Origin of the sequence: Mycobacterium paraffinicum, assembly GCF_001907675.1 — a bacterium.
GTDB lineage: Bacteria > Actinomycetota > Actinomycetes > Mycobacteriales > Mycobacteriaceae > Mycobacterium > Mycobacterium paraffinicum_A.
The window spans coordinates 56,746-114,162 of sequence record NZ_MPNT01000016.1 but is presented as its reverse complement, the minus strand read 5'-3'; the positions used below and the strand labels follow the sequence as shown (position 1 = coordinate 114,162).

The window sequence follows — 57,417 nt, the reverse complement described above, 5'->3', positions numbered from 1 at the left end:
CTGAACGACTTCCGCAACTCCTGTGACGCAACGGGGCCGGCGTGCGCGTCGATCAGGGTGAAACCACTGACCCGCGGCTCGATGACATGCAGGTAGGCTAGCCCGACGCCGTCGAGCGCGGCGGCCACATGACCGAACAGTGCGTGTGGATCACTATCGTGAATGTCGTTGAACGTGCTGCTCGGTGAGATCCGCACCGCGACGCGATCAGCACCGCGCACCGCCGACACAGCCTCGACGACCTCCATCAGCAAACGGGCGCGGTTGGCAACAGATCCCCCGTAGCGGTCCGTGCGCTGGTTGCTGCCGTCTTGAAGGAACTGGTCGAGCAAGAAGCCGTACGCCGCATGCAGCTCCACGCCGTCGAACCCGGCCGCCGCCGCGTTACGGGCCGCCGCAGCGAACTCCTCCACAACAGAGGGGATTTCACCAACATCCAACGCCCGATGCGGGGAGACCGGCGCATATCCCTGCTCGGTCGATACGGTGTTGGCCGGGTTTGCCCAAAAACTCGGATCCAGCGACGGGCTCACCGGGGTTTGAAAGCTCGTCGTCACGTGCGAGCGCCGACCCGTGTGCCAGAGCTGGGCGAAGATGAAGCCGCCTGCATCGTGGACCGCGTCGGTGATCCGCCTCCACCCTGCCACCTGCTCGTCATTCCACAGTCCCGGTGACCCATAGCCGCCGTGGCCGAGCCGCGACACCGCGATCGCCTCACTGATGATCAGGCCGCCCTCAGAGACGCGTTGCCCGTAATACTCCAGCGGCAGATCCCCGGGGATCCCGCTCGGCTGATCGGCCCGTTGACGTGTCATCGGGGCCATCACAACGCGATGATTCAACGTCAGCGGCCCCACCTTGACCGGGGCAAACAGTGCCGACTTGACCTGCGATGTCACCACTACCAATAACCTCACCATCATCGATTGCGCGGCCCACCCTCGCCACGAGACTGGGGGAGCCGCAGTCTCGCTAGACCGTTCCCTGATCTTCGACGAGGCTACGGAGACCCTCGACCCTCGCACTATCGAGATCTTTAGTTTGCAGACCGCGACTTGTCGGAACCCCGGACGTGCGCGTGCGTTTGGGCGCGGGCCTCCTTCTCGCGGCGACGGTGACATCAACGAGGCTAAAGATTTCGACAGCACTGCGACATGCCGCTGCCGTAGCGTCCGATCCGGTCGATGCGCGCAGGCCCCGGAACATGTTCTCGACGTGGCACCGATCGTTGCATCAGCTGATGACAGTCGGTCAATGAACCCCCATGAGGTGATATGAGCGCTCAAATACTCACCGGTGTAGCGGGTTTCGGGAGCACGGGACTGCTATCCAATACGTTTTCCAGCGTCGCGGTGGTGTCGATCTGACGCGTATGCCCCGCCGATCGAACTGTCGCGACGACGGTGACGCAACTGAACGAAAGCAGGCCAGCACCGGTCTGGACGTTCGAATTACCGCGCCTGTGACCGCGGCGGAAGGCCCGATCAAGAGACTGGCCGCGTCGGTGTTCCTGGGGTACTTAGGTTTCGGTGCCACGTTGCAACTCTTACCGGCATGGATCGCGCAGCGTTTGCATGGCGGGCCGCTGGCCGTCGGCCTCGCCGTGGGCATCGCCTTCGGGGCCGCCGCCATTTGCCGTCCTCTGGCCGGACGTGCCGGCGATATCGGCCACGCCCGCGGCATCGTCGTGACGGCAGGAATGCTCATCACCGTCGGTGCCCTCGGACAATGGTTGGCACCCACCCTCGCCGTCGTCGTGGTGGCCCGCCTCATCATGGGCGCTGGTGAGGCCGCCCTGTTCAACGGCGCGCTGCCGTGGGTTCTCGCCGGAACCCCTGCCGAGCGTCGCGGTCGCGTCGCTGGCTGGTTTGGCTTGTCGATGTGGGCGGGCCTGGCCCTGGGCCCGCTCGCGACCGTAGCGGCCACACACGTCGCCGGACTCGCCGCAGCGTGGTTGGCCATCGCCGCCCTCGGTGCTCTCTCCGCGCTGATCGCGTCGACGACCCGCCGCCAAATCATCGGCCAGGCCGCCGCTACAGGCAGAAAGGCCGCGTGGCGGCAAGTCGTACCGCGCGGAGCGGGCTTGCCCGGTCTGGTCTTCGGTGCAGCCGCCTACGGCTACGGCACCATCTCCGCGCTACTGGTGCTCTTCCTCGATTATTCGATGGGAACCGGGTCTTCGATCGGACTGACAGTCTTCGCCGCGGCGTTCTTGTTCGCCAGAGTGGCGGGTAGCCCGGTGGCCGACCGCCTGGGCCGCAAGACACTGACCATTCTGAACCTCTGCGTCGAGGCCGGAGGTCTCATCGTGGTGGCCGCCGCGCATACGCTGACTGCTGCCATGATCGGCACCGCTATCACCGGTGCAGGAGTGGGGCTGATGTTCCCGGCTATCGTGGCGCTCACCTTGAGCCGGGTAGGTGGTGAGCGCGCCGGGGCCGCCGTGGGTGCGGCCAGCTCACTATGGGATATCGGCATCATGATCGCCGGCCCACTCGGAGGTGCGCTTGTCCACCTCGGATATCCCGCGGCGTTCATGGCTGCGGCGCTGATCGTCTGCGCAGCAGCCGTTGTGGCTGGCGTTCTATCGGAAACGCCGAGGACGCCCTCATCGTCGACGCCTCCGCCGCCATGACCATCTAGCCACGACGATCGCGCGGCCCGGTTGCGTCCGCGACACCGAACGTGGCAATCCCGCACATCCTCGACACCACATCAAGGAGCAGCGTCATGAGTGAGAAATCGACCACGGTGGCCGTCTTCGGCGCCACTGGATACACCGGTCGATTCGTCGTCACCGAACTGCTGCGCCGCGGTCTGACTCCTGTGGCCGTCGCCCGAAACTCACTAGCGCTGCGCGACACAGACTTCGGCGCCGCCGACGTGATCCGACGACATGCCACCGTCGACGACCCCGCATCACTCGATCATGCGTTTACCGGTGCCGGGGTGGTCATCAATTGCGCAGGCCCCTTCATCGACACCGCGCACCCCGTGGCATCCGCTGCCCTGCGAACCACCTGCCACTACCTCGACGTCTGCGCCGAGCAGCCCACCGCCGCCAACACCTTACGAGTCTTCCACAAAGCCGCTCGCCTCGCCGACGTCGCTGTCGTACCGTCGATGGCCTTCTACGGCGGCTTAGCCGATCTGATGGCAACCGCCGCCCTAGCAGGCGTCGATACCGCCGACTCCATCGACGTAATGATCGGACTAGACAGCTGGCATCCCACCCGCGGAACACGCGTCACGATCGACCGCAAAGCCCTCGGCAATCTGGCAATCACAGAGGGCCAGCCGCAACCCGTGCCGTCGCCTCCAGCCCGACGAACATGGGACTTCGGTGCGCCACTGCATGTCCACGACGTCGTTGAACTGCCATTCACCGAGATGACATTGATTCCTCGGCACATCCACGTTCACGAGCTACACAACTACATCAGTGAAATCGCTGTCCGCGAGGTGCTCGACTCCGCAACAGCACCCCCGACAACCGAGTCATCGAGCGGATCATCCCCGCAGCACTTCACGATCGAAGTGATCGTGCACGGCGACCAGATCCAGCGCCGTGCTGTCATGCGCGGCCGCGACATCTACGCCATCTCCGCCCCACTGCTGGGTGAAGCCGCACAACGCCTGCTCGACGGTGACTTCAGTGAGCCCGGCGCCCACGCACCCGGCGAAATCTTCGACGCCACCGCGATCCTGACCGCCCTCGCACCCAGCCACGCAGCGTTCGCCATCTCCGATCTCCCAGAGTGACCCCCAGTTCGACGACACGATTCTCCACTGCGCTCACGCAGCCAAAAAGCCACCGGCGCACCGACATCACGAAAGGCAAACGATGATCGACCAACCCGACACCATCGTCACCTACGCCAAGGATCTCGAATGGCAACCTGTCGGCCCGCTCAACGACCAAGGCAAGGGGATCTTCGTCTCGCTGATGTACGGAGACCTTGAAACCGCGGGGCCCACGGCATTCCTGATGAAATACTCCGCCGGCGTTACGGCTCCACCCCACTTTCATGGACACGATTACTACGCTGTCGTCGTCTCCGGCCGCTTCCGGCACTACCTTCAAGACCCCGACGAGTACGAAGTGCTCACCCCCGGAAGCACGTGGTTTCAAAAGGGAAACGCCGTTCACGGCGACACCTGCGTCGGCGACGAGGACTGCGTCCTCAGCATCTTCTGGCCCCAGGGCTTCGACGTCACATTCATCGAGGACGCAACGCCGTGACGGCCTTCCGAACCGACCGAAATACCCACATGGCACGCGGTTTTGGCGCACCCTCGACGGCGGTAAGTAGCTCTGAGGCACGGACCATCGCGTCGTCGGCGTTTGCGCCGCGGGCCGCAGCGCCTCGGCAGCACCGCGCCGTGCTCGCCGTCTAGAATCGGATGCCGACCTCTGCATCATCTGGGATCCCAGCATCGCCAATGATGTCGTTTGCTCAGGAGTCTCGCGCTTTGGGTCGTATCGAGTGGTCGCCAGCAGCGGGTCGTTGTCCATTTCCACGATCGGGTAATCACCCACGGTAGCCGTCCTTTTGGTGCGCGCATTCACCTGCGCTGCGATGTCAGGGTTCGCGATACACGGCGTCGGCCACGAGCAGCCCAGCGCCACGCAGAGCACTCAGATCCACGCTGTCAGCATCTTCGTCTGGATCTTCAGCGATGGCACCGATTGCGACGTGGACTCCGCACATGTGCTGACCGTTCGCAGTACCGAGGCGGCGGGACGAGATTTGCTAAATATTCTGCAAGCGATGCACACAGCACGTGCCCTAACGTAGTGAGCCTGGTCCGCCACCGGACGCGTCATGCGGACGGTGAAGACGTTACCCAGAGGCGATACGGCGTCAGTGGCGTTGCGTCGATTGCACGGCGGTAACCAAAAGCTGTTGACAATGTGGTCAGTACTGCGCAGCTCGCCGAAATGGTGGGCTGCGCACCCGCTTGCATGCGAGCCGGTCGTACACGGGGTGCCGTTACGGCACAGAGGGGTTCGCGTCGAGCTGGTCGAGGATCAACCAAGCGGATGAGTTGACCGTGCGCCGAGAAAGGGGTCGTCATCGTGGCTGTGTCCAAGCGTCGTCGTCTCATCGGCAAGGTCTGGCTCCCCGTCCTAACGGTGACCGTGGTGTCGATCGCCGGTATATCGATATATGCGCTGCACGGGATCTTCGGGTCCCAGGATCTGACAAAAAGCTCGGGCAATAAATTCGTGATCGCGCAGTTCAACCCGAAGAACATCAAGTACGAGATTTTCGGCGACTTCGGCGGATGGGGTCGGGTGACATACTGGAACACCGACTCCAAGCCTGTCGACGTCAGCCTGACCGCGTTGCCGTGGTCGCACGTCGAGACCACCACGATGACGACGGCGACCGCTGACGTGACCGCGCAAGCAGCCGGCGGACACATTGGTTGCCGCATCACGATTGACAACGAAATCCGTTCCGAACACACGGCCACCGGTGAGCACGCCGGTGTCTGGTGCCAGGTGCTCTCGGCATGAGCGGCAACGTCGATACCGCACCCGTACGCGTCCAAGAGCCGCCGGAGCCCACGCCGGAGCGTCCATTCATTGCGCGCAATCTGCGGCGGTTCGCGCCATTAGTCATCTTGGCGTGGATGGTGTTCCTGGTGATCACCAATACAGTTGTCCCACAGCTAGAACCCGTCGTCGACGCCAACCGGGAGGCATTAGTTCCCGTCGATGCGCCCTCGGTTCAAGCGCTGCACCACATCGGCCAGGTGTTCCACGAAGGCGACAGCAACGCGTTCGTGTTCGTCGTCTTCGAAGGCGACCACAAACTCAACGACGCCGACCACAGTTTCTACCGCACGATGGTAGACAAGCTGCGCCGTGACAGGCGTGTCCAGTACGTGATGGATCTCTGGGACGAAGGCACGACAGCCGCCGGTGTCCAAAGCAACGACGCCAAAGCGAACTTCACTCTGGTCCGAGTTGCGGGCGATATCGGCTCAACACTCAACGATGAGTCGATCACCGCGGTCCGCGACATCCTCAATAACATGAAACCGCCCCCCGGACTGAAGGTATACGCCTCAGGGTCGGCCGTGCTGTCAGCGGACATGATCTACGTCGGCAACACCAGCCTCAACACCATCATGTTCGTCACGATCGTGCTGATCTCCGCGATGCTGCTGATTGTCTACCGCTCGATCCCGACCGCACTCCTCATCCTGTTCATGGTGTTGATGGAATTGTTTTGCGGCCGGGGGATTGCCGCGTTCATGGTTTATCACCATTGGATCGAGATTTCGGTCTATGCCGCCAATACTCTGGTGTCGCTGATCTTAGGGGCGGGAACCGACTACGCGATCTTCCTGATCGGCCGCTATCACGAAGGCCGCCTCGCGGGAGAAAGCCGCGAACAGGCGTATTACTGTGCTATCAGCGGCGTCTCGCACGTGATCCTGGGCTCCGGGGTTGCTGTCGCGGGGGCCATGTACTGCATGAAATTCACCCGACTCAACTACTTCAACACCTGCGCAGCTCCGTGTGCGGCAGGCATGCTGGTCGCGGTCACCGCCGCACTCACCTTCGGGCCCGCGGTGCTCACGATCGGCAGCCGATTCGGCCTATTCGAGCCGAAGAAACACCAAGCAGGACATGGGATCTGGAATAAAATCGGCACCGCCGCAGTGCGCTGGCCCGGCAGGATCCTGCTGGTCGGCTGCGTCATCGTGCTCATCGGGTCAATCACGCTGATCACCTACTACCCGAACTACGACGACCGCATTTATTTGTCGAACACCGTTGCATCCAACCAAGGTTACGAAGCCAGCGACCGTCACTTTCCTGCCAGCCACCTCAACGCCGATATGCTGATGGTCGAATCCGATCACGACCTGCGCAACAGCGTCGACATGATCGCTGTCGACCGAGTCGCGCGCACGATCTTCCACACGCCCGGTGTGGGGATGGTCCAGGCCGTGACCCGACCCCTAGGCGTCCCGCTGGAGCACTCCTCGTTCACCTACGCCCTCGGTACGGTCGGAACCAAGATCAAAGAGGTGCTGCCCTACCTACACGATTTCAACAACCGGCTCGACGACATCTCCGCGGTCACCCAAACGTTGCAGGCTCTGACCCGCCACCAGCAAGACCTCACCAACCAGCAGGCCAGCTCGGCCCACCTCAACGCTGAAGCGGCAGCCAGCCTGACCGACACCGTCAACCAGATGCGGGACAACTACGCCAACTTCGATGACATGTGGCGGCCGATCCGAAGCTACTTCTATTGGGAAAAGCACTGTTTCGACATCCCGCTATGCATGTCGTTCCGATCGCTGTTCGACATGACCGATGGGCTCGACCAACTAGCAGAAGACTTCCAAAAAAGCATGCAGGCCGCGATCATCCAAGACAAGGTAACCCCTCAACTTGTCGACACCCTGGGCCGCAACGCCGAACTCCTCGGCACGTTCAACGCCTTGGTGGAAGCAGAACACAGCACGCTAGAACCGCTGCTGACACAGCTAGACGCGCTGGGCATGCAGACCATGGATATCGGGCACTCTTTCGACACGTCGAAGAATGACGAATTCTTCTACATCCCACCAGAATCGTTCGACAACCCCTACTTCAAGATCGACGAAAAATACTTCGTGTCCCCGGACGGCCATGCGGTCCGCTACCTGATCTATCACGACGGAGAAGCCCTCACCGAGGCCGGCATCCGCCACGACCAGACCTTCATGCCGGCCGTGAAAGAGGCACTCAAAGGGACCACGCTGGCCGGATCCCACGTCTATCTCGGCGGCGCGGCCGCGACCTACTGGGATGTCAAAGATGCCACCAAGATCGACCTGATGATCGCCGCCACCGCGGCATTCACATTGATCTTTCTGGTGATGCTGTTCATCACCCGCGCCGTGATCGCCTCACTGGTGATCGTCGGGACCGTCGCGTTCTCGTTCTCCGGGGCGTTCGGCATGTCCGTGCTGATTTGGCAGAACCTCCTCGGGCTTCCACTGAGCTGGTGGAACATCGTGTTCTGCTTCATCCTGCTGGTGGCCGTCGGGTCGGACTACAACCTGCTGCTCGTAGCCCGATACCTCCATGAGAGCGAGGCCGGTCTCAACACCGGACTGATCCGGGCGGTGACTAAATCCGGCCGCGTGGTGACCACCGCGGGCATCGTGTTCGCGGTCACGATGATGGCCATGGTGTCCAGCGATCTGACCTCGGTCGGCATGTTCGGCTCGACCGTCGGCATCGGTCTGTTGCTCGACACGCTGATCGTGCGGTCCTTGATCACCCCCGCCCTAGCACGGCTGCTCGGGCCGTTCTTTTGGTGGCCGCGCCTCATCCGTCAGCGCCCCGCGCGCACCGGCAGCGGGGCAGTGGCCCCCGAACAACACCACGAGGACGATTTGTACCGAAAAGTGCTGTGACAGTGCAGCTGCCCCGGCGCCTGCATAGCTTCGTAGCGCAGTGCTCATTGGTTGCGACGTCCGACAACAACGAAAAGGAAGTGCCGAATGCAACCGAACACCCACGGGGTCGCGCGCACCCCAAATCGTCGGCGATCCGTCTGCTGGAATACCGCAGAGCTGCAGTTGTGCAACGAAGATTAACAAGCTCTCGCGACACGTCGACGTTTTGTCAAAGTAGCCAGGCGTGTCTTGTCAATCTTCGTTGCATCTCGACAGTCGTGCGGTTTTTCAAGTTCAGTGTCCAATTCCCAAGTCGAGTGCTCACCTGCTGTCCAATTGGACTTAGAGTGCGAATTTTCCACTCTTCGGACTAGGGGTGTGCGTGCCCGCCTAACGGTGTGATGGCGCGGGGCGCTCGGGCCAGCCTGCGCTGCTTCGGTTTCGAAGTCTCTCGGTCGAGGCTTTGTCTTGGCACTCACGACGCATTGTCCTTGGATCCGAGGTGGCGCAGAGATATCCGCCCCGCAGTCCTTACGATCGGCGGGTGTCTCCTGCGAATCGGCACAGTCCAGAAGAACGCCGGGCTGCGGTTGCCCGTGCGTTCGGCCCCAACGGCGACGCCGCTCAAGTGGCGCGTGACCTGGGTGTCCACCCTGCCACGTTGTATCGGTGGGCCAAACAGCCTCTTTCGTCGCATGAACAACCGACCGTCGCAACCGCTGCACGTCTCGTCGAGACCACCCAGGACCTGCTCCGCATCCGCGACTACGGTGAAATCACGGTAGAGGAGGTGGCGCGGACTGCCGGAGTAGGACTGCGAACCGCATTCCATCACTTCGCGAGCAAACGCGATCTGTTTCACGCCGCTATCGATAATGCGGCAACCGAACTCATCGCCGAAATGCAGCGGCGCTACGGCAGTGCGACCTGGTCCGACCAGCCGCGACAGCAATTGCGCGTGTTCCTTCGGGTGGCCGCCGAGGCGATTTACGCCACGCCCGCGGCGCACGTCTTGTTCCGTGATCTGGGCGTGCCGCGCAAGGACAGCTTCGCGCAGCGTTGGCACGAGGCCTTCGAACGTGCCCTCGCTGAGCTGTTGGTTTGTCTCGTCGAAGGCGGCGCGCTGGACGCCGACGTTGACGTAGAAGCCTGTGCGGGGGCGGTTACCGGCGCCATGCGGGGAATCCATGCGAGCGTGTTCGAAGGCGTCGATCCGGATCAGGCAATCCGCCTTGTCGACCGGCTTTGGCTCATCGTGGCGCCCGAGTAGCACAGGTTTCCGCAACGGCCAGCCTCAGCGGCTGCTCCCTTCTGTGGCCGCCACACGTCTGGCGAACTGTTCATAACTTGTGGGCTTGCGACCCAACAGCTTCGGCAGGTCGGCCATATTGCCGGGAGGCAGGCCATTGGTGTCGTAATACGTCATCATCCCGACGTAGGTGCTGCGCGCGTCGGAGGGCCAATTGCGGATGCCTCGTGCATTGGACGAGTCACGGACGCCGCGAACGAGGTGGGGCAATGCCCTGAGCTTGGTGTTGAGCAGTGACTGAACCACGGCGGCTCCCAGCGCCGGCGCGGCGAGGAGAGCGTTCTCGACAGTGTTGGGCGGCAGGCGAATAGCGGTGACCGGGTGTCCCAGCACCCGGCTCCAGATCTCTGCCATCTCGTTGCGGTCGAGTGCCTCTGCGGAGAGGTCGTAGGTCTTACCCACGTGCTCGTCGGGTGCGCTGAGCACATTGGCGGCCGCCTCGGCGATATCTTCGGCGTCGACCATGCCCATCACGCTGGTTGGTGACACGGGATAGGGCATCAGGCCCGCCTGGATGAACTCCCAGAACTCTAGATAATTCTGCATGTAATGGGACGGACGCAAAATGGTCACCGGCAAGCCCGAATCGTGCAACAGTCGCTCCACCAAAAGCTTCTGATGGTGATGGACCAGCGCGTCGATGTCGGGATGAATTACCGAGTGAAAGCCGATGTGTTCCACCCCGTTGGCCGCGCAAATCTCGATGAGGGCTTGGGCAACGGGGACCTCATCGATGAGTTGCGTCGGAGCGGCGTGGTACAACCGTTTCGCGCCGGTGAACGCCCTCTCGAGATCTGTGCGGTTTCGCAGGTCGCCCACCACAATCTCGGTTGCCCCGTCGCTGCGCGCCAGTTGGGCCTGGGCGTCATTCTTGACGAATGCCCGTACGTCCAACCCGCGTCCACGAAGGCCGCGGACCAGCGGGCGTCCGACACCGCCTGCGGCACTGGTGACCACGATCATGATCGCAATCCTGACGACGGTTCGGAACGCAGGCGCGATCGGTTGCAGTGCGGCGGTACGGTCGGGCCGCCGCGCAGCGGTGTAGTTGTCACGTGTCCTCCTTTGAGATGAGCCGGAAAGGAATCGCGGCCCCCGTGCATCAGCAAACGCGTCGCGATCTTCATGGCGGTGGCACCGGGTGCATTGGCTGCAGGATGCGTGCCACGAATGGAATGAGAAGCCTGCGAGGGATCAGTCCCGCAAGCCGCGCCGTCCACGCGTTCGCAATTCCCGAAACGACATAGGGCGGAGTCGACCGGCGATCAAGGGCACGCATGCCTGTGGCCGCTACTTGCTCGGCCGTCTGCATCCGTCCGGCGACCGCCGCGCCCTCACCGATGACGTCGAAGAACTCGGTCCGCGTGGGTCCTGGGGCGAGCGCGAAAACCTTGACGTCATGCTGTTTGGCTTCGTACCAAAGCGACTGAGAGAAGCTCTGAACGAATGCCTTGGCCGCCGAGTAAACGGCAAGCGAGGGGACCGGCTGAAATGCGGTGGTGCTGGAGACGTTGACGATGGCCCCGTGTCCCCGCTCGACCATTGCGGGCAGAAAGGCGTGGCACATGTCCACCACGGCCCGGACATCCACGGCGATCACGCGAGCGAACTCCTCGCCGCTGCCGGTCAGAAACGGGCCTTGCGTGGCAAAGCCGGCATTGTTGACCACGAGGTCGAACTCGCCGCCGACCTCCTTACGCAGGGCTGCCCCTGCTCCGTCGATCGACAGATCGAATGCAACAGTCTCACAGGTGATTCCGTGTGCCGTCATGAGTTCGCGGGCAACGTGCTCAAGCCTGTCTTGCCGCCGCGCGACTAGAACCAGATCCGAGCCGCGCGCGGCCAATTGCCGTGCGAATGCCACCCCGATGCCCGAACTGGCGCCGGTGACCAGAGACCGTGACGGTCGATAAGACATCGCTCCCTCATTCATGTGGTACTCAGCGGGTCCGTCCGAAGCGGCCTCTCGCGGACCGGCTGACGCAACCGCTCGGGCAGACCGCGCCGAGCACTTCGTCCGGAAGGCTTCGCAAATGGTTGCACGGCGAATGCAACCGACGCAAATCTGCACCCTCGGTGCGCAGGATGATCTGCGCCGGGAGGTCCGCCAGGATCGTCGGCAGACAGACCAGGCCGTCGGACGGCGCCGGTGGACAGGAAGTCCGAGAGGCCACAGGCGCTCGTGTTGGTTCTCAAGATCAATGTCACCTTCGGTGATAGTCGTCCATCCGGCATCGGGCTCACAGCATGAATTCGCCGCCGTTGACGTGAATGACCTGGCCGGTCACGAACTTGCCCGACTCGCCGGCGACATACAGACATGCCTCCGCGATGTCTTCGGGATCGCCGGCCTTCTTGATGGCCAGGCGCTGGGCGATCGCTTCGATGTCCACGTGCGTGTACTGCGACTCGTCACGAATGGTGTTGATGGCGCCGGGCGCAACGGTGTTGCAGGTAACGCCCCAGACGCCCGCTTCCCGCGCGACGGCTTTGGTCAGTCCGTGCATGCCGGCCTTGGCCGCCACGTTGTGTGCGCGTTGAGAGATATGCCCGGTCCAGGCGTCGTAGCCGGCGATGTTGATGATGCGACCCCACCCGCGCTGCCGCATGCCCGGCAGTACGTAATGGACGACATAGAATGCCGAGTTGAGGTTGTAGTTGATGGTCTCCTGCCAGTCGGCGATGGAGATCTCTTCCAGCGGTTGGCGTTTGCGTCGCGCGACGTTGTTGACGGCGATATCGATCGAGCCGAAACGTGCTTCGCCCTCGGCAATCATGGATGCAACCGCGTCGGGGTCGGACACATCGGCCATTACGCCGATCGCTGCGCCGCCGAGATTTTCGATCTCGCGCACGGTGTCATCGACGGCCCCCCTGTCCTGGTGACCGTTGACGATGATGTTGGCGCCCTGGCGGGCGAAAAGCACAGCGATGGCGCGTCCGATGTTGCGGCCCGACCCGGTGATCAGTGCGGTGCGGCCTTCGAGGCGATGGCTCATATGCGTTCCTTACGAGGTGACGTCAAGCGCGGCGCGCACGATACTGTCGGCGTCGATACCGTGGTAGCGGTACACCGCATCGAGGTCGCCGGCCTGCCCGAATGTGCTCACTCCCAAGGATTTACAGCGCACCTGATTGATAGTTGCCAGGAAGGTCAGGGTATGCGGATGACCGTCGAGGACGGTGACCATCGGCGCGGAGCGCTCGGCAGGGAAAACTTGGTCCAGGATCCAAGAGGGCGCCTCGGCCAGCCCGTCGCGACTCCGGACGGCGCGGTAGAGGAGGTCTGGGCTTGTCACGCAGACGACTTCGGCCTCAACGCCCATGTCGGCGAGCCGGTCGGCGGCGTCGTTGGCCTCGGTGGCCAGCGCTCCCACCGCGACGATGCAGACCGCCGGCGTGGCGACCGGGCGTAGCGTGTAGGCACCGGCGAGTACGTGGCGGCGACGCCGTTCGCGGGCGGCGGGATCTTGCGGGATGCGCGCCAGCTCTTGGCGGACGGGCCGGGTGGACAGCCGGAGATAGGACGAGGTTCCGTCGGGGCGTCCCAAGAGGCCGAGGCAGTGCAGCAGGATCCACTCGACCTCGGCGGCGAATGCCGGCTCGTAGCTGATGCAGCCGGGCTGCTCAAGACCGATGGACGGCGTCTTGATCGACTGGTGCGCACCGCCTTCGGAGGCCAGGGAGACTCCAGACGGGGTGCCGACGAGAATGGATTGCCCGCCGGCGTAAATGCCGAACGACCACGGTTCGAGTGCACGTTCGACGAACGGGTCGTAGAGGACACCGATGGGAAGCAGCGGTTCGCCCCACCGGCTCCACGTGGCGCCAAGCTCACCGAGCAGGCCCACCAGGTTGACTTCGGCGATGCCGAGTTCCATGTGTTGCCCGGTCGGACTTTCACGCCAATGCATGATGGAGTCGGCGTCGTCGGCGAACCAGTCGGGCCGCTCCGAAGGCGACCACACACCCACCTTGTTGAGCCACCCGGCGAGGTTGGTGCTGGAGCTGACGTCGGGGCTCACCGTCACCACTCGTCGTGCGACCTCGGGAGCCTCGCGCGTCAGATCGAGTAACGTGCGTCCCAGTGCGCTCTGGGTGTTCGACACTGCGGGAGGGGTGCGGCCGATGTCGGTCGGCACCGGCGGCGGTTCACTGGTGCGAATTTCGCCGCGGCGTAATCGCTTGGCCGTCCGCTCGCAGAGCTGGCCGGGCGATGAGTGAGAGTCGAAGCGCCGGAAGGGATTGTGCGGGTCTTCGCCCAATGTGTGGGCCAGCTGGATGAACTGTTCGTCGGTGAGCAGCGAGGAGTGGTTTTGCGGATGACCTTGGGTGGGGAGCCCGTACCCCTTGATCGTGTAGGCGAGGATGATGGTGGGGCGGGAGTCGTCGATCTGGGCGTAAGCCTGTTGCATGGCGGTGATGTCGTGGCCGCCGAGGTTGCCGATCGCCTTCAACAGGGTGGCGTCGTCGAGATCGTTGATCACCGCGGCGACGGTGGCGGCATCCGGGCCGTTACCGGGTAGGCGCGAGCGCAGTTCGTCAGCTGAACAGCGCAGCAGGCGTTGATATTCGGGGTTGGGCATGGTCAGGATCCGGGTACGCAGCGCGTCGCCCCCGGGTCGGCTGAACAGCTCCTCGAGCAGCATTCCGAATTTCACGGTGAGCACTTGCCAGCCAGCGGCGGTGAACGTGTCCTGTAGACGCTGGGAGGCGATATGGGGCACGACGCGATCCAAGGACTGGCGGTTCATGTCGACGATCCAGACGATCTCGCCCAGTTCCTGCACGCCTGCGTCCATCACCGCCTCCCACACCGCGCCCTCGTCGAGTTCTGCGTCGCCCACCAGAGAGTATTGACGTCCCGTTCCGGCACCCCCGAATACGGTGTCGACGTAACGGCGAGCGAACGTAGCCCAAATAGGGGCGGTAGCACCGATTCCCACCGATCCGGTGGAGTAGTCGACCGGGTCGGGATCTTTAGACCGACTTGGGTAACTTTGCAGGCCGCCGAATTCCCGCAACGTCGTCATATACCGGTTGTCGAGGGTTCCGAGCAGATAGTTGATGCTGTGCAGTACCGGGGAGGCGTGTGGTTTCACCGAGACCCGGTCATCGGGCTGGAGTTGCCCGAAGTACAACGCCGTCATGATGCCCACCATTGAGGCAGACGATGCTTGATGTCCGCCAACTTTCAAGCCACTGGGGTTTGGCCGAATTCGGTTCGCGTGGTGGACCATCGCTGTGGACAGCCACAGCACACGCGAGGCGATGAGATCAAGGTCGGGCGTGGCGTTGCGGTCGTGCGGGGAAGGGGCGGAGCCCAACGGATGAGCGATGGTCACGGTGCCTCCTGGAGGTTCGGCACCCACGCCGGGTAGACGTCGCTCCACGCGCGTTCGACGAATTCTTGAAGCCGATCGGCCCCGGAGGCGTCAGTGTTGATGCGCCACACCACGTGTCCGTCGGGTCGGGCCACGACGGCGCCGCGGTCGCCGACCTCGAACAGCTCAATCAGCGCGGCGCCTTCGTCGCTGCTCGCCGCGCGCAGCGCGACCACCGCGACCGGCACCGTCATCGGGATTCCGGCGAGACTTGCGCTCCAGCCCTGCGGGTCGGCGGTGAACAACGTGAGCCCCGTGCTGGCAAGGATCTCGTGGGTCGATAGATGCGAACCGTCCTGGGTCGTGACGAACGCGTGCGGCAGCCGGGCTCCCGGATGGGTAGTCGGTTGATAGAACGCGACGTCGCTGTCGGGACAGCGACCCTCGGAGGTGTCAATGAGCGAGCTGGCGTAGGCATAGCCGAATTCCAGGCCGCTGGCTACAAAGTGTTCCTCTTGGCCCGGTACCGCGTCGGTGATGTGCTGGCGCAGTCGCCGACCGCGGGCGCCGCGCCGTAAAAGAGTTTTGGTGCGCGAAGTTTGGGCGTAGGTCAAAGCGTCGGCGACGGCCGCGACTACTCGGTCGGGAACCCGTTTAGGACGCAGCTTTCCCGCCAGTTCGGTCGCTTGGTGCAGCGACCGATTGGTGATGCCCAATGGCTCGGTTACTTCGTCGAGCGTGAAGTGATTGTTCGTGCTCTGCTCGGCGAAACGCGTGACGACGGGCCGGCGTTCGGTCTCGTAGGTGTCCAGCACTGAGTCCGACGCTCCCGAGCGCAAGACTGCCGCCAGCTTCCAGGCCAGGTTGTGAGCGTCTTGAACACCGCTGTTGAGTCCGAAGCCGCCGGTGTGCGGGAAGCGGTGGGCGGCGTCGCCGATGAGTAGCAACCGCCCGCGGCGGAATTGATCGGCGAGCTGGGAGGTCATAGTCCAGGTTCCCGTTGACCGGATCCGGTAGTTGGTCGAACCAATTACTCGAGGCAGGACGCGATTCCAATATCGGTGGCTGTCCCGCGCGATCAGTTGGGCCGGGTGCAGGTAGGGGGTCATCAGCACGTAGTCGTCATCGGCGTGGGCGATCATCACGCCACTGAAGCGGGGATGGTAGATCCAGCTGAGCAGTGGGCGATCGGCGCCGTCGGGATACACCCCGGGCGCGTGGAAGAAGACACTGCCCATATTGGCCAGCACCGGGCCCTGCATGGCGATCCCGGCAGCGTCGCGCAACGTGCTGTTCGCCCCGTCGGCGGCGACGATGTACCGCGGTGACACCACTGTCGGTTCAGAGCCCGCCGAACGCAGGATCAACCTCTCGCCGTCCATCTCGGCGCAACACCCCCGCCGGAAGTCGATCAAGGCCTCGTTGTCGAGGGCATCCCACAACACCGGCATGAGCAGGTGCTGACCGATGTGGGAAATGAGATATCGGCTGTGCGTTCGGACTTCGGCCAGCCGGTCTGGCTGGGACAGCAGGTCGATCTCTCCGAGCGGGGCGGTGCGCACGTCGGTACACCAACGAATGATGTTGACCGTGTCGATCGGCGGGGTGATCGACTCCAGGGCGCCCGTCAGCGTTGGGGAGGCTTGGTTCCAGATCTCCAAGGTGCGCGCGTTGATGACGTGCGCGGCCGGATGCAGGCGAGGGTCGCTGCGTTGTTCGACGACCGTGCACGCAATGTCGTAGCGGGCCAGCAGCAAGGCCAGGGTGGACCCGGCGGCGCCGGCGCCGACAATGATGACTGAGTCATTGTCCATGCCTCACAACGTCTTCCAGGTAATGGCTCGCTTGTTGGAGCGGGGCTTGGTGCCGGGGCGGGTGCCCGCGCCGCGTGTCAGCAGGTCCTCTGGTGGTGCACCCGCGCGGAGCTGTTCAAGAAGGTAGTCCGGATCGATGTCGGTGCCGATTGGGTTCTCACTGAACTCGTTGCTGGCGAAGTACTCGGCGGTCTGCTGGGCGGTGGGGAAGTTCTCGGTCTGAAACTCCAGCCGGATGCCTTCGGGGTCCTCGTAGTACAGGCTGGTCGTCGGTCCGTGGTTGATGGACCAGACAGGAGCGATTCCCGCCTTCTTCAGCCGCTCAAAGGTCAGCAGCAACCTTTCCACCGAGGTGAAGGTGAATGCCAGATGGTCGATGCCGTAGGTCTTGCGGCGCCACCGCGATAGTGGGAAGACGTACCGCAACGGTTTGGGAAGCTTCACTAGTGCCAACCGATGGCTCTCGTGATCCCACGTGAGGAAGGCGATCTGATTGTCTTCGTGGACGACGCGGGCGCCGAAAACTTGCCCGTACCACTCGATCATCTCGGCGCTGCGAGCGGTCTTGACCACCCAGTGGGCGATGAAATCCGGCACTAGCCGGTCGGGAAGGTCTCGAAGGTCCGGCGGCCCCGAGGGGGTGCCGTTGGTACCCTCCGAATCGGCGGGCTGCAGGGGACTTGGCGTGGCGCTCAAAGAAATTCCTTTCTAGCTGCCCGGAGCGACGATGACGTTTCGCTGAGTGCCCAGATCGAGAGTTCCGGTGGCGTTGCGTATCGAGGCGGTGACGATGTCACCGGGGCGCAGATAGGGCTTGCGCTGGTTCTGCTTGACGAATGCCGCCCACAGCGTCTGTTCGGGCAGCAGCGCGGTTGCAAGCCGGCGGATCAACGCGGGCGGGGAGGTCGCCATGCAACCGTGCGGGGTGCCAGTGAGCAATACGTCACCGGGGCTGATGTTGCAGAACTCGGTCAACTCGGTCAGCGTCTCGGCGGGCCGGTAGACCATGTTCGCGGTGCTGTCGCTCTGCCGTAGCGACCCGTTGACCTCCAGCCGTAACTCGAGGTCGTCGAGCAAGGTGAAGTCCTCGGGTTCGAGGACCGCCAGCACGGGCCCCAGCGGGCAGAAGCCGCGATAGCTCTTGCCCTTCAAGAACTGTCCCTGTGGCAGCTGGACGTCCCGGGCGGAGAAGTCGTTTGCGATGGTGACCCCGAAGACGTACTCGTGCAGGTTCTCGACGGTGACCGTGGTCGGTGCGTCGACGGATCGGCGCAGAACCAAGGCCAGCTCGATCTCGTAGTCGAGCAAGGTGACGTGGGCGGGGCGGATCACCGGATCGTGTGGCCCGGTGACTGAGGCGTCGGTCTTGTCGAAGAACAAGTTGAATGCGCGGTTGTCTGGGTCCATCCCGGACTCGATCGCGTGTTGACGGTAGTTGGCCCCCTGGCACATCACCCGGCAGGGCGTGGTGACCGGTGACAGGAGACGGACGTCGGCCAGCGCCACGTGACCGGGTTTCGCCGCGGCCGCCACCCAGTCGGATGCACCGTGTTCGATGAGGCCAGCGGTGCTCGTGTATTGCCCGGTGAGTGGTGAGACGACGTCACCCATGACGACGCCCCAGGAGATTTGCTCGTTGTCTCGGTATCGGACGAGCTGAACTACCACCGGTTTCTCCACTTCTGCTCACCATTCGAACGCGCTCTGTGCTCAGTCAACTGCCCGGCGACCCGTTGAAGCCTGGGCTTGAGTCCATAATTGACCCGGTCTGATTGGACTTCAGTCCAACGGTGTCGCCGCTAGCCGCAAAACCGCGGAGCCGAGTTCTTCGGCGAGGGTGAGGGCGGCGTGCAACTGCAGCCGGCGATCGGCCACAGGCCTGCCGCGAAGTTGCTCGGCGCGCTGCACCCGGTAGGCGACGGTGTTCCGTGCGACGTGCAGATCGGCAGCGGTGGCGGCCAAGCTCCTGTCATGGTCGAGGTAGCGCTTGAGCGTGTGACGCACTGTGGCAACGGAATCCGCGCTAGCGGCCAAATCGCCGAGTTCGCGGGCGACGAACTCGCGGGCGGCGGGCAGGTCGGTGCTGAGCATCGCGACCAAGTCGAGGTCCTGGTAGCGAAACGACCAGGCGTCGTGCGTCGACATCGCGCCGACGCGCGCCGCCTCCGCCGCCTGACGGTGGCTGTCCCGGAAACCTTCGACGCCGGCGCCGCCCAGTCCGATCCCAATGCGCACGCCCGGAGGCGGCGGCATGGTTGGGACCACCGACTCCGGCGGCTGCGACGTCCGCGAACCCCACGCCCACACTCGCTGCGCACCCACGGGAAGCACCAGCGTCGAGACACACCCCGCCGCCGACAGCGCCTGTGCGGCAGCGGCTCTGAGCTGGGTAGGCTCTGCGGGCATTGCGGCACCCGTCCAGACGACCACGGCCAGGTGCCAGCGGCTCAGGTCGTAGCCGAGAACCCGGGTGGCCCTCTCCATCGGAACGGCATTGCCCTGCAGGAGGTCCTCCACGATTTCCATACGCAGCGCCACGGAGCTGGTCAACCACTCCTCGTGCGCGCGGGCGTACTCAGCAGCCATGCGTTCGGTCAGGACATCGACGATGTCGAACAGGGCCTTGTTGATGCGCCTCATCTCGCTGAAGCGTTGTGACTCGGGCACCACGCGTTCGGCGACGTCGAGGAGCACCCCCGCTGCCGTGGCATGCGCGACGTGGATGCTGCGCAGCATGTGCTCGATCCCGATGCCGCGCGCCACTACCTCCATGGGACCCGTGAGCACCTCCGGCATCGCCGCGAACGTCACGTGGTCATCGAGTGCCAGCGCGGAAAGCGTTGCTAGAGCGACCCCCTCGCACCCCCGGGCAACCTCCTCGGCGACCGCGTCCACGGCCAGCTCCGGGATTGCACTGGTGATGCTGGCCGCCATCAGTGCACCCAGCTCAACAGCCCAGCCGGCCGGCCCGGGCCCCAGCAGCGCAGCGAGCTCCCCGACGCGTTCAGGCAGCATCGAATCGGCCGAAAAAGCTTGCGGCGATGTCGGTTCGAGTGCGGCGAACCAGGGGCGCCCCACTGACGTGGTCACCTATCCGGCGCGCCGGCGAACAGCCATTCGTGCGCCGGCCGGGTCCTCATGAGCCACTGCACCGTGGGGCATTGCGGCGGTGGACGACGGCGATGGCGCCGGAGGCGGGTGCATTGGCGATGCCTCGGGATCTCGGTCTTTCGTCGGGCTCGGAGGTGGGTTCGAGCGTATAGGTGCGCAGCAGCTCGCGCAGGGTGATGAGCATTTCGTTGTTGGCAAAAGCCGCACCCACGCAACGTCGTACCCCTCCCCCGTAGGGGATCCATGAGCTGGTGTCGGGCTTGTCGTTGAGAAAGCGGGTGGGATCAAAGCGCGCCGGGTCGGTGTAGTTGGCCGTCGAGCTGTGCGACAGCGCGATGCTGGCGATCACGGTGTGCCCCTCGGGCAAGACCCATTTTCCCAGTCTCGTGCGACCCCTAGTCACGCGCAGAACGACGGGGATCACCGGGCGGCTGCGTTGCACCTCCCATACCGTGGCTTGCAGGAGATCCGAACCGCCTGAATCGATCTCCGCCACCAGCTTCGCCAACACGGCGGGGTGGCGGCGTAGCCGCTCGACGGCCCAGGCCAGCGTGGTGGCGGTGGTCTCGTGTCCGGCGGCCAATAGCGTTTGCAGTTCGTCGATGATGTGATCGTCGGGAATCGGCCGGCCGTCCTCGTCTCTGGCAGCCACGAGCATGGCCAGCACGTCGGTGCGCTCGTCGAGATCAGGTGCGGTCCTGGCGTGTTGAATGAGCGTGCCGATGAGCTCGTCGCACTGGCGCCGCATCCGTTCCAAACGTCCCCATGGGCTCCACCGTCCCAGATCGCGGCGCAAACCCGGCGGCAGCACGGTAAGCCGGGATGCGAGCAGCACCGCCGGCGGAAGGATTTCTCGTAAGGCCGCGAGTTCGGGTCCGTCGGCGCCGAACACCGCCCGCAGGATCACGTTGAGGGTGATGCGCATCATCGATGGGAGCGTCGCGAACGGCGTCGCCTCCGGCCAGCTCGACAGCTCGCGCGCAACCTCTTCCTCGATGATCTGCTGGTATAGCGGCATCCGCTTGCCGTGCAACGGCGGCATCAGCAACTTGCGGCGCGCCAGGTGCGGTGCGCCATTGAGGCTGAACGTGGACCCCGGGCCAATGACGGCGCCCAGGTTGGTGACTGTCTCCACCAAGTCGCCCGCAGTGAACAATTCCTTGATCAAGCGGGGTTCGCTGAGAACCACACTGTCGCCGAAAAACGGAAGCGACGCACTGAACACCGGGCCGTGGCGCCGACGGGCGTATTCGAGCGCACCCGGCCGGTCGATCAACATCGCGGCACCCTGAACGATTCGCGGCAGGTTCACGCCGGGCGGCAATCGCACCGGGTCGCTGGTGAGCTGAGCCATCATCCCTCCCTCTGGTACGCCTGCGTACTAGCCCGACATTAGTACACGGGTGTACCGAACGCCACCACGCCGGTTCTACTATCGGGATGGCGGAAGGGACCTGTGGTGGACGCGGTGGAGAAACTGGGGCATGCACAACCGGCCCGCAGGAATTCTGAGGATTACCGGCGCCGCATCTTGGAGGCGATGGCAGAGTGCATTGCCGATGTCGGCTACGCGAACACAATGGTGTCCGACGTCGTCCGGCGGGCCCGGACCTCGAAGTCCAAGTTCTACGCCGAGTTCGCTGACCGTGAGGCATGCCTGGTCGCTCTGCTGTCGGAGACCAACGACGCCAACCTCTCCGCGGTCGCTGCCGCGGTCGACCCGCGCGCACCGTGGCAGACCCAGGTACGCCAAGCGGTGGAAACCTGGTTCGACTGGGCCGAACGTCGTCGCCCGCTCACACTCACCTGGATACGTGATGTTCCCGCGCTCGGCCCGTCCGCCCGTTCCCTGCAGCGCTTCGTCATGGGGCAATTCGTCGAACTGGTCCACGCGCTCAGCGATACCGACGAACTGAAGTCGATCGGAATCGATCCGGTGCCGCACGCACGGGCCGTGATGCTGATCGGCGGCCTTCGAGAACTGACGGCCCACACTGTCGAACACGACCAACCCCTGGCCGCTGTCACCGAAGAGGCGGTCCGCAGCGCCATCGCACTGATCAACCCCTCCACGTAGGGACGCGCCCCATCCTTGCCAGGCACTAACCAGATCGTGACGATGACCCGCGACGAAACAACACGCCTGCAGAACGGAGCCCTAGATCAATAGCGTTCTGCAACAACATTGTCGGCCCGCCGGACAACATAGGCCGCTCGTTGTTCGAACCGGGGATTGCTCCACGATCGTAAGATATCGGTAGTTATGCTATAAATGTCCTTGTTATGAGGTATCCGGCAGACCAAAAGGTCAAGGCGCGCGCCGCGCTGCTGCGTGCGGGCATGCGGTCGATGAAGGTCGCCGGCTTCAACGGGATCGGCGTGGACGGGCTCGCCGCCGCGGCGGACGTGACCTCCGGAGCGTTCTATTCGAACTTCCCCAACAAGGAAGCGATGCTCGAGGCGATCATCGCGGCCGCCGTCGGTGAGCCGTTCGTTTCCGACACCGAGTCCGGCAGCAAGGCCGAGCGCCGTTCGAAGCTCAAAAGCTTTCTCGCGGACTACCTCAGCGCGTACCACGTGGAGAACCCGGGCGACGGATGTGTGATGCCGACCCTTAGCGCCGATGTGGCACGCGCGGGAGTATCCACTCGGGAGGCGTACGAACGCAAGATCAGCGCGCTGGCGGGGCGGGTGGCCGACGTGCTCGACGGCGCCGATCGGGAGCGCAGGGCGTGGAGCGTCGTCGCGCTGATGGTCGGGGCGGTGTCGATCTCGCGCGCGATGGCCGACCCCGCCACGCAGGCAGCGGTGCTCGACGCCGTGAGCGAGACCGCGGACAGGCTTATTTCACCCGGCAAGCGGCGCACATGATTGGAGCCCCCATCCGGGCGTCGAGTGCTTGGAAAGCCGCCCGGATGGGCTCGGGTATCGCGATGGCCTTGGTTTGCGTTGTGCCGGCAGGCTATTCGAGCGCCGTGCCGGACGATGAAGCTGCTGCGACACAGCAGCAGCGTGCCGTCGTCGGCGCGTTCCGCGACCGCGATCGTGCACGACGACCCTGCGGGGATCGCCGAACACGCCACCCCCGACATCGTCTGGACCATCCCCGGATCCAGCGTGGTATCTGGCAGGGCAACCGGAATCGACGAAGCCACCAGGCTGGCCGACACGTTCGCCCGGTACGGACTGCACATCTCGCCGCAGGGGCTCGCTTTCGGCCGTGACACGGTCGCGGTCACGTTGCACGACACCGGTGAGCACAATGGCAAGCGGCTCGAACAGGATGTGGTCAACGTGCTAACCATCCGTGGCGACAAGATTTCTGAGGTCACGGCGCATCTGACCGACATCGGCTCGTTCGACGCGTACTTCTCCTGACCGACGTGCGACGGGAGCTAGTCCCGCGGCGCCAGGGGCGATCAAGCCGATTTGTGCGCCGAGAGCAGGTAGGCGGGAAAAATCAACCTCCCCTTTTCGTCGGTGGCCAGTTGCGGCATCGGCACCACCTCACCGTCGCCATGCACCTGTCCGGCCAGCGCGTGGATCGATGCGGGCTCTATCCCATCGACGACCCAGTGCTTCGCCACGGCGGCGCGCAACTCCTCCTCGGTGACCGCATTGATCGGCACCGTGAAATCCTCAGGGAAAGCGCCGTGGGCGAAGACAAGGACAAAGAAGGACGCGCCGGGACGGGCTGCGCGGTACATCGCTTGGAGATAGGCATCACGGCTTTCGACCGGCAACGAATGAAACAGTGTGCTATCCATCAGCGTTGAGAAACGGTCGTCGAATCCGGTCAGCGACGTGATGTCGGCGCACAGAAACGTTGCATTGACGATGCCGCGGGATTTCGCGGTTGCTGTGGCGGCGTCGATCGCCGCCCGGCTCAGGTCCACCCCGACCACGCTGTGACCCTTGGCGGCCAGCGCCAACGACAATTCCGCGTGCCCGCAGCCGGCGTCCAGGACATCGCCGTGGATGCGTCCTTCGTTGATCAGCCGCATGAAAGCGGGTTGAGGTTCGCCGATGTTCCATGGGGGTGGACCTACGAAGATGCCTTCCTCGCGGTAGGCGCCGTCCCAGTCGATCAATTCAGTAGCCATACATTGATATACGCACGCATACCCACGCAGGGTTCAAACCCATTCATGTACATGGCCGTCCCACTTCCGCGCGGCCAGCGATCCGGGCCAGCGCAGGCTTCCTAATACCGAATCCGGCGCGCGGCCCATCTCTCCACGGGCTCACCGGAGCAGGCTCGACATGGAATAGCGACCGTTATATAGTGGTCGTTATCCTACGGGTCGGATGAAAGGAAAATTCATGACAAGCGAGCAGCCGTTCGAGTTGGCCGGGTTCTTCGCGGAGGTCGGCAGGCGGACCTCGAACCCCAACTTCGAGCTGGAGACCATCCGCGACATCGCCGAGAACATCCACCTGGCGACGAAGGAGCCCGAAGGGGTCACCTATTCCGAGGTGGACGCCGGTGGGGTCGAGGCCTTGTGGTGCATTCCCGTCGACAGTGACCCGGAATCGGCGCTGCTGCATACGCATATGGGTGGCAGCGTGCTGATGTCGATGCACTCCGACCGGAAAGCGGCCGCGCATATCGCCAAAGCGGCCGGCGCGCGCTCGCTGGTGCTGAACTTCCGGCGATCCCCGGAGCACAAGTACCCCGCTCAGGTCGAGGACGTCGAGACCGCCTACCGCTGGCTGCTCGATCAGGGCTACCGGCCCGACAAGATTGGCAGCGTGGGCCACTCGATCGGTGGCTACCTCGCCGTCGAACTTGCGCTGCGGCTGCGGGACCGCGGCGAGGCGCTGCCCGGCGCCGTGCTGTCCATTTCGCCGTGGACCGACGTCACGCTCTCGGGCGAATCGATCGAAACCAATGCCGAGCGTGACAAGTTGCTCACCCGGGGCTTGCTCGAGCTGTTCCGGTCGTGCTGGCTCGACGGAACCGGCGTGGAATTCACCGATCCGCGGGTGCATCTGCTCGGGGCAGACCTGTCGGGGTTACCCCCCATCGCGGTGTACTACGGCGAGTACGAACTGCTGGCATCGGACGCCGAGGCCTTCTCCCAAAAGGCAAGGCAGGCAGGCAATGACATCGTCGTCCGACGGGTCGACCAGGGGCAGCACTCTTTCATCATGGGGGCTGGCCGTGTGGACGAGGTCGACCGCGCGATCGCCGATATGGGCCGCTGGCTGAGCTCAGCGCTAGGAATTCACCGAGCGGTGGCCTAACCTCGTGCAACCGTTCGAACTGACCTTGGCCGCGGCCGCACAGCAGATCAGCGCCAAGGCCCTGTCGCCCGTCGAGCTGACCGGGTCCGTGCTGGCTCGCATAGACACGGTCAATCCACGGATCAACGCGTTCAGCAATGTCACCGTCGAACTCGCGGTCGAGGCGGCGGCGTTGGCGGAGCGCGAGATCGCCGCTGGCCGATACCGCGGACCCATGCACGGAATCCCGATCGGGGTGAAGGAAATTTACGACATGGCCGGCGTGCCGAGCACCTCCAGCTCGCGCGTCCGGGCCGACTACATACCCGAGCACGACAGCGCCGTCGTCGCGAAGCTGCGAGAGGCCGGTGCGGTTGTCGTGGGCCGCACCCACTCTCACGAGTTCGCCTATGGGGTCGTCACTCCCCAGACGCGCAACCCCTGGCGTACTGATCGCATGGCGGGCGGGTCCAGCGGCGGATCGGCGGCGGCCGTGGCCGCCGGAGCCTGCTTCCTCGGTCTGGGCAGCGACACCGCGGGCTCGATCCGCATTCCCGCCGCGCTGTGCGGCGTGGTGGGCCTGAAACCAACCTACGGGCGGGTGTCTCGCACGGGTGTGACACCGTTGTCGTGGTCGCTGGATCACGCCGGACCGCTCACACGCACCGTCGAGGATGCGGCACTGGCGATGAACGTGATGGCCGGGTACGACCCAAGCGACAAGGGTTCGGTCGACGTCCCCATCCCGGACTTTTCAGCCGGCCTGGGCCGCGACGTTTCCGGGACGACGGCCGGCATCCCGGTGAACTTGTTCACCGAGCGCGTCGACGCCGAGGTGAGGACCGCGGTCGACGCGGCGTGCGCTCGGCTCGCGGACCTGGGGGTGCGGCTGCGAGAAGTCCGGCTGCCCTTTGCCGATGAGATGATGGACACCGAATTCGCGATCCTGCAGCCCGAGGCCGCCAGTTATCACCGGCAGATGCTGCGCGAACACGGCGACCTCTACACCGACGACGTACGACGGGCATTGCAGGCCGGCGAGTCGATCCCGGCGACGGAGTACCGTGCCGCGCAGCGCAAACGAGCCCTCATCCGCCGACAGTGGCGGAAGCTCTTCGCCGAGATCGATGTGCTGCTCGCCCCGACGGTGCCAACCGCGGCGATGGACGCCGGCAAGCCGCGGGTGACGTGGCCGGACGGGCTCACCGAGGGGCCGGTGGAGGCGTACATCCGGTTCTGCGCACCGGCGAACCTCACCGGCCTGCCCGCGCTGTCAGTGCCATGCGGGTTCACCGGCGCGGGCCTGCCCGTCGGACTGCAAATCGTCGGCCGCCCCTTCGACGAGGCGACGGTGCTCCGCGTCGGTCACGCCTACCAATCGGCCGTCGATCTGCGTTCTTGGCCGCCGCGGGTCGATGCGGAGCAATTGTCCAGCAACGAACAGCCATCCCATTCTTCGGTCCGAGTGTGATTGAACCGCTCGCCCTTTCCGTCCGTAAACCTAAGTATTGAATAGTATACCTAGCCGATGAACCAGGAGGCTTCCGTGGCCACAGTATTGGAGCCGAGGTACGACGTCATCGTGTGCGGTGCTGGGTCCTCAGGATCGGTGGTCGCAAGCCGATTGGCCGAAAACCCCGACATCAGGGTCTTACTTCTGGAGGCCGGCGGCAGCGACGACATTCCCAGCGTGACCGACGCACGCCAATGGCCGGCCAACCTTGGCAGCGACCGCGATTGGGGATTCCTTGCCGAGCCGGATCCGCGGCTTCATGGCCGCGCGATCGCGTTTTCGATGGGCAAAGTTCTCGGAGGCGGGTCCAGCATCAACCTGATGATCTGGGCGCGCGGACACCGGAGCGACTGGGAGCACTACGCTTCCGAATCCGGCGAGCCGGTTTGGGGATACGAGTCCACCCTCGACCTCTATCAACGAATCGAGGACTGGCACGGCAGCGGCGAGCCACACCATCGGGGCCGGGGCGGGTCGGTGTTCGTGCAACCCGCACCCGGCGCGCATGCGCTCGCCGCGGCGACGCTGGAGGCGGCGAGGGCCATCGGGATTCCCACTTATCAAAGCCCCAACGGCCGACTGATGGAGGAGACCCGCGGCGCCGCGATCGCCGATCTACGCTGGCGCGACGGTAATCGCCTCTCGGTGTTCCGCACCTACACCGACCCGCGTCAGCATCAGCCGAACCTCACTGTGGTTCCGCACGCCCTTGTCACCCGGCTGATCTTCGACGGCGACCGCGCCGTCGGTGTCGAGGTCGTACATGGCGGCACGACGCATCGGGTAGCCGCCGAAGCTGAAGTCGTCCTGTCGCTTGGCGCCATTCACACACCAAAGGTGTTGATGCAGTCCGGCATCGGGGACGAGACCGAATTACGCCGGGTGGGCATCGCCGTTCGGCAGCACTTACCCGGGGTCGGACGCAACCTTCAGGACCACTTCGGGTTCGACTGCGTGTGGGAGTTTCCCGAGAACATCCAGGGCAGCACTCAGGTTGGTGCGGCATTGTTCTGGGACTCCGGGGCTGCCGATGTCGACGGACCCGACTTGTTCGCGTGCTTGGGGCCGTTCCCGAAAGCCACTGCGGAGAATGCCGCGAAATACGGTTTGCCGCAAAATAGCTGGGTCCTGTTCGGCTCACCCACGCACCCCCGCAGCCGGGGCCGGATTCGGCTGTCGGGTCCGGACCCGGCCGACCCGCTGCTCATCGAAGCCAACGCGCTATCGGACCCCGAAGACCTCAAGACCGCCATCTCTTGCGTCGAAACCCTGCGCGACATCGGCAATTCCGCGGAGCTTCGGCCGTTCGTCGCGCGCGAGGTCATGCCGGGCGACCTGACCGGCGCCGAGTTGGAGACTTATTTGCGCGACGCTGTCACCACGTATTGGCACGAGTGCGGTACAGCGAAGATGGGCCGCGACTCCATGTCGGTGGTCGATGGACGCCTCAAGGTCTACGGCATCGACGGCCTGCGCGTCGCCGACGCTTCCATCATGCCCCGCATCACCACCGCCAACACCATGGCCCCCTGCGTCGTCATCGGCGAGCGCGCCGCCCAATTCGTCGCTGCAGACCATGGCATTTAGTGGTCAGACGACGAGTGAAGGTAGCGGGTTGCCCCGAGGTTACGATGACCGCCGGTGCGCCGCCGGCACGGAAATCAAAGGAGGGGATGACGGCCGATGGCGGAGCTCCGCGAAGGTAGACCATCCATAGCAGGTTCCGCGCGAGTGCGCCTGGGTCACTCCGAACTGACGGTACGGCCCATTGGGCTCGGATGTATGGGGATGTCCCAATTTTACGGTGCAGCCGACGATGCCGAATCAATCGCCACGCTGCGTGCAGCCGTGGACATGGGCGTGGATTTCTTCGATACGTCGGACATCTACGGCGCAGCCGACGTCGGGGCGCGGGCGAATATTCGCGGCTTCGGCCATAACGAACACTTGATTGGCAACGCTATTGGCGGACGCAGGAACGAGGTCGTGCTTGCGACGAAATTTGGTGCTCGATTGAACGCGGACCGCACGCGGGTGATCTTCGACGGCCGTCCCGAGTACGTCAACGCCGCCTGCGAGGCGAGTCTGCGCCGACTCGGTGTCGAGACGATTGACCTCTACTACTACCATCGCCTGGACCCGAATGTGCCGATCGAAGACACCGTCGGGGCAATGGCCGAGCTGGTGCAGGCTGGAAAAGTACGAAGTGTGGGGCTTAGTGAAGTATCGCCCGAGCTGATCCGTCGAGCCCACGCAGTGCATCCGATCGCTGCGTTGCAAAGCGAGTACTCGCTGTGGGAGCGACGGCTTGAACGCGGCATCACCGCCACATGCCGTGAACTGGGGATCACGGTGGTGCCTTATAGCCCTTTAGGCCGGTCGGCCTTGACCGGAGCGCTCACGCCTAATAGCACGTTCGCGCCCACGGACTTCCGGACGACTAACCCTCGCTTCTCCGCCACCAACCTGGCCACCAATCTCCGACCGGTAGAAGCGCTCAAGCGGCTTTCCATGCAAAAAGGCTGTAAGCCAGGGCAATTGGCCCTGGCATGGCTTCTGGCGCAACCTCTCGACGTCGTTCCCATCCCGGGCACCAAACGCAAGGAATATGTTCGGGAAAATCTCGCGGCGACCAACATTGCCATCAGCGCAGACGAAGTCGCCTACCTCTCTGAGGTTTTCTCGCCGGGCTCCATTATCGGCGCCCGCTACGACTCAGCACACGCAGCTGGTGTCGACGAGCCGCGCGATGGTTGATCCTGGAACGTACCGACATCGCCGGCTGGCGGGCACGCGGCGTGACCGCCACGCGCTCGTCACTTACGCCGGTGATTCCCAGCCGCGGTGCTTGTCGGCTCGGCGTCACCGCGGGTGCAGCTGCGTTGCGTGATGCGGTCGGTGCGGCTCGCGAATCTCGATCCAAGTGAGCGTCCGGCGGGGTAGCTGAGGCTGCGTCATTCCGTCGGAGGTCAAACGGCTGCCGAGCTTGGGGCGCTGATATCTCGCTTGCCCGGACATGGATTCGCGCTCAAAGCGCTGAAGCACTAGTTTTCCTGACGTGATGTCGTCAGCTCTTAGTGCCCTCACGCGGTGGATCATTCCCTTCCTGACTGTCGCCGCCGTCGCCTGGCTGGGTGTATCCGCCGTCCCGCTGCAAGGCACCGCCCCGGCGGTGCGTTTGGCCAGCGATGGCAACCCGTTGGCCGGTGCGCCGTTCTATGTCAATCCCAATTCGGCGGCCATGCGCGCCGCGCAGAGTGCCGATCCGCCGAGCGCCGAGTTGACCGCGATCGCCAACACACCGCAGGCCTATTGGATCGTGCCGGGTGGTTCGGCGGCCACGGTCGGGAAGTACGTCGGCGACGCGAACGCAGCGGGCGCCATCCCGGTGCTGACGATCTACGGCATCCCGCACCGCGACTGTGGCAGCTTCGCCGCGGGTGGCATGGGGTCAGGCGCGGACTACCGAGGCTGGATCGACGGCATCGCATCTGGCGTCGGCGCCTCGCGGGTGGCGATCATCGTCGAGCCCGACGCGCTCGCCATGGCCGACTGCTTGTCGGGGGATCAGCGCCAGGAACGCTACGATCTGGTCCGGTACGCCGTCGACACGCTAACCCGAGACCCGGCAGCGGCCGTCTACATCGACGCGGGGCACTTGCGCTGGCATAGCGCCGAGGACATGGCGGCCAGGCTCAACCAGGCCGGCGTGGGTCATGCCCGTGGTTTCAGCGTCAACACGGCGAACTTCTTCACCACCGAGGACGAAATCGGTTACGGGGAAGCCATTTCGGGCCTCACCAACGGTTCGCACTACGTGGTCGACACTTCCCGTAACGGGGCCGGACCGGCGCCCGACTCCGGGCTCAACTGGTGCAACCCGGGCGGCCGGGCGCTGGGCACCCCGCCGACCACGGCGACCGCCGGCGCGCACGCCGACGCCTACCTGTGGATCAAACGCCCCGGCGAATCCGACGGAACATGCGACAAGGGCGATCCGCCGGCGGGCACCTTCGTCAGCCAGTACGCCATCGACCTCGCCCAGAGGGCCGGCCACTAGCCGAGGCGTGGTGCCGGCGAGCGCCGAGGGCGTTCGTGCGGTAAGAAAGTGCGTACACGAAAGCCCTGCCAAGCAGCGAGCGGGATTCGACCGGCTTCGACGAGAGGGCTGAATATGCCCGCATGGAAACATCGCAGCGTTAAAGCCGATAGCAGCGCGACCCCCGCCGGCCGCAGCGTCGGCGTAGAAATCGAAGTCGAGGTCACCGAGCCGGCGGTGCTGGATTTCCAGATCGCGGTCAGCCAACAGCCCGGCATCGACGTGAGCGAATCACTCAGCATCAAGTTGAACGGCAAGGCACTGGAACCGCGAGAGGTCATCGGCCCGCATCAGTCGCGCATCCATGTCGTGGCGGCCGACACAGGGACGGTCACGGTGTCGTACTCGGCGACGGTCACCGGACAGGCGGATCCCGCGCCGGTGAAGGATATCGACGCCATCACGTATCTGCGGCCGAGCAGATACGCCGAGGCCGACAAGTTCTTCGGTTTCGCCGCAACCGAATTCGAGCGCTACGCCACCTCGGTCGCGTTGCTGGAGAAGGTCTCGTCGTGGGTGGGCACCCGGCTCAGCTACGTCCCGGGGTCCAGCGATCCGATCGACGGAGCCACCGACACATTGCTCGCCGGCGCTGGTGTGTGCCGCGACTACGCCCACCTGGTCATCGCGTTGCTGCGCGCGGTCAATGTCCCGGCGCGACTGGTCGCCGTTTACGCGCCGGGGTGCCAGCCGATGGACTTTCACGCCGTCGCCGAGGCGTTGATCGACGGGGTGTGGCGCGTCGTCGACGCGACGTGCCTGGCGCCTCGACAGTCGATGGTGCGGATCGCCACGGGACGCGATGCCGCCGACACCGCCTTCCTTGACAACCATGGGGGCGCCATCACCATGCAGAACATGACCGTCACCGCTGTCGTCGACGGTGAGCTGCCCAGGGACTCGGTCGAGCTCGTCAGTCTCGGGTAGCGGCTCGTAGCCGCTCTCATTCAGCGGAAGCGGATATCGGCCGTCGCCAGCCCGAAGATTTTCCTACCACCGGACTTTGCGACGACAATGACCACGCCGGAGCGGGTAGCCGCGTCCAGTGACTTGATCCGGCCGCTGTATTCGATGTCCGCACCGCCGGTGGCCGACACGATCGCGGGTTGGGCCAGTCGCACGGCATAACGGCTCACCGCGCCGGGGTCGCCCGACCACGCGGAGATGAACGCGGCACCCAAACCCATAGTGAGCATTCCGTGGGCTATCACATCGGGCTGGCCCGCCAGCTTGGCGACGTTCTCGTCCCAGTGCAACGGATTGGCGTCGCCGGCAACCCCGGAATAGTTCACCAGGTCGCCTCGCGACAGGCGAGCGTGGTGCACCGGTAGCTCGTCGCCGACTTTCAGGTCGTCGAAGCAGGGGGTGCCCGGGATACGGTCGGTACCGCCTTGGGCGATCCGAGCGTCACTCGCCGGGCGCACAGTCTTCCGGTAGGCCGCTTCGGAGGTGTCGATTCCGGCGAGGTTCACGTCGTGCATCACCACGTTCTTCGCAGCCACCAACATCGCCGGATCGACATCGTCCGCGGTGACCCCGACGACGGTGGTGTGCATGGTGTGCACCCGCTCGCCGGCGGAGTCGGTGAACGTGTTGGTCACGGTGATCAGGTCACGGCCCGCGACTCGGCGGACCGATGAGAGTTCGACGTCGGTGTGCAGTTCGTCGCCCGCGACGATCGGTCGGTGCTGCTCGAAGACTTCTTCGGTCTGCAGATACATGTCATAACCGACGACTACGGATTCGAACAGGTGGCGATTGGCAACCATGCCGGGGATCGACGTGAACGTCAGCGGTGCCACCAGGCCCGAATATCCCAGCTCCGCGGCGGCCGCGAGGTCCCAGTGGGCGGGGTGGTAGTCCTGTACGGCTCGGGCGTACTCCCGCACTTTTTCGCCGGAGACCCGGTACGGTTCGTCGAGCTGGTAGTAGTGGCCCACGCGCGATTCGAGCGTGGGCGTTTCGGCTGGTGCGGTCATCAATTGCTCAACATTTCTATCGACCGGTTCGCTGCGGCCGACCCAGGCACCCTAACGCGCAGACGTGCGCGACCATCGACGCGGGCGGTCGGTGAGTTGCTGCGTGGGGATAGCGGCGCCGGCCCGCGGGCGCGCATCCGGCCACGTAATGTCGGTGACCATGACCGTCTATGCCCTCAATCTCTTCGATGTGGCCGACGCCGACGAGTACCGCGCATACTCGCGACGGTCTCCCGCCGAAGTGGCCAAGCATGGGGGTCGTGTTGTGGCGCTCGGCAGCTTCCAGCAGGCCATCGTCGGCGACATCGAGCCCCGTCAGGTGCTGATCCTCGTGGAGTGGGAATCGCGGGACGCCTTCGACGGCTACTGCAACGATCCCGAACTTGCCGACCTGCATCCCCATCGCGAGAACGGATCGTCGAAATACATCTGGCACCTGTTCGACCGTCTCGACGATCTCAGGCCCGTGCTCAGTCGATGAGCGTGGACGGGACCCCCCGGAGTGCCGGCCGGCTCAGATCTTGAGGTAGCCCTTGTCGGCGGGGAGCTGGGCCGCGGTCACCAACGACGACGCGTCGCTGGCAAGCCAGCCACGATGTCGGCGCCCGCGCGGGCCAGCCGGACGCAATGGGAGCGGCCCGCGCCGCGGGCGGCCCCGGTCGCGTAGGCGACTTTCCCCGCTAGCGGGGCGACGGCATCGGCCATGTCGACAACTCCTCTGCGCGCGGCGCTGGCTCGGATGGCCGGCAGGCTGTTGGTGGAATCGGTCGTTCGTCGACGGGGAATGGTTTGCGGCCGATGATAGACAGCGCGGCCGTCGGAGTTCGCGGAATAGGCGCAAAGACTCCGGGTAACGATCAGTCCGCGGCGGCGAGCACGTCACGCACCGCGGCATCGACCGTGGCCAGCAGGTCCGGGTCGATTCCGACGCGTCCGCGAACCAGGACCGAGGCGTTATTGGCCGGCGGCAGGCCCTCGGCCGGACACAGGCCGTCGGGCAGTTTGCCGATCATCGGCAACAACGCCACTCCGAGTCCGGACCGCACCGCCGCGTACAGGCCGGACAGGTCCCCGCACTCGGCGGCGATCTCATAGGCGACGCCGTGGTTTTCGAGGATCGCGAAGGCCGGCTCGCGCAAGGTGCACGGTTCAGAGAAGACCACCAGTGGCAGCGGGTCCCGCGGAAGCAGCGACAAAGTCCGCGCCGAAATCCACTGCAGCCGAACGACTCCGGATGCATTGGCGCGATCCAGGCCCGCCCCGTCCAGCATGATCGCCAGGTCGACCAGCCCACGTTCGATGGAGTCGGCGAGCGACACGTTGCGGTCGAGCCGGAAGCGCATCCGCCGGTCGGGAAGCCGGTCCCGCAGGATGCCCGTCAGTCCGGCCAGCATCACGTCCGCGCCGTGCTCGGTGGCGCCGATCGTCAGGAGTTTGGGCTCCGTGGCGCCCAGATCGTCGAGCGCCCTGTCGTGCGCGGCCAGGATCGTCCGGGCATGCCGCAGGGCCTTGAGTCCGGTTTCGGTGAACACGATGCCGCGGCCGGAGCGCTGGATCAGCGGCTCGCCGACGACGGCCTCGACTCGGCGCAGATGCTGGCTGACCGCGGACTGACTCAGGTGCAGCGCGGCAGCGGCGCGGTGAAACCCGCCACAGTCGGCGACCGCGACGAGGCTGCGCAACGGCGCTATGTCCAGCACCTGGGCCATGACCGCACCATAGTCTGATCAGCGAACCTAATCAATTGCCATGCTGGGAGGGCCAATTTCCGCTCCGCCACTGGATTACCGATAAGGTAACGCGATCATTGCCGATCAGCAATATTCGTTGGACTGTGGGCGGCGGTCTAAACGAGCATGGGTCGCATGGACCTGCCGCGCATGCCGCTGACCACCGCGTCGGCGGTGACGTTCTTCTACGCGCTCGGTTACCCCATCGGGGTGCTCGCGGTGACCTCCATCGCGCCGATGGCCGCGCTGGTGTTGCGATTTGGTTTGGCCGCAACCATTTTGGCCGTTTGGGCGGCGCTCGCCAAGGCGCCCTGGCCGCGGGGAGCGCAGTTCGGCCACGTCGTGGTGGCAGGCCTGCTGATCCAAGCCGTGCAATTCTGCTGCTGTTACGAGGCCTTTCAGCTCGGGTCACCGGCGGTGCTGTGTGCGGTGGTGATCGCGATGAACCCGGTCGCCACGGCCATCCTGGCCGCGGTTTTCCTGGGGGAGCCGCTCGGCCGGCAACGGGTAGCCGCGCTCGCCCTCGGTGTCGTCGCGGTGCTCGCGGCGTGTGCCAGAAGGCTGACGAGCACCCACGGCCTGGACCCCGTCATCGTGTTGCTTGGTGTTGCCCTGCTTGGGCTTTCGGCCGGCGGCGTTTACCAACAGCGCTTCTGCACGGGCGTCGACTTCCGCACGATGAGCGCGATGCAGAATGCGGTCGCGCTGATTCCCGCGGCGGCGCTCGCGGTGCTGACGCCGTTCACCGTGCATGACGTCCGGCAGGCGGCGATCGCGATCGGCGGCATGGTGCTGTTGAACGCGACCCTCGCGGTGAGTCTTTATGTGCGCGCCATCAACACCCACGGCGCGGCGGCGGTGGCGATGCTGTTCGCCGTCATTCCCGCGGTCGCGGGGCTGCTGTCCTGGCTCATACTGGGCCAGCGTCCCGACGTGGGTGTCGGGGTCGGCCTGGTTCTGGGCGGCTTGGCCTGCTGGCTGAGCAGCCGGGGAGCCAGGGCGCGCCATGCGCCGACCGACAACGCGGGGTACGTGCCGGACCCGATGGCGCCGGCCGCGGTTGATCAGCGGACTCAGGTCTCGTGCGGGTAGTGATCGGCCGGCCGCGCGGCCGCCGCCGACAGATCCAGTTAGACGCGATCACCGTCGGCTAAGTACCGATGATGGACGTCAGGCCAGTCCTGTGGGCGCGCAACCGCTTTCAATGCCGTCCGGCTAGCGCGTGCTCTCGTCGGGGAGGTCACGCCGGGACTGGTGCAGCCCCGGCGCGTCCGGGTCGTCGTCCTGTTGTTCCAATTGCTCCTGGAACTTGCGCTGTTCGTCGGTCGCCTGCCGGGCGTCCTCGGGCGCGGGTGGCCGGTGGGAACTTTCCTGCTGGTCCACGTGGATCTCCTCTGACCGTCTGCGATGCTCCAGTCAGGATCTCCCGAATGCCAGGCATCGAAACCTGGCCGGCCCTGAGTCCGGCTAGCCCAGGTGCGCGGACAGCAGCCAGGCCCCGATCGACTTGCGGCCGTTGCCCTCATCACGAATGTCGGCACCCGCGAAGGCCTGAAAGCCTTCCACGGCGCTGTCGGGCACGTTGGCGTGAATGCGTGCCGGCCGGATCTCGTCGACCACCCAATACTTGGAGACCACATCCCGCAGCTCGTCCTCGGTGACCGCATTGACCGGGCCGTCCGCCGGTATGCCCGCGCGGTCGAACACCAGCACGAAGTACGAGGCGCCGGGGGCGGCTGCCCGCACGATGGACTGCTGGTAGCCCACGCGCAGCTCGACAGGCATCGAGTGGAAAAGCGTGGAGTCCACGATCGTCCCGAAGCGGCCGTCGTAGCCGCCGAAGGAGCTGATGTCGGCGACGTCGAAGGTCGCATTGGCGAGGCCGCGCCGGGCGGCCTTTTCGCGCGCCAACTTGATGGCGGTCGGCGACTGGTCGAGGCCCACCGTGGTGAAGCCACGCTCGGCAAGGAACAGCGAGACCGCCGCCTCCCCGCAACCGGCATCGAGCACGTCACCGTGGAACTTCCCGGCCTCGATGAGGGCCGCGATCTCCGGCTGGGGCTCGCCGATGCTCCACGGCGGGCGATTACCCGCACCCATCTCCGGGGCCTCGCCACGGTAGGCGGATTCGAACATTTCCTGAGTTGACTGAGACATGCATCGGTTATATCAACGAGACTGATATATGTCAATGGGGCTGATATTCCTAGTCTCAGGTCAGTCGAGAACGGCGACCGCCGCTGCGGTGGCTCCGAGCTGGAGGCCAGACCCCAGGTGTCGTTCTCGGTGCGGGCCACCACCGGGCTCCTCACTGGCCTCAGTTGGACCAGGTGAGCGACGCGCCCGGTGGACGCGCCCGAGGGCGAGGGATGACTAACGCGCAACGACATGGTGAGATCGGGTATGGCCGACGACATCGAACTGAGCCCGCGGGACTGGGTGCGCGAGCAGACCGAGCAAATCCTCAAACAAGGCACCACCGACGGGGTCGAGATCTTCGATCGGCCCGTCGTCCTGCTGACCGTGACCGGAGCGAAATCCGGAAAGAAGCGGTATGTGCCGCTGATGCGCGTCGAAAACGACGGCCGTTACGCCATAGTCGCATCGAAGGGCGGCGCACCCGAGCATCCGCTCTGGTACTTCAACCTGCAGGCCAACCCCGAGGTGACGCTGCAGGACGGCGCTAGGGTCGTCACGCTGAGGGCGCGCGAGCTCGAGGGTGTTGAACGCGAACAATGGTGGCAGCGGGCGGTCGAAGCGTATCCGCCCTATGCCGAATACCAGACGAAGACCACGAGGCAGATACCGGTCTTCGTCCTGGAGTAAAAGGTCCACCGCCCAGTCATTTTCGCACGCACCGCCCGGCGCCGACCATTCATGCGGCCCCGACGAATATGCGCCGCAAAAGATTTGCATTCGATATGCGCCCAGCCCGTCGGGTTGCGACCTGCGTGGCCGCCCCATACCTTCGGTACGCATAAGCCATAGCAAGCGAAGCAGAACAATGATGTTCCCGGCGAATGTGATCGCCTGTGCTGCAGGGTTTTACATTGCACAATTCGGCGCGTTACGGGTGGAAGTCCGAACGTGCCCTTATGCGCAACCCGGGAGGGCCCGTGCAACGCGTCGAGCAGCTGGGGGAACACGATGCCGAGGTGGGCACTCGCGGCGGCCGGTTTCGCGCGGCCATCCAGTACGATTTCCCGGCGTCATTAGTGGTATTCCTGGTGGCGCTTCCGTTGTCGTTGGGAATCGCCCTCGCCTCCGACGCCCCGGTACTCTCCGGCTTGATCGCGGCGATCGTCGGGGGAATCGTCGCCGGATGCCTCGGCGGGTCACCGTTGCAGGTCAGCGGACCGGCGGCCGGGCTCACGGTGATCGTTGCTGATCTGGTATCCCAGTTCGGCTGGGCCGTAACGTGTTTGATCACCGTCATTGCCGGAGCGCTGCAGGTTGTCCTGGGTATCAGCCGGATCGCGCGGGCCGCCTTGGCGATTTCGCCGGTTGTGGTACACGCCATGCTGGCCGGCATCGGGGTCACCATCGCCTTGCAGCAGGTGCACGTATTGCTGGGCGGCGAATCGGACAGCTCGGCGTGGGCGAACGTCGTCGGACTGCCCGCGCAGATTGTCGGCGCGCACCGGCCCGGGCTCGTGCTGGGCCTGCTCGTCATCGCCATTCTGGTCGCGTGGCGCTGGGCGCCGGCTCGGGTGGCCAAAATTCCTGGTCCGCTGGTCGCCATCGTCGGGGTCACGGTCATCTCGGTCCTGTTGCCGTTCAACGTGTCCCGTATCCGCCTGGAGGGCTCGGTGCTGGAGGCGCTGCAGCTGCCCAAGCTCCCGGATGGGAACTGGGGGGCCGTTGTCATCGCGGTGATCACGGTCACTTTGATCACCAGCGTGCAAAGCCTGCTGACGGCGGTCGCGATCGACCGGATGCACACCGGGGCGCGGACCGACTTCAACCGTGAGCTGATCGGGCAGGGCGCGGCGAACATGGCGTCGGGCGCGATCGGCGGGCTTCCCATCGCCGGTGTCATCGTGCGCAGCGCGGCCAATGTCAACGCGGGGGCCAAGACCCGGGCATCGACGATCATGCACGGGGTCTGGATCATGGTGTTCGCCGTGCCCTTCGCGGGTTTGGTCGAACAGATCCCGACCGCGGCGCTCGCCGGCTTGCTCATCGTCATCGGCATCGAGCTGCTGAAGCCCGCACACATCGAGACCGCCCTGCGCAACGGCGATCTCGCCGTCTATCTGGTGACGATAGCCTCCGTTGTATTTCTCAATCTGCTGCACGGCGTGCTGATCGGACTTGCCGTAGCGGTCGTCGTGACGGGCTGGCGGGTAGTCCGGGCCAGGGTGGAAGCCAAGCCCGTTGGCGATGAATGGCATCTCATCATCGAAGGGGCATGCACCTTCCTGGCGTTGCCTCGCCTGACGGGGGTCCTCGCCACCATCCCCGAGCGCACCACGGTCACCATTCACCTGATGGCCAACTACCTCGATCATGCCGCGCACCAAGCGATCAGCGACTGGCAGCGCCGGCACTGCGCGACAGAGGGAGACGTGAGAGTGCATCACCGACGGCTGGAACCGTACGGGCGCGAGAATAGGTCATCGAAATCCGAGCGCCGCGCTGTCCACCTCAGCTTGGTCGAGGCGGACGCCGGCTAGCCCCGCACAGCGGTTTGAGGCGCCGTTACTTCAGGTCTGCGGCGACCCGCCCCAGCACGGCGAGGTGGTCGTCGACGGTCTCCAGCCCCGCGTTCATCGTGTTGACCGACACGTGGGTGGCTCCGGCGTCGCGCCAGGCCGCTATCTCGCGGGCGGTCCGGTCGCGGTCGCCTGTCCAGCGGACCCGGCCCTCCATGCCGAGGCTGTCCGCCGCACGGCCGGCGGCAGCGGCCGCACGCTGGACCTGCTCGCGGGCGTGGTCCAAACCGGGCCCCGGGGCGGTCATCGGGAACCAGCCGTCCGCGAGGCGCCCCGCGCGCTCCAATCCGCGGTCGGAGGCGGCGCCGATCCACACGGGGATCGGGCGTTGGATGGGCAACGGGGCCAGCCCCGCCGCGGTCACGCTGTGGTACTTGCCGTCGAAGGTGACCGACCGTTCCGTCCACAGCCGGCGCAACAGGTCGATCTGCTCCTCGGAGCGCTTGCCGCGATTGGTGAAGCGCTCGCCCAGCGCCTCGTATTCGACCGCGTTCCAGCCCAATCCAACACCGAGCCGGAAGCGTCCGCCGGTCAGCAAATCTACCTCGGCAGCCTGCTTGGCCACCAACGCCGTCTGCCGCTGCGGCAAGATGATGACGCCGCTGACAAGCTCGAGCGAGGTGATCGCGGCCAGGTAGCCGAACATGACGAACGGCTCATGAAACGTCGAGTCGATGTCGTATGGGCCGTCCCAACCGTGGTGCACCCGGGGGTCGGCGCCCACGACGTGGTCGTAGGCCAGGATGTGGCTGAATCCCAGCCCCTGCACGCCCTCCCCGTACGCACGGACGACCGCCGCGTCGGCGCCAAGTTCGGTTTGCGGGAACACCACTCCGATGCGCATTGGCGGTGCAACCAAGCCGCAAGGTGATTGCTTCCCGCGCACTGGAGAAAGTTTGGGACGGTGCCGTCTTCGCGCCTCTCGGCAAGTGGTCGCTCGAAGCGACGGTTCTCAAAGTGGTACCCGGGGGAATGCCCGACACCGTCGGGGGTCACAACGACGGCCGCCCCCCGAATATTTCACCGACGCTCGATGATGGACGTGTGACGACAAAAAAGATTGGAAACGCGCTGCGGATCGGTCGCTTCGAGCGGACTTTCGAAGCCGAGCTGACCGCGCGGTACGAGATCCCCAGGCTCCCCGACGGTCCGGGGCGCGCCCACTTCTTCGCCGCGCACGCGGCCGACGTTCGCATCGTGATCACGTCGGGCACGGCCGGTGTCGACGGGGACACCATCGCCGCGCTGCCCAACCTGAAGGTGATCGTCAACAACGGCGCCGGGGTGGACCTCATCGATCTGCCCGCGGCGCGCCGCCGCGGCATCGGCGTCAGCAACACGCCCGATGTGCTTTCGGACACGGTGGCCGACACCGCGCTGGGCCTCATCTTGATGACTCTGCGCCGTTTCGGCGCCGCCGACCGCTACGTTCGGGCGGGCCGATGGGTGCGCGGCGGTCCGTTCCCGTACGCCCGGGACGTCAGCGGACTGCAAGTGGGCATCTTGGGTCTGGGCCGTATCGGCTCGGCGATAGCGACCCGGCTGCTCGGATTCGACTGTGCCATCGCTTATCACAACCGCCATCGCATCGACGGATCGCCGTATCGCTACGCTCCGTCGCCGCTGGAGCTGGCCGAGTCGGTCGACGTCCTCGTCGTGGCCACCACGGGCGATCCCCACGCTCGCCACCTGGTCGACCGCTCCGTCCTCGAGGCGCTGGGCCCCGAGGGTTATCTCGTCAACATCGCCCGCGGCAGCGTCGTCGACCAGGACGCGTTGGTGGAGCTGCTGGTCGGCGGCGGCCTGGCCGGGGCGGGGCTGGACGTCTTCGCCGACGAACCCCATGTACCGACCGAGCTGTTCGAGCTCGACAATGTGGTCCTGTTTCCACACGTCGGGAGCGCCACCGCCCGGACCCGCCGGGCGATGGCGCTGCTGGCCATCCGAAACCTGGAGAGTTACCTCGACACCGGCGAGCTGGTGACACCCGTGTTGCGACCCCGCAGGTAATGCCCGGGACGGGTGTTGTCAGATCCCTCACACCGGATGATCCAACCGGCGAATAACGGGTATCAGGCCATCCACCATGAGTGACACCACCCAGCGCCAGCTCGGGCAGACCGACAGTCCGATCGAAGACGAGCTCGAGGACGCGTTCGGCAGGATGCTGAGCGAGGGCACCCAGCGCTTGCACCGCACCTGGCGCGGCGTGCTGGTGACCGGCTTCTTCGGCGGCACCGAGGTGGGGATCGGGGTGCTGGCCTACCTGTCCGTGCTGGACGCCACCCACCGACCGCTGCTGGCCGGGCTGGCGTTCTCGATTGGATTCCTGGCCCTGCTGCTCGGCCGCAGCGAGCTGTTCACCGAGGGCTTCATCATTCCCGTCGTGACCGTGGCCGCCAAGCGCGCCAACCTGCGCCAGCTGGCCAAGCTGTGGGGCGGCACCATGTTCGCGAACCTGGTCGGCGGCTGGGTGATCATGTGGCTGATCATGACCGGCTTCCCCGAGCTGCACGCGCAGACCATCGAGTCCGGCACCCACTTCGCCACCGCGCCGCTGTCCAGCCAGAGCATGGTGCTGGCAATCCTCGGCGGCATGATCATCACGCTGATGACCCGGATGCAACACGGCACCGACTCGGTGCCCGCCAAGATCGCCGCTGCCGTGGCCGCCGCGTTCCTGCTTGCCGGCCTGCGGTTGTTCCATTCGATCCTGGATTCGCTGCTGATCTTCGGCGCGCTCGTCACCGGGGATGCCCCGTTCGGCTATCTGACCTGGCTGGGCTGGTTTGGCTATACCGTGGTCGGCAACATGATCGGTGGGCTGCTGTTCGTGACGCTGCTTCGGCTCCTGCGGAGCAAGGACCGGCTCGAAGAGGAACGCGCGGACGCCGAATCCCCGTGACGGCCGTCAGGGCAGTTGGGGCATGACCTCGCTCGCCAACAGCTCCAGGTGCGCGAGGTCGGTCAAGTCCAGGAGTTGGGTGTAGACACGCTGCACCCCGATCTGTTTCCAGGCGCCCAACTTCTCCACGATCTCGGTGGGGGAGCCGACCAAGGGGCTGTTCGAACGCATTTCGTCTAGGTCGCGGCCGATCGCCGCGGCGCGGCGGGTCAGTTCGCGATCGTTTCGGCCGGCGCAGAGCACGAATGCGCTCGAGTAGACCATCGAGTCGCCGGGCCTGCCGGCCGCGGCGACGGCGTGCGCCACCCGCTGGTGCTGCTTTTCGGCCACATCGATCGGCGCGAACGGAATGTTGAACTCGGTCGCGTACTTCGCCGCCAGCCGCGGGGTGCGGTTGGCGCCGAGGCCGCCGACGACGATGGGCGGGTGCGGGTTCTGCGTCGGTTTGGGCAGCGCCGGCGACCCGGTGATGGTGTAGTACGCGCCGGCGTAGTCGAAGGTTTCACCGGGCCCCGTCGTCCACAGGCCCGTGATGATGGCCAGCTGTTCATCGAGCCGGTCGAACCGCTCCCGCAGCGGGGGGAAGGGGATGCCGTACGCCTGGTGCTCCTTCTCGAACCAGCCGCTGCCGAGCCCGACCTCGACGCGTCCGCCACTCATGTCGTCCACTTGCGCGACGGCGACCGCCAGCGGACCGGGGTAGCGGAATGTTGCGGACGTCACCAGGGTGCCCAGCCGGATGGTCGACGTCTCGCGCGCGATCGCGCCGAGCGTCACCCACGAGTCGGTCGGGCCCGGCAGTCCGTCGCCGCTCATCGCCAGGTAGTGATCGGACCGGAAGAACGCACTAAAACCCAGCTGCTCGGCGGTCTGGGCGACGGCCACCTGGTCGGCGTAGCGGGCGCCCTGCTGCGGCTCGATGAATGCGCGAAAGTCCATAGGATCCCTCTGTATCTTGTTGTACGGCAACTCGATTCCGAACCTGTACCCGCCTGTGGCCAAAGCGAGACGGGCGTCGGGTTAACGGGTGGGCCGCAACTGGGTATGCCGTCTGCATGACTTCACTGCTGCCACCAATCGTTGTCACGCCCGCGCGATTGACCTGCGCCGGTGCCGCCGACGCGGTTACCGCGGCGGAATTGCGCCGCGCGCTGCGGCGGTGGCTCCAGGAGGTGACGGAGGCCCCGTCGGAGATTCTCGACGACATCATTCTGGGGGTCAACGAGGCGCTGGCCAATTGTGTCGAGCACGCATACCGCGACCACCGCACGACCGGCACGATGAAACTGCAGGCAAGCCACGACCCCGCCGCCCAATCGATCAGTGTCTGCGTCAGCGACCGCGGATCCTGGCTCCATCCCTCGCCGCAACGCCTTGGGGACCCGCGGCGGTCCCGCGGCATCGCGCTGATGCACGCGCTCGCGGATCACTGCACCATCAACGCCCAGCCCCACGGCACGACCGTGTGCCTGGACTACACCACCAGACCGTAACCGCGGCTCACACGCCGACGGCGCGTTCCAGGTCCTTCAGCGATGTCTCCAGGTGGCCAAGCAGCCGTTGTAGGTGCGGGACGCTGCGGCGGCAGCCGACGAGACCGAAGTCGAGGTTGTCGGCGTTGTTGGTCACCGTGATGTTGACCGCCTGGCCGTCGAGCGGGATGGACAGCGGGTAGTTGCCGTCCAGCCGGGCGCCACGCCAGTACAGCGGCTCGGAGGGCCCGGTCGAGACGTTGGAGATGACGATGTTGAACGGCGGTGACGCCGCCGACAGGTAGCCGGGGATCAGCCCGAGGAACAGGCCGCCGATGTTGAAGGCCGACAGGGCGAGCTGCTGGACGGAGGGCAGCTGCTGAAAGATCTCCTTGGTGTCGCGGATCGACGTGCTGACGATCTCGAGCCGCCTCGCCGGGTCGTCGAGGTCCGTCGCCAGGTTGCACAAGAACGTACCGACCAGGTTCCCTCCTCGGTCGTCGTCGGCCTTGCGAAGGTTGACCGGCACCATCGCAGTCAGCGGGGAATCCGGCAGCGCGCTCTGCTCCTGCAGGTAGGCACGCAGGGCGCCGGAGCACATGGCGAGCACGACGTCATTAACGGTCAGTCCGGTCGCCGATTTGACCGCTTTAATGCGGTCCAGCGACCAGGATTGCGCGGCCACCCGCCGGGCGCCGCCGATCCGCACGTTGAACATGCTGCGCGGGGCCTGGAACGGCAGCGTCAGTTGTTGTTCGAGCAGGGCGGCCCGGGCCAGCTTTAGCGAGGACGGCGCCAATGCGAGTGCCGACCCCGCGGTGCGGCCCGCCCGCTCCAGCAGCGATTGCCGTTTGTGCCCATCGCGGCGCTTGCGCGGCCCGAGACTCCACGGCACGCGCACCTCGTCGTCGTCGGGGTCCTGGGTGAAGGCGCGCTGCACCAGCCGCATCGCGGACACGCCGTCCATGAGCGAGTGGTGGTACTTCGTGTAGACGGCGTAGCGCCCGTCCTGCAGTCCCTCGACGAGGTGGGCCTCCCACATCGGGCGGTGCCGGTCGAGCAGGCTGCCATGCAGCCGGGAGACGAGCTCGAGCAGGTCACGGACCCGACCCGGCTCTGGCAGGGCCGAGCGGCGCAGGTGGTAGTCGAGCTCGACGTCCTTGTCGAACGACCACGCGAGGTTGGTCAGGCCGCCGAAGAAGGCCGGGTGCTTGCAGAACGTCGGCTGCACGTCCGTGCACTCGAGCATGGCCTGATAGGACTCACGGACGAAGTGGGGCCCGGCGTCCTTGGGCGGCTCGAAGAGTTGCAGCGACCCCACATGCATCGGGTGCTCGCGTGACTCGCCAATGAGGAACAGCGCATCCGTGGGAGAGATCGGTTCCATGCTCGTACCCCGTTCCTTTCGTTGCGCCCTCCGCGCGGCACACGCCCATCTCTTAGTAGCCGCAGCAAGCGGTCGCTAATCGTCTTCGAGCTGCGAATCGGTGGAAGCACTAAGGCGCTCAAGGAGTGAGAGACGCCGCCGCCTGGCCCGGTTACGTCGCGGCGCGGAAGGCGGCGGTGACGGCCGCGACCCTGGGGTCGGCCCGCAGCTCCTCCAGCGTCTCCGGCAGCGGCAACCGCCAGTTCGGGTACTCGTCGACGGTGCCCGGCAGGTTTGGCTGCCGGGGTTCGGCAAGCACGTCGTAGGGCGAGATCAGCTTCAGGCGGCTCGGGGTCGCCGCGAGTAATCGGTGCATCGCGATGATGATCGCCGGCTCGTCCGGGTCGGGGCCCGAAAGCAGCCCCTCGGACCGCAGCAGCTCCACCCACTCGGCTCGTTCCTTGTCGGCCACCGACTGCTCGCCCGCCGCGTCGTCAAGTAGCCCGAGGTCCGCGCGGGCCCGCACGTGTTCGCCGCGCAGGAAGCCCGCCGCGGTGGGCAGGTCGTGGGTGGACAAGCTGGCTGCGGCCCGCGACGGCCATTTCGCCGGCGGCAGCAGCGGCTCGCCCGGCGCCGACTCGTCGCGGGTGAACCACGACACCGCACAGCCCAGCATCCCGTTGTCGGCCAGTGCCTGCGTCACCTCCGGTTCGACGGTGCCCAGATCCTCGCCGACGACGGCGGCCCCCGCCCGATGGGCCTCCAGCGCCAGGACCGCGAGCATCACGTCGGCGTCGTAATGCACGTAGGTGCCGCGGTCCGGGCCGTCGCCCGGCGGAATCCACCACAGCCGCCACAACCCCGCGACATGGTCGATCCGCAGCCCGTCGGCGTGGGCGAGCACCGCGCGCAGCATGTCCCGCAAGGCGTCATAGCCGGTGGCGGCGAGGCGGTCCGGCCGCCACGGTGGCAGCCCCCAATCCTGCCCGCGCGGGGTGAAGTTGTCCGGCGGCGCCCCGATGCTCACCCCGGTGGCGAGCACGTCGGCCAACGCCCACGCGTCGGCGCCGTTCGCGTCCACCCCGACCGGGAGGTCGTGCAAGACGCCGAGGGCCATGCCGGCGTTGCGGGCGGCGTCGCGCACCGCGGTCAGCTGCTCGTTGCAGCGTTGCTGCACCCAGGCATGGAAGGCCACCCGGGACGCCAGCTCCTGGCGGGCCGCCGCCACCGCCGGTCCGGCGACGTCATGCAGCGGTGCGGGCCACCGGGTCCACCGGCCGCCGTGCCGCTCGGCCAGCGCGCAGTACGTGGCCCAGTCGCGCAGACCGGTGCCGGCCGCCGCGGGGTCCAGCGGGCTGGGTCGGCCTTCGGCCCGCCACAGCAGCTCGAGCGCCGAACGCTTGGCCGCCCATACCAGGTCGTAGTCGATCCGCTCGGTGGTCGGCGAGACCCGCAGCGCGTCGACCTCCCCGCGGGCGTCGGTGTCGACCCGGCGATAGGCGTCGAGATCCTCGATGCGCAGCGCCAGTGGGTTGGCGAATCGTCGGCTGGACGGGGTGTAGGGCGACGGCTGCACCGGGTGCGTCGGCCCGGGCGCGTGCAGCGGGTTGAGCAGCACCGCGCCGGCCCCGTGTTCGGCGGCGGTCCACGTCAGGAACTCGCCCAGGTCGCCCAAGTCGCCGATGCCCCAGGACCGACCGGATCGCAACGCGTAGAGCTGCAACATCCAGCCCCAGGTGGCCGGCGTTGGCGGCACTCGAGGCGGCGCGGCCACCACGGTGGCCTGCTGCCCGTCGCGCAGGTGGAGTCGGTACCAGCCCGCGCTCAGCTCGCCGGGCAACTCGTCGCGCACTACGGTCTGGCTACCGTCCTCGGCCACCAGGAGGGCAGCGCCCGGCAGGGACCGGGGGCGGCCATCCAGCCGCACCGCGATCGTGGGCGGCAGCGCGCCGGCGCGCTCGCGCTCGGCGAGCCGGGCCAACTCCTGCCGCCGGGCGGTCTCGCTCGAGGCGTCGACGTCGAGCAGGCCGAGCACCCGGATCACCACGTCGGCGTCGACCTCCACGGGCTCCCGCCGCTCGTTTCGGTAGCAGGTGGCCACCCCGTGTGCCGCGGCCACTCGGCGCAGGTCATCGGGAACAGGCTTGGGCTTCGCCATCAAGCCGCCGGCCCGGGTGCGGCGCCGGCGGCGGCGAGGGGACGGCGGAGATGTAGAAGCACAGGCTCTATATACCCAGGCGGTGGGTTCTCACACAGGGGCCCGAAACACCTTCGCCAGCATGCTTTTTCGGTTAGCGCCCGGTTGCCTGGAAGATGACCCGCCGCGCGATCTGCACGGCGTGGTCGGCGAAGCGCTCGTAGAAGCGACCCAGCAGCGTGACATCGACGGCGGCGGCGACGCCGTGCCTCCAGCCCGGGTCCATCAGAGCCGTCAGCAATTGATGGTGCAGTTCGTCCATCGCATCATCGTCACGGCGAATCTGCGCCGCCCCACGGGGATCCTGCGCCAACAACACTTCCCGGGCGCCGCCGGCCAACTGCTCGGCGACCCCGCCCATTTCGGCGATGTGGCGGCGCACATCGTCGGGCACGGCGGTGTGGGGATGGCGCATCCGGGCGATGTCGGCTACGTGTACCGCCAGCCCGCCCATCCGTTGTGCGTCCGCGGCGATCCCGATGGCACTGACCACCGCACGCAGATCGGTGGCCACCGGAGCCTGTAACGCCAGCAACGCGAATGCGGTCTCCTCGGCGCCGGTGTTGACGGCGACGATGTCCGCCTGGCCGGCGATGACGCGTTCCGCCAGCACCAGGTCTGCTTTCAGCAGCGCCTCGGTGGCCAGCCCGATGGCTTCGCCGGCCATCGCGCACATCGCCCCGAGTTCTTGGGTGAGCGTTTCCAGCTGGTGGTGAAAAGCGCTCCTCATCCCTTAAAGATAGGCAGCGAAACGCAATTTAAACGTTGCCGGCCACTCCGTGCAGGCGGCGACCTGAACCGGTTCGCCCGCAAGGTGATTCGCCAGCGGTGGCTACCGGACGTCCTCGGCCAGCTCACGCGCTTCCTGCTCGGTTTCCACCGCGGGCCCCGACCCCGGCAGCGGCTTCCCGGCGACTTCGGGCGTGAACAGCAGCGTGACCGCGCCCACCAGGCCGCCGACGATCAGCATGTAGGCGGGCGCCATGACGTTGCCGGTGCCCGACACCAGCGCTTGGGCGATCAGCGGCGTGGTGCCGCCCACTGCGGATATCGAGATGTTGTAGGAGATGGCCAGCGCCCCGTATCGCACGTCGGTGGGGAACAGGGCCGGCAACATGGCGGGCGCGGTGCTGTCGAAGCACAGCTCCATCAACCCGATCAGCAACACACCCACGAAGATCACCGGGTAGATCCCGCCGAAACGGATGAGCAGGAACGCGGGGATCGAACCGACGACCAACAGCGCGCAACCCGTCCACATGATGGGCTTGACGCCGATGCGGTCGGACAGGCTGGCCACCAGCACCACCGTGACCATCAGGATCGCCAACGTCACCACGATCATCACCAGCCCGGCGGTGTGGCCGGCACGCACGAAGAGCTTCAAGTAGGTCGGCAGGTAACCGGTGAGCATGAAGTCGGCGACCTGGGATGTGAGCACCAGGGCCGCGCAGATCAGCAGCCCCCGCCATTGGTCCACGACCGTGCGCCGGAATTGCCGCCGGCGGCCGCCCGACGGGTGCGGGCCCTCCGTTGCGCTCTGGTAGGCGGACGACTCCTTGAGTCGAAGCCGCAGGAAGAGCGCGAACAGCCCGAAGGGCGCGCCCAGCAGCAGTGGGATCCGCCAGCCGTAGGTCAGCATGTCCTCGTCCGGCAGCCAGGTCTGTAAGGCCGTGACCAGCATCCCGGCCAGCACGAACCCGACCAGATTTCCCATCGGCAGGAACCCGACCGTCTTGCCGCGTTTGTGGTCCGGGGCCTGTTCGACCAGGTAGGTCATCGCACCGACGTACTCGCCGCCGGTCGACAGCCCCTGAAATATTCGCGCGACGACGAGCAGGATCGGCGCCCAGATGCCGATGGCGCTGTAGCCGGGCAGCAGACCGGTCACGGTGGTGCTGATCGTCATCATGAGAATGGTGACCACGAGAACCCGATGCCGTCCGATGCGGTCCCCGAGGGGGCCGAAGATGAAGCCACCGAGCGGGCGCACCACGAACGCGGCGGCGAGCGTACCGAAGGTCGCGATCAGGTGGACGCCGCTGACACTCTTGCCGGGGTAGAACACCTGGGCGAGGGTGGTGGCGATATAGCCGTAGACGCCGAAGTCGTACCACTCCATGAAGTTGCCGATGGCGGTCCCCATGATGGCCTGGCGCATGGCCGGATCGGCGACCCTGATCTCGTTGCGTGCCCATTTCCCACGGCGGCGTCGAGCATTCATCGACGGATTGCGTACCCAGAAGTCCCGTGGGCCGAACAAGTTGCACTCCCATCCGGCTCGTCGTCAGCATCGGCCGGTGGCCGATCGTAGCGACCCGGTGAGGTCAAGAAGAACTCATTGACCCTTCAGGCTACCGATGCGAAGCGAGTAATCCCGTGGCTGCGACTGCTCGATCGACGAGCCGGCCTCAATTTCGTCGACGTACTGTTGCGGGTCCCGGTCGATGATCGGCAAACCCTTGGTGGTGGGGTGCTCGGCCATGAAATCGCTGTATTGCCGGCCGAGGGCCTCCCGGAGGCCGATGGGAGCGGTGCGGCGAAAGTCCGACAGCCCCTCTCGTTCCTCTTCGCCCATGTGGTCGTCGTTGGCCTCGCGGGTGCGGCCGACCGCGGCCCACCACTCGTCGGTGCCTATCCCTGCTGCGTTGGCGTCGCGCACCCCGTCGCGAATGTCGTTGTGGTCACCGATGGCGTCGAGCGTCTCACCCTCGGCGTCGTCGCCGACCCGCTTCAGCAGTTGCGGGTAGAAGATCTTCTCTTCGATGTAGGCGTGCACGTCCAGCTTGTCGGCGAGGGGCCGCCACACGCGTGCCAGGGCCGTTTCGTCGACGGGCGCTTGCGCCTGCAGATAGTCCAGCTTGGCGAACTGTTCGCGGAACCACTCGTGGTCGGCGAGGATCAACATGGTGATGTCAGCCATCGCGACGCCCCCACCTCCCTCACCGCTAGGTTGCGCCATGGTGTCCCATGGCGGGGGACCCAGTCAACCGGGCGGAACGCTCTGGTTCGGCGCCGTGGACCCTGCGGATACACTGGAACACCGGTATGCCGATCGACCGCGATGGCGCGCCGCTAAATCCACCGATGTCAGAGGTTGTTTGTGCCGGAAAACCGCGAGCCCGTAAGCCTAGAGCCGCACTTCGACGACGTTCAGGCGCACTACGACCTGTCCGACGAGTTTTTTGCGCTCTTCCTGGACCCGACGCGGACCTACAGCTGCGCCTACTTCCAGCGCGACGACATGACGCTCGAAGAGGCGCAGCTCGCCAAGGTAGACCTGTCGCTCGGCAAGCTCGGGTTGCAACCGGGCCAAACGCTGCTCGACATCGGCTGCGGCTGGGGCACCACGATCGTCCGGGCGCTCGAGCAGTATGACGTCAACGTCGTCGGCCTGACCCTGAGCCGCAACCAGCAGGCGCACGTGCAACAACGCCTCGACCAGCACCCCAGCCCGCGAACCAAGCGGGTGTTGCTGCGGGGCTGGGAGCAGTTCGACGAAAAGGTGGATCGCATCGTGTCCATCGGCGCCTTCGAGCACTTCGGGCGCGACCGCTACCCCGATTTCTTCAAGATGGCCCACGAGGCGCTGCCCGCCGACGGCGTGATGATGCTGCACACCATCATCCAGCCCAGCCGCGATGAGTTCGCCGAGCGGGGCCTGCCCATCACCATGACCAAACTGCGATTCATGAAATTCATCATGGAAGAGATCTTCCCGGGCGGGGACCTGCCCGCGGCCAAGACGGTCGAAGAGCACGCGACCCGCGCCGGCTTCAGCCTGAAGCTCTACCAGCCGCTGCGCCTGCATTACGCCCGCACCCTCGACACCTGGGCGGCCGCCCTCGAGTCGCGGCGAGACGAGGCCATCGCGATCCAGTCCCAAGAGGTCTACGACCGGTATATGAAGTATCTGACCGGCTGCGCCGAACTGTTCCGCGAGGGCTACACCGACGTCGCGCAATTCACCCTCGTCAAGGGCTGACGACCCGCACAAGTCCGGTCGCCCGATAGCTACCACCCCGGGCCGGTTTATTGATGCAACGCCAGGGGTAAATCCACGAGCAACAACCTGATTCGGTACGCGCCGGCCTTCGTCGGCGCGAAACCGCAGGGAAGGATTGATCGTGAGTGCCAAGCATCGGATGGCCGCGGCGCCAGAGCAAAGAACTCCGGCGGGTCCTACGCCGCGGCGGCGGGCGGGCGCAGCGGCCGTATGCGACGTTCTGACCGGCTCCATGCTGTGTGCGGCGGCGTGCGCGGCCCTGGTGCTCAACGCGCCGCACGATGAAAAGCGAACGATCGAGGCGAGTCAGGAGCCGCCAGCCGCGTCGCAGCCGGTTCGCCAAGAGGGCACGGTGGTCGCCGTGTCAGCGGGCTCGGTCACCGCCCGCAGCGCCAACGGCTACACACAGACTTATCTCGTCACGCCCGACACCACGCTCATCGGGCACGGCAACCAACAGCCCGCTGCCGCTTCCCATTTCACGGTCAACGACCACGTGATCATCGTCGGAACCATTCAGGATGGGACCGCCATGGCCACCGCGGTGGCCGACCACGGCGCGGGACACGGGGACGGACCGCCCATGGACTACCTTGACGGCCAGGTCGTTCCGGCGGGGCGCAGCTGATCTCATCGCGCCGGCGTCCTCCGCGCGCGGCAATGACCTTGCGGCGCAGCGTCTCTGTCGTTCGATCGGCGCCGCAGCCCTCCCCGGCCTAGTCTGGATGCCATCCAGCCAGAGGAGGCGCCGTGAGCGAGCACGAAGTCAAGATGATCATCCTGTCGACTGACGATCTCGACGAGTCGATCCGGTTCTACAGCGAGACGCTGGGCATGGCGCTGAAGTTCCGCGACGGGGCGCACTTCGCCGCCCTCGACGGGGGCCCGGTCACGCTGGCGCTGGCGACCGCCGTGGATCACCCCATACCGGGCCAGGTCGTCGTCGGCATCAAGACCGCCGACGTCGACGCCGCGGCGAAGGCGGTAGAGGCCAGCGGCGGCGGTGTCGTCAAAGGGCCGTACGACGACGCGCACGAGCGCCGCGCCGTGGTCTATGACAACAAGGGCAATGGCTTGGTGTTCTACACGCCGCTGGGCCGCTGATCGCCGCTATTTCCCGTTGCGCTCGCGGTGCTTGCAGCCGGGCCAGCAGCAGGGCCTGCGCTTGCCCTCTTCCAACTCCTCCTGCGTCCGGCGAATGCGGCGCTGGCGGGTGGCTTCCTGCTTGGCGTCCTCGACCCAGCAGATGAATTCGTTGCGGGCCAAGGGCGTGATGTCCTTCCACGCGGCGAGCGCCGTGGCGTTGCCGATCAGTGACTCGCGCAGGTCGGCGGGCAGCTTGTGCACCACGCCGCCGGGTATCCGCTGGCTGCTCATGGGGTTAGATTAGCCCGCCGTGCGGTAGGCAATCGGCTGCGGTCGCTCGCGGCGGCTAGGAAGTCAAATGTGAGCTGTCGTCGTGCAATTCGTCGCGGCGCAAGCCCATCGGAGTGAGGGCGGGCACATCACCGCCGGCGACCACGGTACGGGTGATCGGTGTCAGCGCCCGGAACAGCGTCTCCACCTCGTCGTCGTCGAGCGCGTCGAGCGCGGACAGGGAAAGCGCGTCGGTGGAGCGTTCGATGTGGTCCTTCAGTTCCCGGCCGGCCGCGGTCAGGGAGCCGTCGGCGGCGAGCAGTCCCCGCTCGGTCAGCCGCTGCTCGTGGTGCCGCCACGCGGCGTCGTCGTAGTCACGCGTGCGTGCGATGTACTCGCGCGGAACGCCGCCGGCCGCGGCATGCAATACGTTGGACTCCCGTCCCGAGACGCCGGCGGCAGCCAGCACCGCCACGTGCCCATCGCCCCGGTGCTCGCGCAGCAGCGTCGTCGCGTGCCACAGCGCGGCCAGCGGATCGTCCGGCCACGGCAGCGCCAGGTTGGCCGCGAACAGCGGCCGGGCGTCCAGCGGGGCCTGCCTGGCCGCCTTGCTCGCCAATTCCATTGCGGTACGGACGTTCTCGTTGGCCTCCAACCCATAGCGGCGCAGCGCCGCGACGGCGGATTCCTGCCGGGCCCGCAACGCGGCGTCGGGGCCGGCGACCTCCCATGCCGCCGGCAGCGCCTTGGCGACCCGTTCGGGCGCGAAGTTGTAGAAGATCGCGGCGACCACCTGCCGCGGCACCATGCCCAGCGGCGCGGAGCGGGCGGCGAAGTAACCCATCCAGAAGCCCCGGTAGCCCAGTCCGTCCAGCGCCGCCCGTGCCTCCGGAGCGAAGTACGTCACCGCGTGCACCGGTTCGAACCTGTCGAAGAAGCGCCGCGCCAGCGCCGGTCCCCTTTGCACGATCGCAGTTAACCACACTCGCCGCTTCGGGCTGCCCTGACGACGGCACGCCGGATCGCCTCGTACCCGGTGCAGCGGCAGAGGTTGGACGTGAGCAACTCCCGCAGCCGCTCCGCGTCGTCGGCGATGCCGGGGTCGGAGTCCAGCGCGCCCGCCGCCAGCATCAGGAAACCCGGAGTGCAGAAACCGCACTGCAATGCATGCTCAGCCGAAAAGGCCTGCTGCAGGGGGTGATCAGTACCATCCGCGGCGGCCAAACCCTCCACCGTGCGGATCTGCCGCCCATCGCATTGAACGGCGAACATCAGGCAGGAGCGCACCGCCTCGCCGTCGACCAGCACCGTGCAGGCCCCGCAGACGCCGTGTTCGCAGCCGAGATGGGTGCCGGTCAGCCCGCAGTCCTCGCGCAGGGCGTCGGCGAGTGTGCGGCGCGGCGGAACGTCGATGCCGTGCCGGTGCCCGTTGACCGTCAGCTCGATGTGCACGGCGTCATCTTGGTGCTCGGGCCTGGGCGAGGGCGCGGCGGGTGAGCACGCCGACCGCGTGACGTTGGTACTCGATGTCGGCGTGGGGCTGGGGTAGCGGGTCGGCGTCGCTCTCGGCGGCGGCCCGGGCGGCGGCGGCGACGGCGTCGTCGTCAAAGGGGCGCCCGATCAGCGCCGCCTCGGCCGCGGCGGCGCGCACCGGTCGGTCCGCCGCGTTGACCAATCCCACCGAGGCGGAGGCGACGCGGCCGTCGGCGACGGTAACGGCCACCGCCACGGCCAGTTCGGCGAAACTGGCGTGGGTGCGCCGATGTTCGACGAAGCCGACGGCCGTGCCGTCCGGGAGCAAGGGCAGTCGCACCGCTACGAGCAGTTCATCGGGGCGGCGGACCGAGGAAAACGGGCCGGTGAAGAAATCTTTCGCGTGCACCGTGCGGTGCCCGCCCGTGCCGAGCAGGTCGACTTCGGCTCCCAGCGCCACGGCGATGGCCGGCCACTCCGCCGCCGGATGGGCGTAGGCGAGGCTCCCGAGCATGGTGCCCCTGGCGCGGATCGGGGGGTGGGCGATGTGGTGGGCGACGCGCCGCAGCAGCTCGCCCAACGGTCCCGGCGCGCAATCGGATTCGAAGGCGCGGTGCCGGACCAGCGGGCCGACCCGCAGGACGGTGCCGTCGCGCGTCATGCGGTCGAAACCCGCGACACCGTTGATGTCGACCAGCCGCCGCGGCCTGATGGCGCGAAAATTCATTTCCAGCACCAGGCTTTGCCCGCCGGCCAGGACGTGGGCGTCGCCGTCGGCGAGTGCGGCCACTACGTCGTCCACGCTGCGCGCGGCGACGTAGTCGAACGGCGCCGGTTTCATCGGGCTGCCCGCCAGCAGTTGTACGGGGTGAGCGGCATCTGCAGCCGGCTGGGGTCGTCGATCCCGAGCGCGTCGACGACGGCGTTGACGATCGCGGCCGGCGTTCCGATGCAGCCCGCCTCGCCGGCGCCCTTCGCGCCCAGCGGCGTGTTCGGGTTGGGCGTGCAGGTCTCCGCGAAGCGCAGCGGCGGCACTTCCGAGATAGTCGGGATCAGGTAGTCGAGCAGGGTGAGCGTGGTCGGGCGGCCGTCCGGGTCGTAGCGCACCTGCTCGTACATGGCCTGCCCGAGCCCCTGCACCGTGGAGCCGTAACCCTGCCCGTCGACGATCAACGGATTCACCACGACGCCATAGTCGTCCACGGCGACGACCTTCAGCACGGTGATCTCCCCCAGCTCGGTGTCGACCTCGACCACGGCGATATACGCGCCGAACGGAAACCCTTCCGGGGGCGCGAAGATCTCGTCGGCGCGCAGTTGGCCGTCCGCGGCCAGGTCGGCCAGGCTGATCGCGCGGCCGCCGGCGTGCACCTCGCCCTTGCGGTACTCGACGTCGGAGACCGGGACGGCGCAGACTTCCGCCATGCGCTGCCGGGCGGTGTCGATCAACTTGGCGGCCGCCCGGTGCAAGGCCGCGCCACCGGTCTGCATCGAGCGGCTGGCGAATGACCCGATGCCCTGGGGGATCACGGCGGTGTCCCCCTCGACGAGCCCTACCCGCTCCACGTCCACGTCGAGCACCGCGGCGACCACCTGCGGGAAGGACGTCTCATGGCCCTGGCCGGTCGAGCAGCAGCCGGACAGCGCCACAAACGTGCCGTCCGGGCGCGCTTCGACCGAGCCGAATTCGTCACCCGCACCGGAACGTTCGACGTAGGTGCACAGCCCGATGCCGATCGGCGGCTCGCCGGAGGCGCGGCGGCGCGCCTGCTCGCCGCGCCATCCCTGGTAGTCCGCCTCCCGCACGGCGAGGTCCAAGGCGGCGGCGTAGTCACCGCTGTCGTAGGTGTATCCGGTCGGGGCGGCATACGGAAAAGCCTCGGGGACAATGAAATTGCGCAGCCGCAGCTCGACCGGATCCATGCCCAGCCGCCGGGCGAGCAGCTCGACCGTCCGCTCGATCGCCGACGCCGCCTCCGGGCGGCCGGCGCCGCGGTAGGGGCTGGTGGGCGCGGTGTTGGTGACGACGGCGCGGGCGCGGACATGCACGTGTGGAATCGCGTAGGCGCCGGTGGCCATCAGCGACGTCGCGGTCGGCACGAACGAGCCGGTGTGCGGGTAGCCACCCACGTCGGCGTCGACGTGCAACTCGTAGGCGAGGATGCGCCCGTCGGCGCTCGCGGCCATGCGGACCCGCTGGTTCTGGCCACGGCCGTGCGGCGGACCCGTCAGCGACTCGGCACGGTCCTCCAGCCAGCGCACCGGCCTTCCCAGCCGCCGGGCCGCCGCGACCACCGCCAGGTACTCGGGCCACGTCTCACTCTTGCCGCCGAACGCGCCGCCGACGTCGGGCACGATGACGCGCACCTGCTCCGGCCGCAACCCGAACCCGGCGGCCAGGTCGCGGCGCAGCCGGTGTGGCGCCTGATGCGAAACCCACACGGTCAGCCCGCCGCCCGGCTCCGGTCGCACCAGGATCGCCTTCGGCTCCATGAACATGTGCGAAACCAGCTGTTGGCGGTAGCTGGCCGTCACCACCATGGCCGCGTCCCGCCACACCGACTCGTCGATGCGATCGCCGAATTCCTTGTCGGTGGCGGCATTTCCCCTGCCCGGGAACAACTGCACGTCGCTGCTGGCCGCCTCGGTCGGGTCGAGCACGACGGGCAGCGGCGCGATATCCACGAGCACCGCGTCGCGGGCGTCCTCGGCCAAATACCGGTCGGAGGCCACGACGATCACCACCGGCTCCCCCACGTAGCGCACCCGCTCGGTGGCCAGCGCCGGCCACCGCCGGCCGTGGACCGAATCGGGATCCAGCATCGGGGGCGTGTCCGGCAGGAACGGGAGGTCGTCGTGCGACCATGCGGCGGCCACACCCGGCAACGATCGGGCCGCCGCCACGTCCACCGCGCGCAGCTCCCCGTGTGCGACGCCGCTGCGCACGAAGGCGGCGTCCAGGCATCCGGGGAGACGCAGGTCACCCACGTAGCCACCCGCGCCGCGCACCAGCCGCGCGTCCTCGCGGCGTTGTAGCCGCGCTCCGATCACCCGGCCCAATCTACCCAGGTACCGGGCGTGACAAACGAATCGCCCTCGGGCTCAAAGCCTCAGCAGCCGCTCGGCATTGAGGTGGGCGATCTTCTCCCGGTCGCCTTGGTTGATCGGCATCCGGTCGAGGAACTGCCGGCACGCCTTCATGTTTCCGTAGGGATAGTCGGCGGTGAAGACCACGCGGTCGATGCCGATCACGTTGACCATGGCCAGGTAGGCGTTGAAGGACAAACTCCAACTGGGGTCCGTCGCGCCGGGCTCCTGACTGAAGAAATCACCGGCGAGGATGCCGCCGTAGAAGTTCTCCCGCAGGTACTCCTTCACGGTGCGTTTGAGACCCGTCATGTCGACCG

Annotated in this window: 53 protein-coding genes and 1 pseudogene (2 of these 54 cut by a window edge); 25 read left to right on the top strand and 29 right to left on the bottom strand. The window is 66.2% G+C overall.

The annotated features are described in order from the left end of the window. Positions 1–920, bottom strand: the 5' portion of a protein-coding gene (locus BRW65_RS18315; protein ID WP_139273168.1) for an alkene reductase. Its footprint begins 244 nt before the window's first position; the window shows 920 of its 1,164 coding nt (coding positions 1–920); it begins with the start codon at positions 918–920; its stop codon lies off the left edge, out of view. A 542-nt stretch (positions 921–1,462) separates the two neighbouring features. On the opposite strand from BRW65_RS18315, the gene BRW65_RS18310 reads away from it, so the two are divergent. The 6 genes from BRW65_RS18310 to BRW65_RS18280 all read left to right on the top strand — a co-directional run bounded on the left by BRW65_RS18310 (position 1,463) and on the right by BRW65_RS18280 (position 9,685). Beyond that, the gene (locus BRW65_RS18310) at positions 1,463–2,635 is read left to right on the top strand and encodes an MFS transporter (protein WP_073876990.1); all 1,173 of its coding nucleotides are present in this window, start codon (positions 1,463–1,465) and stop codon (positions 2,633–2,635) included. Between the two features lie 95 nt (positions 2,636–2,730). Then, on the top strand, positions 2,731–3,762 hold the full coding sequence (locus BRW65_RS18305) for a saccharopine dehydrogenase family protein (protein WP_073876988.1): 1,032 nt from the start codon (positions 2,731–2,733) through the stop codon (positions 3,760–3,762). Between the two features lie 82 nt (positions 3,763–3,844). Next, on the top strand, positions 3,845–4,243 hold the full coding sequence (locus BRW65_RS18300; protein ID WP_073876986.1) for a DUF4437 domain-containing protein: 399 nt from the start codon (positions 3,845–3,847) through the stop codon (positions 4,241–4,243). Positions 4,244–5,080: 837 nt separating this feature from the next. Next, positions 5,081–5,524 (top strand): MmpS family transport accessory protein, encoded by a 444-nt coding sequence (locus BRW65_RS18290; RefSeq protein ID WP_073876982.1) that lies wholly within the window; start codon positions 5,081–5,083, stop codon positions 5,522–5,524. Then, positions 5,521–8,433 (top strand): RND family transporter, encoded by a 2,913-nt coding sequence (locus tag BRW65_RS18285; RefSeq protein ID WP_073876980.1) that lies wholly within the window; start codon positions 5,521–5,523, stop codon positions 8,431–8,433. The genes BRW65_RS18290 and BRW65_RS18285 overlap by 4 nt, the downstream gene beginning before the upstream one ends. A gap of 526 nt (positions 8,434–8,959) precedes the next feature. Then, positions 8,960–9,685 carry a TetR family transcriptional regulator gene (locus BRW65_RS18280; protein WP_073876978.1) on the top strand — a complete coding sequence of 242 codons (726 nt, stop codon included), beginning with the start codon at positions 8,960–8,962 and terminating at the stop codon, positions 9,683–9,685. Between the two features lie 24 nt (positions 9,686–9,709). Here the strand turns inward: BRW65_RS18280 and BRW65_RS18275 are convergent, their stop codons facing one another. The 9 genes from BRW65_RS18275 to BRW65_RS18235 form a co-directional block, all read right to left on the bottom strand. Continuing rightward, complete coding sequence (locus BRW65_RS18275; protein WP_073876976.1) at positions 9,710–10,687, bottom strand: SDR family oxidoreductase; 978 nt, start codon at positions 10,685–10,687, stop codon at positions 9,710–9,712. A gap of 160 nt (positions 10,688–10,847) precedes the next feature. After that, complete coding sequence (locus BRW65_RS18270; protein WP_244168132.1) at positions 10,848–11,657, bottom strand: SDR family NAD(P)-dependent oxidoreductase; 810 nt, start codon at positions 11,655–11,657, stop codon at positions 10,848–10,850. A 307-nt stretch (positions 11,658–11,964) separates the two neighbouring features. Then, positions 11,965–12,723, bottom strand: a complete 759-nt coding sequence (locus BRW65_RS18265; protein WP_073876974.1) for an SDR family NAD(P)-dependent oxidoreductase — start codon at positions 12,721–12,723, stop codon at positions 11,965–11,967. A gap of 9 nt (positions 12,724–12,732) precedes the next feature. Further along, positions 12,733–14,964 (bottom strand): transketolase-like TK C-terminal-containing protein, encoded by a 2,232-nt coding sequence (locus tag BRW65_RS18260; RefSeq protein ID WP_244168133.1) that lies wholly within the window; start codon positions 14,962–14,964, stop codon positions 12,733–12,735. Positions 14,965–15,065: 101 nt separating this feature from the next. Then, entirely contained in the window at positions 15,066–16,862 is a 1,797-nt protein-coding gene (locus BRW65_RS18255) for an FAD-dependent monooxygenase (protein WP_073876972.1), read from the bottom strand. Between the two features lie 3 nt (positions 16,863–16,865). Continuing rightward, positions 16,866–17,558 (bottom strand): VOC family protein, encoded by a 693-nt coding sequence (locus tag BRW65_RS18250; protein WP_084187864.1) that lies wholly within the window; start codon positions 17,556–17,558, stop codon positions 16,866–16,868. A 12-nt stretch (positions 17,559–17,570) separates the two neighbouring features. Further along, on the bottom strand, positions 17,571–18,530 hold the full coding sequence (locus BRW65_RS18245) for a fumarylacetoacetate hydrolase family protein (RefSeq protein WP_073877067.1): 960 nt from the start codon (positions 18,528–18,530) through the stop codon (positions 17,571–17,573). Between the two features lie 111 nt (positions 18,531–18,641). Continuing rightward, entirely contained in the window at positions 18,642–19,877 is a 1,236-nt protein-coding gene (locus BRW65_RS18240; RefSeq protein WP_084187863.1) for a PucR family transcriptional regulator, read from the bottom strand. A 121-nt stretch (positions 19,878–19,998) separates the two neighbouring features. Next, positions 19,999–21,327, bottom strand: coding sequence for a cytochrome P450 (locus BRW65_RS18235; protein ID WP_073877065.1), 1,329 nt, complete (start codon positions 21,325–21,327; stop codon positions 19,999–20,001). A gap of 186 nt (positions 21,328–21,513) precedes the next feature. Between BRW65_RS18235 and BRW65_RS18230 the strand changes: the two genes are divergently transcribed. From BRW65_RS18230 to BRW65_RS18220, 3 genes are all read left to right on the top strand, one after another. Continuing rightward, a complete protein-coding gene (locus BRW65_RS18230) occupies positions 21,514–22,050 on the top strand; it encodes a TetR/AcrR family transcriptional regulator (RefSeq protein ID WP_073877062.1) in 537 nt (178 codons plus the stop codon). A 206-nt stretch (positions 22,051–22,256) separates the two neighbouring features. Then, positions 22,257–22,844 carry a TetR/AcrR family transcriptional regulator gene (locus BRW65_RS18225; RefSeq protein WP_073876969.1) on the top strand — a complete coding sequence of 196 codons (588 nt, stop codon included), beginning with the start codon at positions 22,257–22,259 and terminating at the stop codon, positions 22,842–22,844. Between the two features lie 114 nt (positions 22,845–22,958). Beyond that, positions 22,959–23,351, top strand: coding sequence for a nuclear transport factor 2 family protein (locus BRW65_RS18220; RefSeq protein WP_073876967.1), 393 nt, complete (start codon positions 22,959–22,961; stop codon positions 23,349–23,351). A gap of 41 nt (positions 23,352–23,392) precedes the next feature. Here the strand turns inward: BRW65_RS18220 and BRW65_RS18215 are convergent, their stop codons facing one another. Then, positions 23,393–24,076 carry a class I SAM-dependent methyltransferase gene (locus BRW65_RS18215; RefSeq protein WP_073876965.1) on the bottom strand — a complete coding sequence of 228 codons (684 nt, stop codon included), beginning with the start codon at positions 24,074–24,076 and terminating at the stop codon, positions 23,393–23,395. Positions 24,077–24,296: 220 nt separating this feature from the next. Between BRW65_RS18215 and BRW65_RS18210 the strand changes: the two genes are divergently transcribed. The 6 genes from BRW65_RS18210 to BRW65_RS18185 all read left to right on the top strand — a co-directional run bounded on the left by BRW65_RS18210 (position 24,297) and on the right by BRW65_RS18185 (position 31,738). After that, positions 24,297–25,220, top strand: coding sequence for an alpha/beta hydrolase fold domain-containing protein (locus tag BRW65_RS18210; protein WP_073877060.1), 924 nt, complete (start codon positions 24,297–24,299; stop codon positions 25,218–25,220). A gap of 4 nt (positions 25,221–25,224) precedes the next feature. Next, complete coding sequence (locus BRW65_RS18205; protein ID WP_073876963.1) at positions 25,225–26,670, top strand: Asp-tRNA(Asn)/Glu-tRNA(Gln) amidotransferase GatCAB subunit A; 1,446 nt, start codon at positions 25,225–25,227, stop codon at positions 26,668–26,670. Between the two features lie 57 nt (positions 26,671–26,727). After that, positions 26,728–28,299, top strand: coding sequence for a GMC family oxidoreductase (locus tag BRW65_RS18200; protein ID WP_073876961.1), 1,572 nt, complete (start codon positions 26,728–26,730; stop codon positions 28,297–28,299). A gap of 96 nt (positions 28,300–28,395) precedes the next feature. Beyond that, on the top strand, positions 28,396–29,469 hold the full coding sequence (locus BRW65_RS18195; protein WP_073876959.1) for an aldo/keto reductase: 1,074 nt from the start codon (positions 28,396–28,398) through the stop codon (positions 29,467–29,469). Positions 29,470–29,773: 304 nt separating this feature from the next. Further along, entirely contained in the window at positions 29,774–30,772 is a 999-nt protein-coding gene (locus BRW65_RS18190) for a glycoside hydrolase family 6 protein (RefSeq protein WP_073876957.1), read from the top strand. Between the two features lie 114 nt (positions 30,773–30,886). Then, a complete protein-coding gene (locus BRW65_RS18185) occupies positions 30,887–31,738 on the top strand; it encodes a transglutaminase-like domain-containing protein (protein WP_073876955.1) in 852 nt (283 codons plus the stop codon). A gap of 20 nt (positions 31,739–31,758) precedes the next feature. Here BRW65_RS18185 and BRW65_RS18180 read toward each other — a convergent pair whose 3' ends face one another. Continuing rightward, positions 31,759–32,790: a fused (3R)-hydroxyacyl-ACP dehydratase subunits HadA/HadB gene (locus tag BRW65_RS18180; RefSeq protein ID WP_073876953.1), complete on the bottom strand. Its 1,032-nt coding sequence runs from the start codon at positions 32,788–32,790 to the stop codon at positions 31,759–31,761. A 160-nt stretch (positions 32,791–32,950) separates the two neighbouring features. Between BRW65_RS18180 and BRW65_RS18175 the strand changes: the two genes are divergently transcribed. Then, positions 32,951–33,271: a DUF1330 domain-containing protein gene (locus BRW65_RS18175; RefSeq protein ID WP_073877058.1), complete on the top strand. Its 321-nt coding sequence runs from the start codon at positions 32,951–32,953 to the stop codon at positions 33,269–33,271. Positions 33,272–33,378: 107 nt separating this feature from the next. On the opposite strand, the pseudogene BRW65_RS31350 reads toward BRW65_RS18175, so the two are convergent. Then, positions 33,379–33,495 (bottom strand): annotated as a pseudogene (locus BRW65_RS31350) (SDR family mycofactocin-dependent oxidoreductase); the annotation flags it as partial. Between the two features lie 152 nt (positions 33,496–33,647). Next, positions 33,648–34,499 (bottom strand): LysR family transcriptional regulator, encoded by an 852-nt coding sequence (locus BRW65_RS18170; RefSeq protein ID WP_073876951.1) that lies wholly within the window; start codon positions 34,497–34,499, stop codon positions 33,648–33,650. Between the two features lie 171 nt (positions 34,500–34,670). Here BRW65_RS18170 and BRW65_RS18165 point away from each other — a divergent pair, with 171 nt between their 5' ends. After that, positions 34,671–35,612, top strand: coding sequence for a DMT family transporter (locus BRW65_RS18165; protein WP_084187873.1), 942 nt, complete (start codon positions 34,671–34,673; stop codon positions 35,610–35,612). Positions 35,613–35,735: 123 nt separating this feature from the next. On the opposite strand, the gene BRW65_RS31780 is transcribed toward BRW65_RS18165, so the two are convergent. Continuing rightward, entirely contained in the window at positions 35,736–35,903 is a 168-nt protein-coding gene (locus BRW65_RS31780) for a hypothetical protein (protein WP_167374061.1), read from the bottom strand. A gap of 84 nt (positions 35,904–35,987) precedes the next feature. Next, entirely contained in the window at positions 35,988–36,677 is a 690-nt protein-coding gene (locus tag BRW65_RS18160) for a class I SAM-dependent methyltransferase (protein ID WP_167374060.1), read from the bottom strand. Between the two features lie 246 nt (positions 36,678–36,923). Between BRW65_RS18160 and BRW65_RS18155 the strand changes: the two genes are divergently transcribed. Further along, complete coding sequence (locus BRW65_RS18155; protein ID WP_073876947.1) at positions 36,924–37,346, top strand: nitroreductase family deazaflavin-dependent oxidoreductase; 423 nt, start codon at positions 36,924–36,926, stop codon at positions 37,344–37,346. A gap of 269 nt (positions 37,347–37,615) precedes the next feature. Then, complete coding sequence (locus tag BRW65_RS18150; RefSeq protein ID WP_084187862.1) at positions 37,616–39,196, top strand: SulP family inorganic anion transporter; 1,581 nt, start codon at positions 37,616–37,618, stop codon at positions 39,194–39,196. A 25-nt stretch (positions 39,197–39,221) separates the two neighbouring features. Here the strand turns inward: BRW65_RS18150 and BRW65_RS18145 are convergent, their stop codons facing one another. Further along, on the bottom strand, positions 39,222–40,079 hold the full coding sequence (locus BRW65_RS18145; protein WP_073876945.1) for an LLM class F420-dependent oxidoreductase: 858 nt from the start codon (positions 40,077–40,079) through the stop codon (positions 39,222–39,224). A gap of 128 nt (positions 40,080–40,207) precedes the next feature. Here BRW65_RS18145 and BRW65_RS18140 point away from each other — a divergent pair, with 128 nt between their 5' ends. Beyond that, positions 40,208–41,245 carry a 2-hydroxyacid dehydrogenase gene (locus BRW65_RS18140; RefSeq protein WP_208611861.1) on the top strand — a complete coding sequence of 346 codons (1,038 nt, stop codon included), beginning with the start codon at positions 40,208–40,210 and terminating at the stop codon, positions 41,243–41,245. 76 nt (positions 41,246–41,321) lie between these two features. Beyond that, a complete protein-coding gene (locus tag BRW65_RS18135; protein WP_073876943.1) occupies positions 41,322–42,140 on the top strand; it encodes a formate/nitrite transporter family protein in 819 nt (272 codons plus the stop codon). Between the two features lie 6 nt (positions 42,141–42,146). Here BRW65_RS18135 and BRW65_RS18130 read toward each other — a convergent pair whose 3' ends face one another. Further along, positions 42,147–43,079 (bottom strand): LLM class F420-dependent oxidoreductase, encoded by a 933-nt coding sequence (locus BRW65_RS18130; protein WP_073876941.1) that lies wholly within the window; start codon positions 43,077–43,079, stop codon positions 42,147–42,149. A gap of 116 nt (positions 43,080–43,195) precedes the next feature. Between BRW65_RS18130 and BRW65_RS18125 the strand changes: the two genes are divergently transcribed. Next, positions 43,196–43,633, top strand: a complete 438-nt coding sequence (locus tag BRW65_RS18125) for an ATP-binding protein (RefSeq protein ID WP_073876939.1) — start codon at positions 43,196–43,198, stop codon at positions 43,631–43,633. Positions 43,634–43,640: 7 nt separating this feature from the next. On the opposite strand, the gene BRW65_RS18120 is transcribed toward BRW65_RS18125, so the two are convergent. From BRW65_RS18120 to BRW65_RS18100, 5 genes are all read right to left on the bottom strand, one after another. After that, entirely contained in the window at positions 43,641–44,999 is a 1,359-nt protein-coding gene (locus tag BRW65_RS18120) for a WS/DGAT/MGAT family O-acyltransferase (RefSeq protein ID WP_073876937.1), read from the bottom strand. Between the two features lie 151 nt (positions 45,000–45,150). Beyond that, a complete protein-coding gene (locus tag BRW65_RS18115; protein ID WP_073876935.1) occupies positions 45,151–47,136 on the bottom strand; it encodes a 4-alpha-glucanotransferase in 1,986 nt (661 codons plus the stop codon). Positions 47,137–47,269: 133 nt separating this feature from the next. Next, complete coding sequence (gene phoU, locus BRW65_RS18110) at positions 47,270–47,905, bottom strand: phosphate signaling complex protein PhoU (protein WP_073876933.1); 636 nt, start codon at positions 47,903–47,905, stop codon at positions 47,270–47,272. A 102-nt stretch (positions 47,906–48,007) separates the two neighbouring features. Then, positions 48,008–49,336, bottom strand: coding sequence for an MFS transporter (locus BRW65_RS18105; protein ID WP_073877052.1), 1,329 nt, complete (start codon positions 49,334–49,336; stop codon positions 48,008–48,010). Between the two features lie 177 nt (positions 49,337–49,513). Continuing rightward, positions 49,514–50,098: a hemerythrin domain-containing protein gene (locus BRW65_RS18100; RefSeq protein ID WP_073876931.1), complete on the bottom strand. Its 585-nt coding sequence runs from the start codon at positions 50,096–50,098 to the stop codon at positions 49,514–49,516. Between the two features lie 180 nt (positions 50,099–50,278). Between BRW65_RS18100 and BRW65_RS18095 the strand changes: the two genes are divergently transcribed. The 3 genes from BRW65_RS18095 (at position 50,279) to BRW65_RS18085 (ending at position 52,285) form a co-directional block, all read left to right on the top strand. Continuing rightward, a complete protein-coding gene (locus BRW65_RS18095; protein WP_073876929.1) occupies positions 50,279–51,160 on the top strand; it encodes a cyclopropane mycolic acid synthase family methyltransferase in 882 nt (293 codons plus the stop codon). A gap of 142 nt (positions 51,161–51,302) precedes the next feature. Next, on the top strand, positions 51,303–51,809 hold the full coding sequence (locus BRW65_RS18090; protein ID WP_073876927.1) for a hypothetical protein: 507 nt from the start codon (positions 51,303–51,305) through the stop codon (positions 51,807–51,809). Positions 51,810–51,931: 122 nt separating this feature from the next. Then, entirely contained in the window at positions 51,932–52,285 is a 354-nt protein-coding gene (locus BRW65_RS18085) for a VOC family protein (RefSeq protein ID WP_073876925.1), read from the top strand. A gap of 6 nt (positions 52,286–52,291) precedes the next feature. Here BRW65_RS18085 and BRW65_RS18080 read toward each other — a convergent pair whose 3' ends face one another. The 6 genes in view from BRW65_RS18080 to BRW65_RS18055 are tightly spaced (at most 55 nt apart) and all read right to left on the bottom strand, a layout consistent with a single transcriptional unit that may run on beyond the window. Then, positions 52,292–52,558, bottom strand: a complete 267-nt coding sequence (locus BRW65_RS18080) for a YdeI/OmpD-associated family protein (RefSeq protein WP_073876923.1) — start codon at positions 52,556–52,558, stop codon at positions 52,292–52,294. Between the two features lie 55 nt (positions 52,559–52,613). Then, positions 52,614–53,504 (bottom strand): SCO6745 family protein, encoded by an 891-nt coding sequence (locus BRW65_RS18075; protein ID WP_073877050.1) that lies wholly within the window; start codon positions 53,502–53,504, stop codon positions 52,614–52,616. Positions 53,505–53,512: 8 nt separating this feature from the next. Beyond that, a complete protein-coding gene (locus tag BRW65_RS18070) occupies positions 53,513–53,989 on the bottom strand; it encodes a (2Fe-2S)-binding protein (protein ID WP_073876921.1) in 477 nt (158 codons plus the stop codon). Between the two features lie 4 nt (positions 53,990–53,993). Next, positions 53,994–54,851 carry an FAD binding domain-containing protein gene (locus BRW65_RS18065; RefSeq protein WP_073876919.1) on the bottom strand — a complete coding sequence of 286 codons (858 nt, stop codon included), beginning with the start codon at positions 54,849–54,851 and terminating at the stop codon, positions 53,994–53,996. Beyond that, positions 54,848–57,061, bottom strand: a complete 2,214-nt coding sequence (locus BRW65_RS18060) for a xanthine dehydrogenase family protein molybdopterin-binding subunit (RefSeq protein WP_208611858.1) — start codon at positions 57,059–57,061, stop codon at positions 54,848–54,850. The genes BRW65_RS18065 and BRW65_RS18060 overlap by 4 nt, the downstream gene beginning before the upstream one ends. Positions 57,062–57,112: 51 nt before the next feature. Beyond that, positions 57,113–57,417, bottom strand: the 3' portion of a protein-coding gene (locus BRW65_RS18055) for an amidohydrolase family protein (protein WP_073876917.1). Its footprint extends 739 nt past the window's final position; 305 of the gene's 1,044 nt are visible here — the last part of the coding sequence; its start codon lies beyond the right edge, outside the window; its stop codon occupies positions 57,113–57,115.

Coding starts and splice junctions, on each gene's coding strand:
- BRW65_RS18195 (WP_073876959.1), top strand. CDS start 28,396: ATGGCGGAGCTCCGCGAAGGTAGACCATCCATAGCAGGTTCCGCGCGA.
- BRW65_RS18080 (WP_073876923.1), bottom strand. CDS start 52,558: ATGAGCAGCCAGCGGATACCCGGCGGCGTGGTGCACAAGCTGCCCGCC.
- BRW65_RS18125 (WP_073876939.1), top strand. CDS start 43,196: ATGACTTCACTGCTGCCACCAATCGTTGTCACGCCCGCGCGATTGACC.
- BRW65_RS18260 (WP_244168133.1), bottom strand. CDS start 14,964: ATGGTCCACCACGCGAACCGAATTCGGCCAAACCCCAGTGGCTTGAAA.
- BRW65_RS18180 (WP_073876953.1), bottom strand. CDS start 32,790: ATGACCGCACCAGCCGAAACGCCCACGCTCGAATCGCGCGTGGGCCAC.
- BRW65_RS18225 (WP_073876969.1), top strand. CDS start 22,257: ATGAGGTATCCGGCAGACCAAAAGGTCAAGGCGCGCGCCGCGCTGCTG.
- BRW65_RS18155 (WP_073876947.1), top strand. CDS start 36,924: ATGGCCGACGACATCGAACTGAGCCCGCGGGACTGGGTGCGCGAGCAG.
- BRW65_RS18100 (WP_073876931.1), bottom strand. CDS start 50,098: ATGGCTGACATCACCATGTTGATCCTCGCCGACCACGAGTGGTTCCGC.
- phoU (WP_073876933.1), bottom strand. CDS start 47,905: ATGAGGAGCGCTTTTCACCACCAGCTGGAAACGCTCACCCAAGAACTC.
- BRW65_RS18210 (WP_073877060.1), top strand. CDS start 24,297: ATGACAAGCGAGCAGCCGTTCGAGTTGGCCGGGTTCTTCGCGGAGGTC.
- BRW65_RS18120 (WP_073876937.1), bottom strand. CDS start 44,999: ATGGAACCGATCTCTCCCACGGATGCGCTGTTCCTCATTGGCGAGTCA.
- BRW65_RS18275 (WP_073876976.1), bottom strand. CDS start 10,687: ATGATCGTGGTCACCAGTGCCGCAGGCGGTGTCGGACGCCCGCTGGTC.
- BRW65_RS18160 (WP_167374060.1), bottom strand. CDS start 36,677: ATGTCTCAGTCAACTCAGGAAATGTTCGAATCCGCCTACCGTGGCGAG.
- BRW65_RS18190 (WP_073876957.1), top strand. CDS start 29,774: ATGTCGTCAGCTCTTAGTGCCCTCACGCGGTGGATCATTCCCTTCCTG.
- BRW65_RS18145 (WP_073876945.1), bottom strand. CDS start 40,079: ATGCGCATCGGAGTGGTGTTCCCGCAAACCGAACTTGGCGCCGACGCG.
- BRW65_RS18165 (WP_084187873.1), top strand. CDS start 34,671: ATGCCGCTGACCACCGCGTCGGCGGTGACGTTCTTCTACGCGCTCGGT.
- BRW65_RS18235 (WP_073877065.1), bottom strand. CDS start 21,327: ATGGCTCAGCTCACCAGCGACCCGGTGCGATTGCCGCCCGGCGTGAAC.
- BRW65_RS18215 (WP_073876965.1), bottom strand. CDS start 24,076: ATGGCTACTGAATTGATCGACTGGGACGGCGCCTACCGCGAGGAAGGC.
- BRW65_RS18185 (WP_073876955.1), top strand. CDS start 30,887: ATGCCCGCATGGAAACATCGCAGCGTTAAAGCCGATAGCAGCGCGACC.
- BRW65_RS18230 (WP_073877062.1), top strand. CDS start 21,514: ATGGCAGAGTGCATTGCCGATGTCGGCTACGCGAACACAATGGTGTCC.
- BRW65_RS18150 (WP_084187862.1), top strand. CDS start 37,616: ATGCGCAACCCGGGAGGGCCCGTGCAACGCGTCGAGCAGCTGGGGGAA.
- BRW65_RS18255 (WP_073876972.1), bottom strand. CDS start 16,862: ATGGACAATGACTCAGTCATCATTGTCGGCGCCGGCGCCGCCGGGTCC.
- BRW65_RS18135 (WP_073876943.1), top strand. CDS start 41,322: ATGAGTGACACCACCCAGCGCCAGCTCGGGCAGACCGACAGTCCGATC.
- BRW65_RS18285 (WP_073876980.1), top strand. CDS start 5,521: ATGAGCGGCAACGTCGATACCGCACCCGTACGCGTCCAAGAGCCGCCG.
- BRW65_RS18265 (WP_073876974.1), bottom strand. CDS start 12,723: ATGAGCCATCGCCTCGAAGGCCGCACCGCACTGATCACCGGGTCGGGC.
- BRW65_RS18140 (WP_208611861.1), top strand. CDS start 40,208: ATGCCCGACACCGTCGGGGGTCACAACGACGGCCGCCCCCCGAATATT.
- BRW65_RS18305 (WP_073876988.1), top strand. CDS start 2,731: ATGAGTGAGAAATCGACCACGGTGGCCGTCTTCGGCGCCACTGGATAC.
- BRW65_RS18220 (WP_073876967.1), top strand. CDS start 22,959: ATGAAGCTGCTGCGACACAGCAGCAGCGTGCCGTCGTCGGCGCGTTCC.
- BRW65_RS18115 (WP_073876935.1), bottom strand. CDS start 47,136: ATGGCGAAGCCCAAGCCTGTTCCCGATGACCTGCGCCGAGTGGCCGCG.
- BRW65_RS18240 (WP_084187863.1), bottom strand. CDS start 19,877: ATGCTGCCTGAACGCGTCGGGGAGCTCGCTGCGCTGCTGGGGCCCGGG.
- BRW65_RS18170 (WP_073876951.1), bottom strand. CDS start 34,499: ATGGCCCAGGTGCTGGACATAGCGCCGTTGCGCAGCCTCGTCGCGGTC.
- BRW65_RS18130 (WP_073876941.1), bottom strand. CDS start 43,079: ATGGACTTTCGCGCATTCATCGAGCCGCAGCAGGGCGCCCGCTACGCC.
- BRW65_RS18175 (WP_073877058.1), top strand. CDS start 32,951: ATGACCGTCTATGCCCTCAATCTCTTCGATGTGGCCGACGCCGACGAG.
- BRW65_RS18300 (WP_073876986.1), top strand. CDS start 3,845: ATGATCGACCAACCCGACACCATCGTCACCTACGCCAAGGATCTCGAA.
- BRW65_RS18105 (WP_073877052.1), bottom strand. CDS start 49,336: ATGCGCCAGGCCATCATGGGGACCGCCATCGGCAACTTCATGGAGTGG.
- BRW65_RS18065 (WP_073876919.1), bottom strand. CDS start 54,851: ATGAAACCGGCGCCGTTCGACTACGTCGCCGCGCGCAGCGTGGACGAC.
- BRW65_RS18270 (WP_244168132.1), bottom strand. CDS start 11,657: ATGAATGAGGGAGCGATGTCTTATCGACCGTCACGGTCTCTGGTCACC.
- BRW65_RS18200 (WP_073876961.1), top strand. CDS start 26,728: ATGAACCAGGAGGCTTCCGTGGCCACAGTATTGGAGCCGAGGTACGAC.